General features: G+C 32.3%; 46 protein-coding genes, 3 tRNA genes and 1 riboswitch (1 of these 50 running past the window's edge). Of the genes, 32 read left to right on the forward strand and 17 right to left on the reverse strand.

The window, feature by feature from the left end:
• Positions 1–829 precede the first annotated feature (829 nt).
• Positions 830–917: transfer RNA gene (locus BMY18_RS11810), tRNA-Ser, on the reverse strand.
• 370 nt (positions 918–1,287) lie between these two features.
• Here BMY18_RS11810 and BMY18_RS20760 point away from each other — a divergent pair.
• Entirely contained in the window at positions 1,288–1,518 is a 231-nt protein-coding gene (locus BMY18_RS20760; protein WP_139197271.1) for a hypothetical protein, read from the forward strand.
• 321 nt (positions 1,519–1,839) lie between these two features.
• Here the strand turns inward: BMY18_RS20760 and BMY18_RS11815 are convergent, their stop codons facing one another.
• The 8 genes from BMY18_RS11815 to dnaA all read right to left on the reverse strand — a co-directional run bounded on the left by BMY18_RS11815 (position 1,840) and on the right by dnaA (position 12,662).
• Positions 1,840–2,391, reverse strand: a complete 552-nt coding sequence (locus BMY18_RS11815) for a Fe-S-containing hydro-lyase (protein WP_092454271.1) — start codon at positions 2,389–2,391, stop codon at positions 1,840–1,842.
• 153 nt (positions 2,392–2,544) lie between these two features.
• On the reverse strand, positions 2,545–3,387 hold the full coding sequence (locus BMY18_RS11820) for a fumarate hydratase (protein WP_092454273.1): 843 nt from the start codon (positions 3,385–3,387) through the stop codon (positions 2,545–2,547).
• Positions 3,388–3,674: 287 nt separating this feature from the next.
• A complete protein-coding gene (gene gyrA, locus BMY18_RS11825; protein ID WP_092454274.1) occupies positions 3,675–6,278 on the reverse strand; it encodes a DNA gyrase subunit A in 2,604 nt (867 codons plus the stop codon).
• Between the two features lie 296 nt (positions 6,279–6,574).
• On the reverse strand, positions 6,575–8,509 hold the full coding sequence (gyrB, locus tag BMY18_RS11830) for a DNA topoisomerase (ATP-hydrolyzing) subunit B (protein ID WP_092454643.1): 1,935 nt from the start codon (positions 8,507–8,509) through the stop codon (positions 6,575–6,577).
• Positions 8,505–9,590 (reverse strand): DNA replication/repair protein RecF, encoded by a 1,086-nt coding sequence (gene recF, locus BMY18_RS11835; RefSeq protein ID WP_092454276.1) that lies wholly within the window; start codon positions 9,588–9,590, stop codon positions 8,505–8,507. The genes gyrB and recF overlap by 5 nt, the downstream gene beginning before the upstream one ends.
• A gap of 52 nt (positions 9,591–9,642) precedes the next feature.
• The gene (locus BMY18_RS11840) at positions 9,643–9,852 is read right to left on the reverse strand and encodes an RNA-binding S4 domain-containing protein (RefSeq protein WP_092454278.1); all 210 of its coding nucleotides are present in this window, start codon (positions 9,850–9,852) and stop codon (positions 9,643–9,645) included.
• Between the two features lie 53 nt (positions 9,853–9,905).
• On the reverse strand, positions 9,906–11,009 hold the full coding sequence (gene dnaN, locus BMY18_RS11845; RefSeq protein ID WP_092454280.1) for a DNA polymerase III subunit beta: 1,104 nt from the start codon (positions 11,007–11,009) through the stop codon (positions 9,906–9,908).
• A 297-nt stretch (positions 11,010–11,306) separates the two neighbouring features.
• Positions 11,307–12,662 carry a chromosomal replication initiator protein DnaA gene (dnaA, locus tag BMY18_RS11850; RefSeq protein ID WP_092454281.1) on the reverse strand — a complete coding sequence of 452 codons (1,356 nt, stop codon included), beginning with the start codon at positions 12,660–12,662 and terminating at the stop codon, positions 11,307–11,309.
• 518 nt (positions 12,663–13,180) lie between these two features.
• On the opposite strand from dnaA, the gene rpmH reads away from it, so the two are divergent.
• The 8 genes from rpmH to rsmG all read left to right on the forward strand — a co-directional run bounded on the left by rpmH (position 13,181) and on the right by rsmG (position 20,142).
• The gene (gene rpmH, locus BMY18_RS11855; protein WP_092454283.1) at positions 13,181–13,315 is read left to right on the forward strand and encodes a 50S ribosomal protein L34; all 135 of its coding nucleotides are present in this window, start codon (positions 13,181–13,183) and stop codon (positions 13,313–13,315) included.
• A 137-nt stretch (positions 13,316–13,452) separates the two neighbouring features.
• Positions 13,453–13,806 carry a ribonuclease P protein component gene (rnpA, locus tag BMY18_RS11860; RefSeq protein WP_092454285.1) on the forward strand — a complete coding sequence of 118 codons (354 nt, stop codon included), beginning with the start codon at positions 13,453–13,455 and terminating at the stop codon, positions 13,804–13,806.
• A 1-nt stretch (position 13,807) separates the two neighbouring features.
• A complete protein-coding gene (gene yidD, locus BMY18_RS11865) occupies positions 13,808–14,020 on the forward strand; it encodes a membrane protein insertion efficiency factor YidD (RefSeq protein ID WP_092454287.1) in 213 nt (70 codons plus the stop codon).
• Positions 14,021–14,052: 32 nt separating this feature from the next.
• Positions 14,053–15,294: a YidC/Oxa1 family membrane protein insertase gene (locus BMY18_RS11870; RefSeq protein ID WP_092454289.1), complete on the forward strand. Its 1,242-nt coding sequence runs from the start codon at positions 14,053–14,055 to the stop codon at positions 15,292–15,294.
• Positions 15,295–15,308: 14 nt separating this feature from the next.
• A complete protein-coding gene (gene jag, locus BMY18_RS11875; RefSeq protein ID WP_092454291.1) occupies positions 15,309–15,947 on the forward strand; it encodes an RNA-binding cell elongation regulator Jag/EloR in 639 nt (212 codons plus the stop codon).
• A 98-nt stretch (positions 15,948–16,045) separates the two neighbouring features.
• A complete protein-coding gene (mnmE, locus tag BMY18_RS11880; protein WP_092454293.1) occupies positions 16,046–17,425 on the forward strand; it encodes a tRNA uridine-5-carboxymethylaminomethyl(34) synthesis GTPase MnmE in 1,380 nt (459 codons plus the stop codon).
• 71 nt (positions 17,426–17,496) lie between these two features.
• The gene (mnmG, locus tag BMY18_RS11885) at positions 17,497–19,377 is read left to right on the forward strand and encodes a tRNA uridine-5-carboxymethylaminomethyl(34) synthesis enzyme MnmG (RefSeq protein WP_092454295.1); all 1,881 of its coding nucleotides are present in this window, start codon (positions 17,497–17,499) and stop codon (positions 19,375–19,377) included.
• Between the two features lie 30 nt (positions 19,378–19,407).
• Positions 19,408–20,142, forward strand: a complete 735-nt coding sequence (gene rsmG / locus BMY18_RS11890; RefSeq protein ID WP_092454297.1) for a 16S rRNA (guanine(527)-N(7))-methyltransferase RsmG — start codon at positions 19,408–19,410, stop codon at positions 20,140–20,142.
• Positions 20,143–20,228: 86 nt separating this feature from the next.
• Here rsmG and BMY18_RS11895 read toward each other — a convergent pair whose 3' ends face one another.
• The gene (locus BMY18_RS11895) at positions 20,229–21,179 is read right to left on the reverse strand and encodes an alpha/beta fold hydrolase (RefSeq protein WP_092454299.1); all 951 of its coding nucleotides are present in this window, start codon (positions 21,177–21,179) and stop codon (positions 20,229–20,231) included.
• A 243-nt stretch (positions 21,180–21,422) separates the two neighbouring features.
• Here BMY18_RS11895 and BMY18_RS11900 point away from each other — a divergent pair, with 243 nt between their 5' ends.
• From BMY18_RS11900 to serS, 6 genes are all read left to right on the forward strand, one after another.
• A complete protein-coding gene (locus tag BMY18_RS11900) occupies positions 21,423–22,439 on the forward strand; it encodes a sensor histidine kinase (RefSeq protein ID WP_092454301.1) in 1,017 nt (338 codons plus the stop codon).
• Between the two features lie 2 nt (positions 22,440–22,441).
• Positions 22,442–23,086 (forward strand): response regulator, encoded by a 645-nt coding sequence (locus tag BMY18_RS11905; protein ID WP_092454303.1) that lies wholly within the window; start codon positions 22,442–22,444, stop codon positions 23,084–23,086.
• A gap of 571 nt (positions 23,087–23,657) precedes the next feature.
• Positions 23,658–24,431: a ParA family protein gene (locus BMY18_RS11910; RefSeq protein WP_092454305.1), complete on the forward strand. Its 774-nt coding sequence runs from the start codon at positions 23,658–23,660 to the stop codon at positions 24,429–24,431.
• Positions 24,432–24,502: 71 nt separating this feature from the next.
• Entirely contained in the window at positions 24,503–25,432 is a 930-nt protein-coding gene (locus BMY18_RS11915; RefSeq protein WP_092454307.1) for a ParB/RepB/Spo0J family partition protein, read from the forward strand.
• A 58-nt stretch (positions 25,433–25,490) separates the two neighbouring features.
• Positions 25,491–26,033 carry a DUF4446 family protein gene (locus BMY18_RS11920; RefSeq protein ID WP_092454309.1) on the forward strand — a complete coding sequence of 181 codons (543 nt, stop codon included), beginning with the start codon at positions 25,491–25,493 and terminating at the stop codon, positions 26,031–26,033.
• A gap of 128 nt (positions 26,034–26,161) precedes the next feature.
• A complete protein-coding gene (serS, locus tag BMY18_RS11925; RefSeq protein WP_092454311.1) occupies positions 26,162–27,439 on the forward strand; it encodes a serine--tRNA ligase in 1,278 nt (425 codons plus the stop codon).
• A gap of 96 nt (positions 27,440–27,535) precedes the next feature.
• On the opposite strand, the gene BMY18_RS11930 is transcribed toward serS, so the two are convergent.
• On the reverse strand, positions 27,536–28,285 hold the full coding sequence (locus tag BMY18_RS11930) for a phosphotransferase (RefSeq protein WP_092454312.1): 750 nt from the start codon (positions 28,283–28,285) through the stop codon (positions 27,536–27,538).
• 276 nt (positions 28,286–28,561) lie between these two features.
• Positions 28,562–31,180, reverse strand: coding sequence for a bifunctional acetaldehyde-CoA/alcohol dehydrogenase (gene adhE, locus BMY18_RS11935; RefSeq protein WP_092454314.1), 2,619 nt, complete (start codon positions 31,178–31,180; stop codon positions 28,562–28,564).
• A 228-nt stretch (positions 31,181–31,408) separates the two neighbouring features.
• Here adhE and BMY18_RS11940 point away from each other — a divergent pair, with 228 nt between their 5' ends.
• Both BMY18_RS11940 and BMY18_RS11945 read left to right on the forward strand, forming a co-directional pair.
• Positions 31,409–32,473, forward strand: a complete 1,065-nt coding sequence (locus BMY18_RS11940; protein ID WP_242941025.1) for an HD-GYP domain-containing protein — start codon at positions 31,409–31,411, stop codon at positions 32,471–32,473.
• Positions 32,474–32,502: 29 nt separating this feature from the next.
• Positions 32,503–33,432, forward strand: a complete 930-nt coding sequence (locus tag BMY18_RS11945) for a DUF3881 family protein (RefSeq protein WP_092454318.1) — start codon at positions 32,503–32,505, stop codon at positions 33,430–33,432.
• A gap of 1 nt (position 33,433) precedes the next feature.
• On the opposite strand, the gene BMY18_RS11950 is transcribed toward BMY18_RS11945, so the two are convergent.
• The gene (locus BMY18_RS11950) at positions 33,434–34,087 is read right to left on the reverse strand and encodes a M48 family metallopeptidase (protein ID WP_092454320.1); all 654 of its coding nucleotides are present in this window, start codon (positions 34,085–34,087) and stop codon (positions 33,434–33,436) included.
• A gap of 179 nt (positions 34,088–34,266) precedes the next feature.
• Here BMY18_RS11950 and BMY18_RS11955 point away from each other — a divergent pair.
• From BMY18_RS11955 to BMY18_RS11975, 5 genes are all read left to right on the forward strand, one after another.
• Positions 34,267–34,338: transfer RNA gene (locus BMY18_RS11955), tRNA-Arg, on the forward strand.
• Between the two features lie 217 nt (positions 34,339–34,555).
• Positions 34,556–35,401, forward strand: coding sequence for a DUF4430 domain-containing protein (locus tag BMY18_RS11960; protein ID WP_092454322.1), 846 nt, complete (start codon positions 34,556–34,558; stop codon positions 35,399–35,401).
• Between the two features lie 34 nt (positions 35,402–35,435).
• Positions 35,436–36,401 (forward strand): energy-coupling factor transporter transmembrane component T, encoded by a 966-nt coding sequence (locus BMY18_RS11965; RefSeq protein WP_092454324.1) that lies wholly within the window; start codon positions 35,436–35,438, stop codon positions 36,399–36,401.
• Entirely contained in the window at positions 36,374–38,113 is a 1,740-nt protein-coding gene (locus BMY18_RS11970; RefSeq protein ID WP_092454327.1) for an ABC transporter ATP-binding protein, read from the forward strand. Before BMY18_RS11965 ends, BMY18_RS11970 begins: the two co-directional genes overlap by 28 nt.
• Position 38,114: 1 nt before the next feature.
• Positions 38,115–39,056, forward strand: coding sequence for an ECF transporter S component (locus BMY18_RS11975; protein ID WP_092454330.1), 942 nt, complete (start codon positions 38,115–38,117; stop codon positions 39,054–39,056).
• 163 nt (positions 39,057–39,219) lie between these two features.
• Here BMY18_RS11975 and BMY18_RS11980 read toward each other — a convergent pair whose 3' ends face one another.
• Complete coding sequence (locus tag BMY18_RS11980) at positions 39,220–40,503, reverse strand: hypothetical protein (protein ID WP_092454332.1); 1,284 nt, start codon at positions 40,501–40,503, stop codon at positions 39,220–39,222.
• Positions 40,504–40,679: 176 nt separating this feature from the next.
• A riboswitch (cobalamin riboswitch) is annotated at positions 40,680–40,897 on the reverse strand.
• Between the two features lie 168 nt (positions 40,898–41,065).
• Between BMY18_RS11980 and BMY18_RS11985 the strand changes: the two genes are divergently transcribed.
• Positions 41,066–42,022 carry a 3'-5' exonuclease gene (locus BMY18_RS11985; protein WP_092454334.1) on the forward strand — a complete coding sequence of 319 codons (957 nt, stop codon included), beginning with the start codon at positions 41,066–41,068 and terminating at the stop codon, positions 42,020–42,022.
• Between the two features lie 76 nt (positions 42,023–42,098).
• Here BMY18_RS11985 and BMY18_RS11990 read toward each other — a convergent pair whose 3' ends face one another.
• Entirely contained in the window at positions 42,099–43,061 is a 963-nt protein-coding gene (locus BMY18_RS11990; protein WP_092454336.1) for an MraY family glycosyltransferase, read from the reverse strand.
• 207 nt (positions 43,062–43,268) lie between these two features.
• On the opposite strand from BMY18_RS11990, the gene glgB reads away from it, so the two are divergent.
• The 4 genes from glgB (at position 43,269) to fliS (ending at position 50,664) form a co-directional block, all read left to right on the forward strand.
• Positions 43,269–45,176: a 1,4-alpha-glucan branching protein GlgB gene (gene glgB, locus BMY18_RS11995; protein ID WP_092454338.1), complete on the forward strand. Its 1,908-nt coding sequence runs from the start codon at positions 43,269–43,271 to the stop codon at positions 45,174–45,176.
• A 215-nt stretch (positions 45,177–45,391) separates the two neighbouring features.
• Positions 45,392–48,523, forward strand: coding sequence for a DUF6240 domain-containing protein (locus BMY18_RS12000; RefSeq protein WP_092454340.1), 3,132 nt, complete (start codon positions 45,392–45,394; stop codon positions 48,521–48,523).
• A 93-nt stretch (positions 48,524–48,616) separates the two neighbouring features.
• Positions 48,617–50,167, forward strand: coding sequence for a flagellin N-terminal helical domain-containing protein (locus BMY18_RS12005; RefSeq protein ID WP_092454342.1), 1,551 nt, complete (start codon positions 48,617–48,619; stop codon positions 50,165–50,167).
• A 23-nt stretch (positions 50,168–50,190) separates the two neighbouring features.
• Positions 50,191–50,664: a flagellar export chaperone FliS gene (fliS, locus tag BMY18_RS12010; protein ID WP_092454344.1), complete on the forward strand. Its 474-nt coding sequence runs from the start codon at positions 50,191–50,193 to the stop codon at positions 50,662–50,664.
• Between the two features lie 61 nt (positions 50,665–50,725).
• On the opposite strand, the gene BMY18_RS12015 is transcribed toward fliS, so the two are convergent.
• A complete protein-coding gene (locus tag BMY18_RS12015; protein ID WP_092454346.1) occupies positions 50,726–52,147 on the reverse strand; it encodes a D-alanyl-D-alanine carboxypeptidase family protein in 1,422 nt (473 codons plus the stop codon).
• Between the two features lie 365 nt (positions 52,148–52,512).
• Here BMY18_RS12015 and trmB point away from each other — a divergent pair, with 365 nt between their 5' ends.
• The 5 genes from trmB to BMY18_RS12040 all read left to right on the forward strand — a co-directional run bounded on the left by trmB (position 52,513) and on the right by BMY18_RS12040 (position 57,374).
• The gene (trmB, locus tag BMY18_RS12020; protein WP_092454348.1) at positions 52,513–53,151 is read left to right on the forward strand and encodes a tRNA (guanosine(46)-N7)-methyltransferase TrmB; all 639 of its coding nucleotides are present in this window, start codon (positions 52,513–52,515) and stop codon (positions 53,149–53,151) included.
• A 287-nt stretch (positions 53,152–53,438) separates the two neighbouring features.
• Entirely contained in the window at positions 53,439–53,756 is a 318-nt protein-coding gene (gene trxA / locus BMY18_RS12025) for a thioredoxin (RefSeq protein ID WP_092454350.1), read from the forward strand.
• 256 nt (positions 53,757–54,012) lie between these two features.
• A tRNA-Lys gene (locus BMY18_RS12030) sits at positions 54,013–54,085 on the forward strand.
• A 418-nt stretch (positions 54,086–54,503) separates the two neighbouring features.
• Complete coding sequence (locus BMY18_RS12035) at positions 54,504–55,796, forward strand: LysM peptidoglycan-binding domain-containing protein (protein ID WP_092454352.1); 1,293 nt, start codon at positions 54,504–54,506, stop codon at positions 55,794–55,796.
• 267 nt (positions 55,797–56,063) lie between these two features.
• Positions 56,064–57,374 (forward strand): LysM peptidoglycan-binding domain-containing protein, encoded by a 1,311-nt coding sequence (locus BMY18_RS12040; RefSeq protein ID WP_092454354.1) that lies wholly within the window; start codon positions 56,064–56,066, stop codon positions 57,372–57,374.
• Between the two features lie 98 nt (positions 57,375–57,472).
• On the opposite strand, the gene BMY18_RS12045 is transcribed toward BMY18_RS12040, so the two are convergent.
• Positions 57,473–57,671, reverse strand: the final stretch of a protein-coding gene (locus tag BMY18_RS12045) for a helix-turn-helix transcriptional regulator (RefSeq protein WP_092454356.1). Its footprint extends 734 nt past the window's final position; the window shows 199 of its 933 coding nt (coding positions 735–933); its start codon lies beyond the right edge, outside the window; its stop codon occupies positions 57,473–57,475.

The following is a 57,671-nucleotide window of genomic DNA, read 5'->3' on the forward strand; positions in this document are numbered from 1 at the left end:
ACAAATCTATTGATTTGCATTACCGTTCGTTTATTTTGAAATTCTTTTATAGAATTTTCAAGGTTGTTTTACTATTTAGTTATCAATGTTCAATTGGCTTTCGCCTTGTTGTTTATTCGCTATCGCTTTATGCGACAACTTCTTAAGTATATAACACCCATCAGCATTTGTCAACAACTTTTTAATTAATATTTTGTAATTAGTTTGTTGTAATTAATCACTTATAATCAATTTCGAATTGGTTCTTCGGGGAAGTTTATGATAACATTCCACGTTGCTTCTGTCAAGGCTTATTACAAAAAAATAACAAGCTTTTCGCCTGTTAAACTTTAAAGGAGAAGGAAGGATTTGAACCATTACATTTCTATTCAATAAGAAATGTTGTGGCCTATACCATACTATCTCTATATAATAATAATCAATGTCATATATAATTTTAATTACCTTCTGCTAAGTTGCAATCAAGCACATATCAGTGGGTACTTGAAGATAATATCAGATTTTCCAATAAATCGCAAGTACTTTTTTATATTTCTTTCAATTACTTTGTACTTCTTTGAATTACTTTCAATTTGCATTAGATTTTAATATCCAGCACAATATTTAAATTCTATAATTTCTACCACTTAATTCTAACCCTTGCCTTATTAAAATGCTATCACAACTAACCGCTATCGCTTTCTATTAACATAGAATATTCTTATCAATAGCAATATCATATAAGCATTTGCAAAAGTATAGAATCAGCTGTTGAACAAAAAAAAGTTTATAGGCAACTAACACCTATAAACTCTAATTTTTGAAACTATATTATCTCTTAATTCATGAGCGGAGAAAGAGGGATTCGAACCCTCGCGCCGCGCAAACGACCTACACCCTTAGCAGGGGCGCCTCTTCGGCCTCTTGAGTATTTCTCCGAATTCCAAATAATATGAATTTTTCGTATGAACTCTTGTCACACGCAAAGCTGATTATATCAAACATATAAGTGAAAGTCAATTACATTTTATCAATTATTTGATTTTTATTATACATACTTACCTTTATACTAATAACTATGGAATAATTGTGCCAATTACGTTAATTGACTTGATTTTATATTATATAGAATATGTGATAATCTATTAGAAAATTCGTTTAATTAACCTTCTAGTATAAAATAAATATAAGGAATAGGTATTTTGATCTAGAATGTCTATTCCTTATATTCCTTATATTCATTGATTTAATATTATTTATAGATCTTCTAATTATTTGTATAAATGATACTTTTTCTTCTTAGCTGTTATGAAGGCAATACATGCTTCACCTAACAATGATACTACAAATATTATATCTGATGAATCACTTGTTTTTGGTGATGTTTTAGCTTCATCTGCATATACATCTGGAGCTGGAGCTGATACTGGAATTGGAACAGTTTATTTTCATCTAAATATACACTTTAATGGTCCTTGCTGGACCACTAACGCTGTTTGTCTGCTTAACAAATACATATGGTCCTTCTATTATATTTGATTCTTATGCGCCTACAAACACTACCGTCCATATTGATGATACTATTAATAATATCATTGTTGTAAAAATTATTATTAATCTCTTTTTATTCATTTTACTACTTACATTTTCTTTCATGCTGTCTTCTATTATTTAATCGATTGATTATAAAATTTTTCTGTTTCGTTTCCTTATAATGCTCTGTTTTTAAATTTTCTGTTTTGTAATACTATATTTTCTCTTAATTATTTTCTTTTTTCAATAAAAAAGTAGGCACATGTTTAATATTAAACATGTGACCTACTCTTTCGTAATTGTATCTATAGTACCTATTATATCCATTCACTCTATGAAATATTCCTTAATTGCTGTTTCATATAGATTATTTCCTTCGCTATCGATTACTACGATTACTGGAAAGTTCTCAACTTCTAGTTCTCTAATCGCTTCTGTTCCTAAATCATCGTATGCAATTACGGTTGATTTGGTAATTCTTTGTGAAAGCAATGCGCCAGCTCCCCCTACCGCTGCAAAATATACAGCTCCATTTCTAATAATCGCTTCTTTGACTGCTTCACTTCTTTTTCCTTTTCCAATCATTCCTTTAAGCCCTAAGTCAAGAAGTGACGGTGCATATTTATCCATACGACTTGAGGTTGTTGGACCTGCCGAACCGATAGGCCTACCTTCTCTAGCTGGTGATGGTCCCATATAATATATAATATTATTTTTCATCTCTATCGGTAGGTTCTCACTATTTTGTAATGCCTCATACATTCTCTTATGAGCAGCATCCCTTGCTGAATAAATGATTCCTGAAATATATACATAATCTCCAGCTCTCAAAGCCTTCGCATCCTCATTACTAATTGGTGCTTTTACATACTTGTCCATTTTTTTCCTCGTTTCTATCACGGTTATCCACAAATCTAATATAATTCATCAAATATTGTGGATAATGATATATTTTCTTCTATATAAAATGTTTGATTCTCAAAACCATTTCTGGTTTCTATATCACTTTGTATCACTCTATATCACTTTACTTTATATCACTCTACGTACATGCCTATTAACGTGGCAACATATATTAACTCCTACTGGAAGACCAGCAATATGCGTTGGATATGTTTCTATATTTACCGCAAGTGCTGTTTTTGTACCACCTAATCCTCCTGGTCCGATTCCAAGCTTATTGATTTTTTCTAATAACTCAACTTCAAGGTCACGCACATATGGAATTGATGATAATTCTTCAAGATTTCTTGTTAGCGCTTTTTTTGCAAGAATCGCACATTTTTCAAAGGTACCGCCTATACCTACACCAACTACCATTGGAGGACAAGCATTAGGGCCAGCATCTTTTACTGCTGTCAGAACTGCTTCTTTAACTCCTTCAATTCCATCCGCAGGTTTTAACATAAACACACGACTCATATTCTCACTTCCAAATCCTTTTGGTGCAACTGTAATATCAATCTTATCACCGTCAATAATTTCATAATGAATTACCGCTGGTGTATTATCCTTCGTATTTTCTCTAAATATTGGATCTTTTACAACAGACTTTCTTAAATAACCATCAAAATATCCTCGTCTTACACCTTCATTTATAGCATTTGTAATATTACCGCCTTCAAAATGAATATCCTGTCCTATTTTTATAAAAATCACTGCCATGCCTGTATCCTGACAAATTGGTATCATATCATTAGAAGCTATATCAAGATTTTCTTTTAATTGATTAAGAATTTGCTTTCCAAGCATTGATTTTTCATCTTCAACCGCTTGGTTAAATACTTTTTTCATATCCTCTGATAGATAATAATTTGCTTCTATACACATTTCCTTAATATTTTCAGTAATAATATCTACTTGTATATTTCTCACAACGATACCTCTTTCTTATATATTTTAAAATTTAATTTACATAATAAAAATCAAATAACTTTTTCGTATTTCATAGTACCATAGGATAGAAATTTATTCAATGAATGATTACTTTCCTATAAGAAAATTAGAAGGGACTCCTAAAAAAAAATGAATCATATACCACTTTAGTTATTAAACTAAGTAGTATATGATTCATCTTCTCATTATTTCGTCAGTTATCTAGCGTTCATCTGACTCAACTTTACTATCCATTTCATCTAATGCTTCTTTAATCTCAATTAATTTCACTCATCATTACTATCAATTGGGGTTACTTCATTGTTACTCTCAACGCCGTCTACTTTATCTGTGGTCTCAAGTTCATCTGTTATCTTTATTCCATCCGAAATATCGATATCATCATCTTCTTCTTCAAAGCCTTCAACTTCGTTATCATTTTCGTCGTTAGGATTACTTCTGATTTTAGAAATTGTTGCTACCTTGATTCCCTTTGCAAGATTAATTAACTTTACGCCTGATGTAATTCTTCCAAGTTGTGATATATCTTCCACTTTAAGCCTTATGATTATTCCTTCAGTCGTTATAATCATAATTTCTCTTGTATCATCAACCGCTTTAACTCCAATTACATTTCCAGTCTTTTCGTTAATCTTATAACATTTAACACCTTTACCACCACGGTGTTGAACTGTAAATTCTTCTATTAAAGTTCTCTTACCCATACCGCGTTCGGATACTATAAGAAGAGAATCCCCCTGCGTATTTAACTGCATACCTATTATTTCATCTTCATCAATCAGATTCATACCGATAACACCCATAGCACTTCTTCCTGTTGGGCGCACATCTGCTTCTTTGAATCTGATACATTGACCTAGCTTAGTCACAAGAAGAATATCTTTTGTATTATCAGTAAGTTTAACTTCAATAAGCTCATCATTTTCTTTCAGTGTAATTGCTTGAATTCCGGTTTTTCTAATATTAGAATACGCGCTAACTGGTGTTTTTTTAACAATACCTTTTTTAGTCGTCATAAATAAATAATGATCATCTTCATATTCTTTTATTGGAATAACTGCATTTATCTTTTCACCTGGTTGCAACAACAATAAGTTGATTATCGCAGTTCCTCTTGCGGTTCTACTAGATTCAGGTATTTCATAAGCTTTGAGTCTATATGTTCTACCTGTATTCGTAAAGAACATTAAGTAATGATGAGATGTTGTCATCAAAAGATCTTCTATATAATCTTCATCAATCGTCTGCATGCCCTTAATTCCTTTACCACCTCTGTGCTGGCTCTTGAAATTATCTGGTGTCATTCTCTTAATGTATCCTAAGTTCGTTCTTGCAATTACTGTGCTTTCATCTGGAATCATATCTTCCATTGTAATATCAAATTCATCAAATCCAATTGTAGTCCTTCTAATATCACCAAATTTTGCTTCTATAACCAAAAGTTCTTCTCTGATAAGCATTAGAAGTTTCTTTTCATCTCCAAGAATTGCTATTAATTCAGCTATTCTTTCCATTAATTCATTGTGCTCCGCTTCTAGTTTAGCTCTTTCCAAACCTGTTAATGCACGAAGTCTCATATCAACAATAGCTTGTGCCTGTACCTCAGATAAAGAAAACTTTTCTATCAAACCTTCTTTGGCAATTGTTACATTTTGTGAAGAACGAATAATTCTTATTACTTCTTCTATATTATCAAGTGCTATCATTAACCCTTGTAATATATGAGCTCTTTCCTGCGCCTTATTTAGATCGTACTGAGTCCTTCTTGTAACAACTTCCTTCTGATGCATCAGATAATAATTTAGCATTTGAAATAAATTAAGTACTTTTGGCTCATTATTAACAAGTGCAAGCATTATTACACCAAATGTATCTTGTAACTGCGTATGTTTGTATAATTGATTTAAAATAACATTTGCATTCACATCTCTTCTAAGTTCTATACAAATTCTCATACCTGTTCTATCTGATTCATCACGTAAATCAGTTATTCCATCAATCTTTTTATCCCTAACAAGTTCTGCAATTTTTTCAATTAATCTTGCCTTGTTAACCATATATGGAAGTTCCGTTACAATAATTCTATTTTTATTATTGTTCATTGGTTCAATATCAGTTATTGCACGAACTCTTATTTTACCACGGCCTGTTCTGTAGGCTTCTTCAATTCCAATTTTACCAAGAATTGTAGCACCCGTAGGAAAATCAGGGCCCTTTACGATTGCTAATAATTCATCTATTTCTGTAACTCTATTTTCTAATACTTGATTATCAATAATTTTAACTACAGCACTTATTATTTCTCTCAAGTTATGAGGTGGAATATTAGTTGCCATACCTACAGCAATCCCTGATGTACCATTAACTAAAAGGTTCGGATATCTAGCTGGAAGAACTGTTGGTTCTTTTTCAGTTTCATCAAAGTTTGGAATGAAATCCACAGTATTTTTATTAATATCTGCAAGCATTTCCATGGATATTTTACTTAAACGAGCTTCTGTATAACGCATGGCAGCTGCACCATCACCATCCACAGATCCAAAATTTCCATGACCGTCAACTAATGGATATCTTGTTGAAAAATCCTGTGCAAGTTTTACCATGGCCTCATAAATTGATGAATCACCATGAGGATGGTACTTACCCATTGTATCGCCGACAATACGAGCACATTTTCTGTGTGGTTTGTCTGGACCATTATTTAATTCTATCATTGAAAATAATATTCTTCGTTGAACAGGTTTTAGACCATCTCTTACATCTGGAAGCGCACGAGCAGCAATTACACTCATTGCATAATCGATATATGAATTTTCCATTGTTTTCTGAAGGTCAACTTCATGAACTTTATCAAAGATATGTTCATCCATTTTATTTGTTTCCTTTCTGTGTGAATTGATTTTTATAATTGGGACGGATTGGAATTCCATATACATATGCTTGCAGGCTTAGTTGAGCTAAAGCTCAAGATGCGCCTGCAAACATATGTATATGGAATTCCAATCCTGCATTCTTTCGAAATAAAAAATGAATTCTTTACATAATTTGAAATTATTCCAACAAATATAATGATTTCACACCGCGCTGAATCCACTCTTTAAATTCTCTAGCTTCTTTATTTATTTATTGAATGATTGTCTTTTTCTCATTTATCAAATATTAAATATCAAACATCTAGATTTTTAACATATTTTGCATGGGCTTCTATGAATTCACGTCTTGGCTCTACTTTATCGCCCATTAGGGTAGTGAATGTAACATCGATGTCTGCGCTTGCTTCTTCGTTCATCTTTATTTTTAGTAAAATTCGTTTGTGTGGATCCATTGTTGTATCCCATAATTGGATTGCATCCATTTCTCCAAGACCTTTATAACGCTGTATTTTGTTATTTTGATCTCTTCCTATTTCTGTAATGATTTTATTTAATTCCTCATCACTATATGCATACCATTCTTTCTTACCCTTTTCTACTTTGTATAGTGGTGGTTGAGCAAGATATACATAGCCTTGTTTTATAAGCTCGGGCATAAATCTATAGAAAAATGTAAGTAAAAGTGTAGCAATATGAGCTCCATCTACATCGGCATCTGTCATAATAATGATTTTATGATATCTTAATTTTGCAATATCAAAATCGTCATGTATTCCAGTTCCAAAAGCTGTAATCATAGCTCTTATTTCAGTGTTTCCTAAAATTCTATCAAGTCTTGCTTTTTCTACATTAAGAATTTTTCCTCTAAGAGGCAAAATTGCTTGAGTTGCTCTACTGCGTGCAGTCTTTGCAGAACCACCAGCAGAGTCCCCTTCTACGATATATATTTCACAATTTTCTGGGTTTTTATCTGAACAATCAGCTAATTTTCCTGGAAGTGTTGTATTTTCAAGTGCTGTCTTTCTCCTGGTTAAATCCCTTGCTTTTCTAGCTGCATCTCTCGCTCTTTGTGCTAAAAGTGATTTTTCACAAATAACTTTTGCAACAACTGGATTCTGCTCAAGAAAATAAGTTAGTTGTTCACTTACAATATTATCAACTACCGCTCTAACTTCACTATTACCAAGTTTTTGTTTTGTCTGACCTTCGAATTGTGGATTTTCAATTTTAACACTTACAATAGCCGTAAGTCCTTCTCTAATATCATCACCAGTTAAATTAGGATCATTTTCCTTCAATAACTTATTTGTTCTTGCATAATCATTAAATGTTTTTGTTAACGCATTTTTAAAACCAGCAAGATGCGTTCCACCTTCTGGAGTATTAATATTATTTACAAAACTATAAGTACTTTCTGTATAAGAATCATTGTGCTGAAGTGCGACTTCAACTTCAACTTTATCTTTACTTCCTTCACAATATACAATTTCGTTGTAAAGCGTAGTTTTGCTTTTGTTAAGATATTCAACAAATGCTTTAATTCCGCCTTCATAGTGAAATATTGTTTCTTTCTTTTCTTCTCTATCATCACTCAAAATTATCTTTAGACCCTTTGTTAGAAATGCCATTTCTCGAAGTCTTTGTTTTAAAACATCAAAATCATAAACAGTTTCTTCAAAAATAGTTTTGTCAGGAATAAATACTACTTTCGTTCCTGTCTTTTCTATATCACAATCACCAACAATTTTAAGAGGATACATAACTTTCCCTTTTTCATATCTTTGTTTGTATACATGACCATTTCTACATACTTCTACTTCTAACCACTCTGATAGTGCATTTACTACCGATGCACCGACTCCGTGAAGACCACCTGATACTTTATATCCCCCACCGCCAAACTTACCACCTGCATGTAAAATTGTAAATACTACTTCAACAGCTGATAAACCAGCTTTATGATTAATTTCTACAGGAATTCCTCTACCATCATCAATAACAGTAATTGAATTATCTGCATTTATTTGAACACTAACAGTTTTACAATATCCTGCCAACGCTTCATCAATTGCATTGTCTACTATTTCATAAACGAGATGATGTAAACCTCTAGAAGCGGTAGTACCAATATACATACCAGGTCTTTTTCTTACGGCCTCAAGACCTTCAAGAATTTGAATTTGTTCAGCACCATATTCTTCCACTTTAATTCCTCCTAATCCTTTAATTTTCACAGGATACTTGTCCTTCTATTACTTTATATATTTTATTAATATTAAATCTATTATTAATGAACTCATCAAGCCCCGTGCATGTGACAATCGTTTGAATGTCTCCAATGCTATTCAGTAAAATGTTTTGCCGGCTACTATCGAGTTCAGATAATACATCATCAAGAAGTAAAATTGGCGTATCATTAATTATATTTTTTACCAATTCAATTTCTGCTAACTTAAGTGAAAGTGCACAAGTTCGTTGTTGTCCTTGTGAACCATATTTTCTAACATCATTATTATTTATATAAAAACTAATATCGTCCTTATGAGGTCCAAAACTAGTTACTTTGTATTTAATATCTCTTTCTCTTGAAATAAAGATTGTTTTTTCAAAATTTTCTTCACTAACTGAAGGAATATATTTTATTAATAAATTTTCTTTATTTCCACTCAATTTATTATGTATGTGATAAATAATGGAATTAATCTGATTCACAAATTCAATTCTTCTTTTTATTAATTCTTTTCCGTATTTAACTAATTGAATATCCCATATATCAAGTGTTTCCATATTTTTTTTATCAAAACCTAAATCTTTTAAAAGTTTACTTCTTTGAACCAATACTTTATTGTAATTAACGAGATTATAAAGATATATCTTATCTAATTGACAAAGTTCCATATCAATAAATCTTCTTCTTTCAGATGGACCGTCCTTAATAATATTTAAGTCCTCAGGAGAAAAAAATACAATATTCAGTATTCCAAATAATTCTACTGCTTTTTTTATTGGAATTCCATTAACTGCAATTCCTTTTGATTTATTTTTTTTTAGATGCATATCAATTCTATAGTTTATTCCATTTTTATTTACTATTACTTTTATATGTGATTCTTCACTTTCAAAAGCTATAATCTCTTTATCTTTGCTTCCTCTATGAGAACGAGTTGTTGCACACACATACAAAGCTTCTAATATATTTGTTTTTCCTTGTGCATTATCTCCATATATGATATTTGTTTTATTATCAAATTGCATATTTAGAGTCTCATAATTTCTATAATTTTTTAACTCTATGGATTTAACTATCATTCATTTACCAACTATTCTTTATTTATTCTTTATTTATTCTTTTAATATCCTTTTAAGCTTCAATTTTGATTTGCTTTTCATTAAAAGATACTATATCTCCTGCTCTTAACTTTTTACCTCTCTGAAATTCAACATTTCCATTAACTTTCACATAACCATCTAAAATTACATCTTTTGATTCTGCACCTGATTCAACTAACCCAGCAGCTTTTAGAGCTTGCCCTAATTTTATATATTCTTCTCTTAATTTTATAGTTTCCATACTTATCCTCGTTTCTGCGCATCTTTTAAATTATATTCAATTTGTTTATTTAACTAAGCATTAAAATTTACTGGAAGAATAAGATATATATATTTTTCCTCTTTATCTTTTATAAAACAAGGAGCCTTTGAATTAACTAGATATATACTTATTTCCTCATCTTCTATTACTCTTAATGCATCAATTAGAAATTTTGGATTAAACCCTATCATAATATCTTTACCTTCTTTTGAGATATCAATATTTTCATTCAGTGATCCAATTGCTGAGTTAACTTTTAATTCTAGTGAACCATCTGTCACATTAATGATAATTGGTTTTTTATCATTTTCTTTAATTAATAAGGTCGCTCTATCGATACAATTTAAAAATTCTTTTTTATTTACAAATATTTTTGTCTCATAATCACTTGATAGCATTTGATTTATTTTAAAGTATTCTCCTTCTATTAAGCGAGATACAACAATGGTATTATCAAATTCAAATAAAATATGATTGTTTGTAAAATAAATATTTACTATTGCATCAACATCATTTGATAAAATTTTACTTATTTCATTAAGTGTTTTTCCAGGAACAACAACTTTAATGTCGTCTGCTTTTCCATCTAATTTTATTGTTCTTATAGCTATTCTATGACCATCAAGTGCAACTACTTTCAGTTCATTATCTCTTACTTCAAATAACTCACCTGTCATCATCTTATTATTGTCATTCGCAGCTATTGAAAAAATAGTTTGATTAATAACTTCTTTTAGATAAAATTGTGGTATCGTTATACATTTACTTTTTTCAATCATTGGAATATAGGAAAAATCATCTCCTGCTTTACCAGATATATTAAACATAGATTTTTCACATGTAATAATTGCGTTATAATTTGAATCTGTTTCTATCGTAATATCATTATCAGGTAATTTTCTAACTATCTCAGAAAATATTTTCGCATCTATAGCAATTTTCCCTTTTTCTACAATATCACCTTCTATTTTAGTTTCTATACCGAGTTCCATATCATTTGCTGTAAACTTAATTTCATTAGCAGTAGCATCAATAAGAATACATTCTAGTATAGACATTGTTGTTCTTGTAGGGACAGCTTTAAGAACTATACCTACCCCTTTTAAAAGATTCGATTTTGTAAATATTAATTTCATTTGTTCATAACTCCTTTCACGTTGTGTGTGGTTAAAAATGGCATATATAATATATATAAATTTAGTAGTAGTAGTAGTAGTAGGTGTGGATATGTTAATAACCACGATGGGGCCAGTAAATATATGAATTTGACCACATTAAAAACTATGTTAAGAACCGACCTTAAGGGTGTGAAAGAATTATGGATAACTGTGATTTAGTTAACATAATATTTTAAGGTAAAAAACGGTTAAAAATAATCAACATCATAAGCACATAGTATTAACAGGATATAAAGACTGTTTTGTGGATAACTATTATGTTGGATTAATCTTTTTTATTAAGATATCAACAATGTTTTTTGTAACTTCGTTTTTTAATATTTCTTTTGATATTTTCTCTGCACCATGAATTATTGTAGTATGATCTCTTTTTCCAAGAATTTTACCTATTGATTGAAGAGGAACAGCGGTCATTGTCCGGCAAAGGTACATAGAAATCTGTCTTGGATATACAATCTCAGCATTCCTTTTTTGTGAAATAATTTCTGTAGGTGTAAGGTTAAAGTGATCGGCTACAATTTGAATGATTAATTCAGGAGTAACTTCTTTTTTTGTATCAGGAGAAATAAGATCTTTTAAAGTGTCTTCAGCAAATTCAACAGTAATATCGGTATGAGAAAGTGTTGAATAAGCAACTAACTTAGTTAATGCACCCTCTAATTCTCGAATACTTGATTTTATATGGGTTGCTACATAGTCTTTTACTTCATATGGTATCTCATATCCTTCAATTTCAGCTTTTTTATTAAGAATTGCCATTTTCGTTTCGTAAGTAGGAATCTGAATATCGGCAGTAAGTCCCATTTCAAAACGAGTACGAAGTCTTTCTGTTAGTGTTTCCATTTCTTTAGGTGGTTTATCAGATGAAATAATAAGCTGTTTGTTTGATCCATATAAAGAATTAAAAGTATGGAAAAACTCTTCCTGCGTACTTTCCTTTCCTATAATAAACTGAATATCATCAATTAATAAAACATCAATAGATCTATATTTTTCTCTAAATTCTGAATTTGTATTTTTTTGATTTTTCAAAGATTCTATTAATTCATTTGTAAAAGTTTCAGATGTTACATATAAAACCTTTAAATCAGGCTTGTTATTAATAATGAAATGAGCGATTGCTTGCATCAAATGAGTTTTACCAAGACCAACTCCTCCATATATAAAGAGGGGATTGTAAACTTGTCCAGGAGTTTCCGCTACAGCAAGTGAAGCTGCGTGAGCTAAATTATTATTATTACCTACAACAAATGTATCAAATGTATAGTTAGGATTAAGGTTAAATTGTTGAATGCTTCCATTGTTACTAGTATAGGAAGAGTTATTATTTTTATTATCCGCGTTTTGCTTATCTTTTGCAGAAATAAGTTCAACTTCAAATTCTTCTCCCATTACTTCACAAATAGTAACTCTTAGCGGAACCAGATATTTTTTTTCTATATAATTAATACCCATATGCTCTTCTGATACGAGAATGGTTACCATATTATCAAGGACAGAATATATTTTTAGAGGTAAAATCCATGTTTTAAATGAAATATCGGCTATCTCATATTCTTCTTTCATTGTTTCAAGTATTAACTTCCATTTTTGCTTTAATAATTCTTCCATTTATATCTGCCTTTCTGGCTCGCTTATTTCAATTTAAACATATATTACTATATAATATATTATTTTGGACAAATTTTCAATGCTATTATTATATTTAATGTTATTAATGGCAGAATATACAAAAAAAATCATATAATATTTAGGTTACATAACATTTAGTGTTTTACATAGATTATGACGTCCTCAAAAAAGTTATAAAATCGTCTGTGAATAAGTTTTCAACAATTTAAGAGGCTAAAAACCCATATTTTTCAGTTTTTTATTGTCAAAAGGCAAGATTATCAACACTTATGCACAAGTTATAAACAATTTGTGGATAAGATTATGTAAATTAAAAACAGCAAAATTGGTTTCTAATAAAATTTTAATAGGGATATTTATTTAAATTTTTATAATATATTGATGTTTTTCTTGACTATAATAAGTTTTATGAATATAATAGAAATGATGTTTTGAAAATATGACTAGAATAAATATGAATCCCATATATATTTGGTAAAAAAGGAGGTGCTTTTAATATGAAGATGACATTTCAACCTAAAAAAAGATCTAGATCTAAGGTTCATGGTTTTAGAGCAAGAATGAGTACACCGGGCGGCAGAAGAGTAATTACTGCAAGAAGAGCAAAAGGAAGAAAATCATTATCAGCTTAGGCCGCATATATGTGGCCTTTTTTTCTCTTGTCATAATTAAGCCATTATAAGCTTAATTATAAGGAAAGATGATAATTTAGAAACAAGAAAAGATATTTAAAATTAAAATTCAATAATCTGGTATGGGAAACGTAATTATGAAGTTTGAAAATTTTGAAACATTAAAAAAAAATACTGACTTTCGTATGGTATATAACAAAAAAGGTTCTTATGCCAACAAATTGTTAGTCATGTATATTTTGCAGAACGGAACGGATATGAATAGAATTGGAATATCTGTGAGTAAGAAAGTCGGGAATAGTATTGTCCGACACAGACTAACTAGGCTTATCAGAGAAAGCATTAGGCTTGATAGTGATAGGATTAAAAGAGGTTATGATATTGTTATTGTAGCCAGGGTTGGTCTAAAAGATAAAAATTATTTTGAAACTAGGGATGCTGTATTGCATCTTTTAAGACTTCACAAGCTTTTGATAGGAAAAGATTTTTAATATGATTAAGAAGTTATTTATAAAACTAATAAAATTATATAGAAAATATATTTCGCCACTTACAAGAAGCAGCTGTATTTATACTCCGACATGTTCTCAATATGCTATTGAGGCAATTGATAAATATGGTGCTTTTAAGGGTGTCTTTTTGGCTTGTAAAAGAATATTAAGGTGTAATCCATTTTCAAAGGGTGGATATGACCCAGTTCCTTGATAGGTATTAGATGAAAATAACGGAGGTAATTAATGATTTCATTAACTCAGAGTACAACGCCTGTAATTGGACAAGTTGCTTGGGTACTTGGTAAAATTATGAATGGGTTGTTTCTAGCGCTAGATTCTATTGGGATTGCCAATATTGGTTTAGCAATTATTTTATTTACTATTGTTGTTAAACTTTTAATGTTACCATTAACAGTGAAGCAGCAAAAATACACGAAACTTACAAATGTCATGAATCCTGAAATTCAGGCTGTTCAAAAGAAGTACAAAGGTAAAAAAGATCAAGAATCTGTTATGAAGATGAATGAAGAGCAGAAAAAAGTATATGAAAAATATGGTACTTCACCTACGGGTGGATGTCTTCAGATTTTTATTCAGATGCCTATTTTGTTTGCGTTGTATCAAATCATTCAAAATATACCAGCGTATGTTCCTCAACTTAAGTCATTATTTACAAATATATTAGGAACGAGTTCTAATCCAGGAATTATGTCATCACCTGATTTTGCTGAGAAAATGGCAACTATCACAAAAGGTGATATAAGTACTCCAGATCATGTAATTGATATTATGACAAAGTTTAGTTCAAGCCAGTGGGATACTGTAAGAGATTTGTTTCCTACTTATGCTGATAAGATTGCGACTAATGTTGATAAAATTAATCATATGAATAATTTCCTTGGTGTTAATATGTCACAAAATCCAGGACTTGTTATTGGAGTATCTTTATTAATTCCTATATTAGCTGGTTTGAGTCAGTGGATGAGTGTTAAATTACAACAAAATCCTGCAATGGCTAATAACGACGATAACCCTGCGGCAGCATCAATGAAGATGATGACAACAGTTATGCCACTTATGTCAGCCGTATTTGCTATTTCACTTCCTGCTGGTCTTGGTCTTTACTGGATTGCACAGGCAGTTGTTCAAATTATTTTACAACTTATAATAAATAGACATATAGATAGAATTGGTATTGACTCAATTATTCAAGCGAACGTAGATAAAAAGAATAAAAAAAGAGAAAAAAAGGGTCTACCACAAAAAGTAATATCAAATAATGCAAATACTTATACAAAAAATGTTGAAAAATATACAAGTAAAAATGCGGATAAGATTGAATCTCTTAAGAAAATCAAAGAAGAAAATAGTAATAAGGTCAAAGATATTATTAGTACTTCACAAAAAAATAAGACAGGAAGTCCAAGCAGCTTAGCTGAAAAGGCCGGAATGGTATCCAAATATAACGATAAAAATAAAAAGTAGGGGGTTTGAATTTTATGGAATTTATTGAGGTTTCGGGAAAAACATTAGATGAAGCATTAACGAATGCATTATTAAAATTGGAAACAACAAGTGATAAAGTTGAATTTGAAGTGATTGATAAAGGAAGTAATGGAATTTTATCAATATTCAACTACAAACCTGCTAAAATCAAAGTAAGAAAAAAAAATACGATAGAAGATTTAATTAGAGAATTTCTTGAAAATATGTTTAATGCAATGAATATGGCTGTTAAAGTTGATATTGTTCTTGATAATGAAGAATGTACATTGGACGTTGAATTAAGCGGTGAAGATATGGGACTTCTCATTGGTAAAAGAGGACAAACACTGGATTCTATTCAATACCTTGTAAGCCTTGTTGCTAATAAGGAAAAGGAAAAGTATATCAGAGTTAAAGTGGACACTGAAAACTACAGACAAAGAAGAAAAGAAACACTTGAATCATTAGCTAAAAATATTTCTTATAAAGTAAAACGTTCAAAACGATCAGTTTCTTTAGAGCCTATGAACCCATATGAAAGACGTATTATTCATTCAGCGCTTCAAACTGATAAGTTTGTATCAACAAAAAGTGAAGGTGAAGATCCTTTTAGACATGTTGTTATTTTTTTGAAACCCACATATATTAAATAATTTAATTATTTTTTTGGCAAGGCTGAGGCAGAAGTTATCATACATTTGGCTCAGCCTTACTTATTTTAAAATATATAGCAGAAAAGGAGGATTATTATATGATTAGTGAGACAATAGCAGCAATATCGACTAGTCCGATGGGAAATGGCGGTATTGGAATTGTTAGAATTAGTGGAAGTAAAGCAATTGAAATTGCAGATAGAGTATTTGTATCTAAGAAAAGTAATAAAAAGTTAGCAGATGTTGCGAGTCATACGGTTCATTTTGGAAACATTATATTTGAAAATGAAATAATTGATGAAGTCTTAGTAATCGTTATGAAAGCTCCTAATACTTATACAAAAGAAGATATAGTTGAAATTGATTGTCATGGTGGAATTTTTGTTATGAAAAAGATACTTTCTGTTGTAATAGATAGTGGAGCGACACCGGCAGAGCCAGGAGAATTTACAAAGAGAGCATTTTTAAATGGAAGAATAGATTTGTCACAAGCTGAAGCTGTAATTGATATCATTAATTCAAAAAATGAATATGCATTAAAGTCATCTGTTAGTCAGTTAAACGGTGTCCTACTTTCTAAAATTAAAGAAATAAGAGAGATTATTTTAGATGATTTAGCATTTATTGAGGCGGCATTAGATGATCCAGAACATATTAGTCTAGATGATTTCGTTGATAAACTCGCCCAAAATGTGGATAACTGTGTTGATAACCTACAAATTCTGTGTATAACTTCCGAAAATGGACGTATTATCAAGGATGGAGTGAATACTGTCATCTTGGGGAAAACAAATGCAGGTAAGTCAAGTTTACTAAATGTTTTAGCGAAAGAAGAAAGAGCAATTGTTACCGAAATTGAAGGTACTACTAGAGATATTTTAGAGGAACATATAAATATCGGCGGAGTTTTACTTAATCTTATTGATACCGCAGGGATAAGAAATACAGAAGATATTGTTGAAAAAATTGGAGTTAATAAAGCAAGAGCGTATGCGAAAGAGGCTGATCTTATTATATATGTTGTGGACGCATCGCGAGTGCTTGATGAAAATGATAAAGAAATTTTAGAGCTAATAAAGGATAAAAAAGTTATAGTTCTTTTAAATAAAACAGATATCGAAACTGTAATTGATATAAAGCAGATGAAAGAATTGATTCAATGCCCAATTATATCTATTTCAGCAAAATTGGAAATAGGAATTGAGGCACTTGGAGATACGATTAAAGAAATGTTTTTTAATGGCGAAATTAATTTTAATGATGAAATATACATTACTAATATTAGACAGAAAAACCTATTGAAAGAAGCTATAAAGAGTTTATTACTTGTAAAAGACAGTATTGAAATGGGAATGTCAGAAGATTTCTTTACGATAGACCTAATGAATGCATATGTACAACTTGGTAAAGTGATTGGGGAAGCAGTGGAAGAAGATTTGGTAAATCAGATATTTAGTAAATTTTGTATGGGTAAGTGATTTGTTTGCTTCTTTAAATGTTTCTCATTAATATATTGTTAATGAAATGGAAAAGGATTGGTGTTTAAATTATGCCTAATTTGAAAGAAAAATATGATGTCGTCGTTGTCGGAGCCGGACATGCTGGTTGTGAAGCGGCACTTGCTTGTGCAAGGCTTGGACTAGAAACTATTGTTTTTACAGTTAGTGTTGAAAGCATTGCATTGATGCCTTGTAATCCTAATGTTGGTGGAAGTTCTAAAGGGCATTTGGTAAGAGAAATAGATGCACTTGGTGGTGAGATGGGTAAGAATATTGATGCAACATTTATACAGTCTAAAATGCTAAATCAGTCAAAAGGTCCTGCAGTTCATTCCCTTAGAGCGCAAGCAGATAAGGCGCAGTACAGTAGAAGAATGCGTAGTATTATGGAAAATACGGATCATCTTACCATTAGACAAGCTGAAGTTAGTGAAATAATAGTGAAAGATAAGAAAATATGTGGGGTCAAGACATTTTCAGGGGCAGAGTATAGTTGTGGTGCTGTTGTTTTATGTACAGGTACATATCTTAATGCGCGTTGTATTTATGGTGATGTAAGCAATTATACTGGCCCTAATGGACTTCAAGCGGCGAATCACCTTACCAATTCGTTGATTGCAAATGGAATTGAAATGTTTAGATTTAAAACTGGTACACCAGCTCGAGTGGATAAGCGTACCGTTGATTTTTCTAAAATGGATGAGCAGTTTGGAGATGATGTGATTGTTCCTTTTTCATTTTCAACCAATCCAGAAGATATTCAAAGAGATCAGATTTCGTGTTGGTTAACATATACGACGGAGAAGACTCATGAGATCATTAGAAAGAATCTTGATCGTTCGCCTTTATATTCTGGAGCAATTCATGGTACAGGGCCACGTTATTGCCCATCGATAGAAGATAAAGTTGTAAGATTTGCAGACAGGGATAGACATCAAGTATTTGTTGAACCCGAAGGGGAATATACGAATGAAATGTATCTTGGTGGGATGTCAAGTTCGCTTCCAGAAGATGTTCAATATGAAATGTATCATTCTGTCCCAGGACTTGAAAATGCAAAAATAGTAAGAAACGCATATGCAATAGAATATGATTGTATTAATCCAATCCAACTCAAAGCTTCACTTGAATTTAAAGCAATTGAAGGTTTGTTTTCAGGAGGTCAGTTTAATGGCAGCTCTGGTTATGAAGAGGCTGCATGTCAGGGCCTTATTGCAGGCATCAATGCAGCTATGAAGGTACTTCATAAGGAACCATTGATATTAGACCGTTCTGAAGCATATATCGGCGTTCTAATTGATGATTTAGTGACGAAAGAAAATTCTGAACCATATAGAATGATGACTTCAAGAGCTGAGTATAGATTACTTCTTAGGCAGGATAATGCGGATATACGACTTTCTATATATGGAAATAAAGTTGGGCTAGTTTCTGATCAACAATTTAATAAAGTAACTATAAAAGAACAGCAGATTAAAGATGAAAGTAGAAGACTTACACTAGTTAATATTGGTACTGGAAAAATCGTTCAAGATGTGCTTGAAGCAAATGGAAGTACATCGCTTAAGACCGGTGCAACGCTTGCTGATTTAGTTAAGAGACCTGAGCTATCTTATTCGAAGATTAAAGAATTAGATCCACAAAGACCACCGTTAAATGCTGATGTAATTGAACAGGTTAATATTAATATTAAATATGAAGGTTACATTGACAGGCAGTTAAGACAAGTGGAGCATTTTAAAAAGCTAGAAGGTAAATATATTCCAGAAAATATAAACTATATTGATATTAGTGGACTTAGAAATGAAGCCAAGCAAAAACTTGATAAGTTTAAGCCAAGTTCAATAGGACAGGCATCAAGAATTTCAGGGGTTTCTCCTGCGGATATTTCAGTATTGTTAGTGTATATGGAGCAGTATAATCGTAAATAATTTAAAAAATATAGAATTTAGAGGAGTTATATGGGAATAGATACATTTATAAAGAGTCTTAAGGAATTAAATATTGAGTTAAGTGAAGGTCAAATCGAAAAGTTTGATGAGTATTTTCATATTCTTGTGGAAGGAAATGAAGTTATGAATCTTACGACAATTACCGATTATGATGAAGTTTTGTTAAAGCATTATATAGATAGTCTCGCGGTTAATAAGGCGATTGAGGAAGTTGACAATTGGAATCTTAACAAGAAGATTAAAGTGATTGATATTGGTACTGGTGCAGGTTTTCCTGGAATACCACTCAAGATTGTATATGATAATTTGGAGGTTGTTCTATTAGATTCTCTTAATAAGAAGGTTAAGTTTTTAGATGAAGTAATTAAAAAATTGGAATTATTAAATATTACGGCAATTCATGGAAGAGCAGAGGATTTTGCAAAAGATCCAAGCTACCGCGAAACGTTTGACTTATGTGTGTCTAGAGCCGTGTCAAATCTTGCAACCTTAAGCGAATATTGCTTGCCATATGTAAAAGTAGGGGGAGCCTTTATTTCCTATAAATCAGGTGAAATTGAAGAAGAGCTGAAGGCGTCAGAAAAAGCAATTAAAATGCTCGGTGGAAATATATTAAAGGTTGAGAAAATGACATTACCTGGATCTACTATCGAGAGGTCATTTGTTGTAATTGAAAAAGTAAAAAATACGATAGGGATATATCCAAGGAAGTCTGGATTACCAGCAAAAGAGCCATTAAAATAATATGATAATGAAACATCCCTTCAGTTTAGATTGCTTAAAGTATCACTGAAGGGATGTTTGTGTTTTATAATAAATGTTTTGTTATTTTAAAAAAAAATGGAAAATTGCGTTAATAGCATATCAGGATGTTCTAATTGTGGAAGATGCTTACATTTTCTGATTAATGCAACTTCAATAGCAGGATTAATACTAAGATAATCTTCAATCGTTGCATCTATATTAGATTCTGATTCACCTGCAATAATATAGATACAATTATTGATTTCGCTAATGGCGCGACCAATTGATGCTGTAGTATATCTACATTTTGTACTTGTATATAAGTACTTTGCGGAGGATCCATATAAATGTGCATTTTCATGGTAAGCATTTAATATTTCTTTTGATACTTTATTTGGGTTATAAAATAATTCTTGATTAAAATACTGTCGAATGTTTCGCTTAGACATACATACATTGTAAATCATTGTACCAATGACTGGTGAGTTTAAAAGTATTCTAAATAAATTACTTTTTTTGTTAGGAATCAAAGTGGATTTTCCAATGCTTTCAGGATTAACTAGAAACAATTTGTCAATGATCATATTATTGTTATAGCAAGCCATAATAGCCAAAGGACATGAATCCCCAGTAACTGCAACATCGGTACGTTTTCCGATTACATTCGTAATAAAATCATTAAGTAATTGTACGTATAAATAGGCTGTATACGTAATATTTGGTTTATCTGAATAGCCACAGCCCAATAAGTCTATAGCATATACAGTTCTGTTTTTTGAAAGCTTTTTGATGATTTCCTTCCATTCATAAGTACTACTTGTGTTTTTTAAATCATGGATAAGTAGAATTGGTTTGCCGTTGCCGGTCTTAGAATATGAAATGTTACCAAATTTCCATTTGTAGTTAAGTTTATTAGTGATTACTGTTGCACCATTAACTACTGAAGTGGAAAATATTATTTTGTTTATAATATGAATTGTCAATATTGCAGCACTGCTAAAACCAACTGCAACGCCTATTTTATGCCATTTATTCATAGTTGTATTTATCCTCCTATGGGTAATCTAATTATATTATAATCTAATTAATTAAAACTTACAACGGATAATATTTTTATTAATTTCAATATGGTAAAATAATACTTTTATTATTGTGGAAATTAGTATAAAATATATTTAACAATATGTTTCATGATATTATAATATGAGCTTTTTGTAATAGATTATATCCAAGTATTTATTGCATGCGTAATAAAATCAATAGTTAGAAAGGTATTTGCTATGACAAAAGTTCTGGGATTTTTTCTGAAAGAATTAAGTGCTTGTAATGAAAATAAAGCTAAAATAGATAAGGAAATTCATAGAGCTAACTTAGATATTGAATTTGTTAGAAAGACGAAAAAAAAAATTATTAGTGAGTCAGATAGTACATATGATATTTTTTATGCAAACGGAAGTGATATATCATTTATTACTAGAGAGATTTCTTCATTAAAGAAGAAGGAAGACGAATTGACGGATCTTATTCACGTTAAAAGTGATAAGTTAGTACAACTTCAAAATAGAATTAATTCTATTCATGAAATGGTTGCGGAATGTGAAAAGGTCAATTTTAAAAAGGATTTATTGATTCCAAATGTTAATACTATACAAATTCAAGAAGCAGAGAGACAAAGAATTGCAAGAGATATTCATGATTCGATTGTCCAAAAGCTTGCGGCACTAGTACATAAATCGGAATTTGCCATGAGAGTTATCGATACGGATTCATTAAGGGCAAAACTTGAACTCGAAGTTATTAATAAAGTGGTTAGAGAATGTATTGATGAGCTTAGAGGAATTATCTCTAATTTAAGACCAATGTCATTGGATGATTTGGGCCTAGAAATCGCATTGAGAAGAAATGTTGATCAGATTAATAAGACTACTGATATGAGTATTGATTTGAAATATAAAATTAATGATACGCAAGATATTGAACCTATTATTTCGGTTACTGTATTGAGAATTGTTCAGGAGCTATGCAGCAATGCTATTAAGCATTCCCAAGGTAGTAATATTAATATTGAAGTGTTCTCTGAAGATAATAAGTTGAATATTACTTTTGAAGATAACGGAATAGGATTTTCTGGATTTGATGATAACAGACCTTTGAGTGATAATAATTCGGGATTTGGACTGCCTATTTTAAAAGAACGCGTTAAACAATTGGATGGGTATATTAAAGCCAGTAGAAACAAAGATAATATTGGGATGAGGTATGATATTCAAATACCATTTCATAATGAGGAGAAATAAATATGCCAGTTAATATTTTGATAGCAGATGATCATTTGATGGTTAGAGAAGGGTTAAAACAATTACTTGAACTTGATGGAGATTTTAAAGTTGTAGGCGAAGCAAGTGATGGCTTTGAATGTCTTAATTTGATTAATAAGACAAGCCCAAAAGTTATTTTGCTTGATATTAATATGCCGAACCTTGATGGACTACAAGTTCTTACTATTATGAAGCAGCAGCATATGCTTAATAAAGTTGTTGTTCTTACAATACATAATGAAATTGAGTATTTAATAAAAGCAATGGATCTTGGATGTAGTGGCTATGTACTTAAGGATTCAGATTCAGCTACTCTTAAAAAAGCAATTCTTTCGGTTTGCGATGGTGAAACATATATTGAACCTAAATTGACGCCACTTCTTAATTCAAGACTTGCTGAAAGAGATGTTATGAAAGATAAGTTAAATGATCTTACTAATCGTGAGCTTGAAGTTTTGAAATTAATTGCCAATGGATTGTTTAATAAAGAAATTGCATCATCACTTGGAATTAGTGAAAGAACAGTGAAAAATCATGTCTCTAATATATTTAAAAAAATATTGGTATCAGATAGAACACAAGCGGCAGTGTTTGCAATTAGAAATAATCTCGTTGATATAAAATAGGGCTAGGTGTTTACTTGTTATAAAATATAATGTTTGAAGTGGGACAAATTTCAATTCGTTGAGGTTGCCCCACTTTTTTGCTCTTATGTATTGATTCAAAAAAGATATTATAAACATTGTTAATGTTTCACGTGAAACATTATAGAAAGGTGATTAATTGTAATAACTTTTTAACAGACGAATCAAAATGCGCATACATTAGTAATGCAAATCAAACCACTTGCCTACAATGCTTATTACAGATAATGATAGGTCTTGGTAATTCAATATAATGATTGCATCGGCTACATTTTTTTGGCAGAATATATTTAATGTTTCACGTGAAACATATATGAATTGGCTTTCTTACAATGATTTTCGAACATAAATTATATATTAATTAAATGATATGATATTAAAACCAGCATAGTATAAACATGAAGCAACAGATAGATTAATCTAAAATGTTTCACGTGAAACATTTTGAATTATAATATAAAAATCGCAACAGTAACTATGGATATTAAAAGAAAATAATGATATAATGTTTTAAAAGCAAATAATAGTTAATAGAAATGAAGGGCAACAACATATGGGAAGAGTGATAGCAGTAGCAAATCAAAAAGGTGGAGTAGGGAAGACGACTACGGCCATTAATTTATCGGCCTGTTTAGCTGAAAGGGAACAAAAGGTTTTATTGGTAGATGTCGATCCGCAGGGTAACTCGACGAGTGGGTTGGGTGTAAGTAAAGATACAGTAAATAATACAATATATCAAATAATGTTAGGTGAATGTGAAGTTGAAGACGGAATCGAGTATAATGTGTATGAAAATCTTGATTTGATACCATCAAATGTCAACTTGGCAGGAGCAGAAATTGATTTAATCGAAATGGAAGAACGAGAATATATTCTCAAAAAGATTATCAGTAAGGTGAAAAAAAACTATGATTATGTTATATTAGATTGTCCACCATCACTTAGCATGTTGACGGTAAATGCTATGACATCAGCCGATACAGTGCTAGTCCCAATTCAGTGTGAATATTATGCACTAGAAGGGCTGACACAGCTTATACATACTGTAAATCTTGTTAAGAAAAAATTGAATCCTTCATTAGAATTAGAAGGTGTAGTATTTACAATGTACGATGCAAGAACTAATCTGTCACTTCAGGTAGTTGAAAATGTAAAAAATAATTTAAAACAAAATATTTATAAAACAATAATACCAAGAAATATTAGATTAGCAGAGGCACCAAGTCACGGTTTACCAATAAACATTTATGACACAAAATCAGCTGGAGCAGAAAGTTATCGATTATTAGCTGAAGAAGTTATAAATAGAGGTAAAGAAGAAGACTAGAAGGCATTTGGGCTTGTCAAAGTAAAGAACAGAAGTGGCGAAAAGTATATAGGAGCAGGAGTGAATAATAGATGGCAACAAATAGAAATACACTTGGAAAAGGATTAGGAAAAGGTCTAGGAAAAGGTCTAGGAAAAGGTCTAGGTTCTTTGATACCAGAAGATATTAGCGGCGATAATATTGTCATAAAAGAAGTGGTAAAAGAGATAATTGTTAAAGAACCTTCAGAAATGAAATTAAAAATATCAGCAATCGAGCCAAACAGAGAACAGCCAAGAAGATTTTTTGATGAAGATGCTTTAATCGAATTATCAGAATCAATAAAACAATATGGAGTATTACAACCATTGCTTGTACAGAAAAAGAATGATTATTTTGAAATCATTGCGGGCGAAAGACGTTGGAGAGCAGCCAAATTAGCGGGCATCAAAGAAGTTCCTGTAATTATTAAGGATTACACATCTCAGCAGGTAATGGAAATTGCATTAATTGAGAACATTCAAAGAGAAGATTTGAATCCTATTGAAGAAGCGTTAGCATACCAACGGTTGATAAAGGATTATAGATTAAAACAAGATGAAGTAGCAGAAAAAGTCTCCAAAAGTAGAGCAGCCATAGCGAACTCAATGCGTTTGTTAAAGCTTGATGAAAGAGTTCAACAAATGGTTATGGAAGATATGATTAGTAATGGACATGCAAGAGCATTACTTATTATTGAAGATGGTGACAAACAATACTTGATTGCACAGAAAATATTTGATGAAAAATTGAGCGTACGTGAAACAGAAAAGTTAATGAAGGAAATCAACAAACCAGAAAAAGTAAAACCAGCTAAGCCTATGAATGACTTCGTTTATAGAGATCTTGAAGAAAAAATTAATAAAATCATGGGAACTAAGGTATCTATTAAAAACAAGAAAGAAAAAGGTAAAATAGAAATCGAATATTATTCAAGAGAAGAGTTAGAAAGAATAATTGAAATGATAGAATCAATTCAATAAATTTTAAAGTAGGGTTATAAAAATATACTATAGATGAGTGATGAAGGGACATAGGAAAATGATGATAGATTTTTTTGGCATAGTTTCAATAAATGCAGAATACATAATTTTGGGAATTTTGGGAATTACTATAGGAGCAATAATATTATCAATAGTGATATTGTTCAAATTAAAAGAATTAAAAAGAAAGTACAATTTATTTATGAATGGAAAAGATGCTGAATCTTTGGAGCCATTATTATTAAAACGATTTGAAGAAATAGAAAAGTTAACATTAGCTAACACTAAAAATACAAAGGAAATCACAGAGATATTTAGTAGATTACAATTTGTATATCAAAAAGTTGGAATAGTTAAATATGATGCATTTAATGAAATGGGTGGAAGGTTGAGCTTTTCACTTGCTATGTTAGATAATAGAAATAATGGGTATATTATTAACTCAATGCACAGCAGAGAGGGTTGCTATACTTACATAAAAGAGATCGTAAATGGTCAATCATATATTGATTTAGGTGATGAAGAAAGACAAGCATTAAATCAAGCGATTGCTGGACAAGGTGATGTCGATTTGGGTGATATAAATAGTAAGTTGAAGTAAATAATAAAGTGAAGTGAATAATAACAGTAAGTAAATAATAAGTTGAAATAAATAACAAATTATAAAAAATTGTTATAAAATATAAATCAAATTAAATTGTTATAAATATATTAGGAGGATTACCAATAATGATAGATTTAAAATTTTTAAGAGAAAATCCAGATATTGTAAAACAGAATATTAAAAATAAATTTCAGGACAAAAAAATTCAGCTTGTGGATGAAGTGATCACACTTGATGCGCAAAGTAGAAATGTAAAAACAGAGGCTGATCAACTTAGAGCAAAGAGAAATGTGATATCTAAACAAATTGGCGCACTTATGGGTCAAGGTAAGAAAGAAGAAGCTGAAGAATTAAAGAAAGAAGTGGCATTGGATTCAGAAAAACTCACTGTATTAGAAGTAAAAGAAGCCGAACTCAATGAAAAAGTAACAAAGATTATGATGGTAATACCTAATATTATTGACCCTACGGTTCCAATTGGAAAAGATGACACTGAAAACGTGGAAGTAGAAAAATTTGGAGATCCTTTTGTTCCAGATTTTGAAATACCATACCATGCTGACATAATGGAAAAATTCGATGGAATTGATCTTGATGCTGCAAGAAAAGTAGCTGGTAATGGATTCTATTACCTTATGGGAGATATTGCAAGACTTCATTCAGCAGTTATTTCTTATGCAAGAGATTTTATGATTGATAGAGGGTTTACTTACTGTATTCCTCCATTTATGATTAGAAGCGATGTTGTCACAGGTGTTATGAGTTTCGCTGAAATGGACGCTATGATGTACAAAATAGAGGGTGAAGATTTGTATTTGATAGGTACCAGCGAACATTCGATGATTGGAAAGTTCATTGATACAATTTTACAAGAAGATAAACTACCTCAGACGCTTACAAGTTATTCTCCATGTTTTAGAAAAGAAAAAGGTGCCCATGGACTTGAAGAAAGAGGCGTATATAGAATTCATCAGTTTGAAAAACAGGAAATGATTGTAGTATGTAAACCTGAAGATAGTAAGATGTGGTTTGACAAATTATGGAAAGATACAGTTGATTTATTTAGAACACTTGATATACCAGTAAGAACATTGGAATGTTGTTCAGGCGATTTGGCCGATCTTAAAGTGAAGTCAATCGATGTTGAAGCTTGGTCACCTAGACAGAAAAAGTATTTTGAAGTTGGAAGTTGCTCGAATTTAGGAGATGCACAAGCGCGCCGTTTAAAGATTCGTGTAAATGGAGAAAAAGGTAAGTATTTTGCGCATACACTTAATAATACTGTAGTTGCTCCTCCAAGAATGTTAATTGCATTTCTTGAAAACAATTTAAATGAAGATGGAACTGTTAGAATTCCAAAGGCTTTAAGACCATATATGGGTGGAAAAGAAATTATAGAATAATATAATTTCTGAATTTAAAAGAAATATATACGAAAAAAAATAAGGTACCAGTTGTTATTACGATAACAACTGGTACCTTATTTATATATTTGAAAATCATGAAAAGTCTGAAATATCAGTCCATTTTAATAGTAATTCTTTTTCTTCAGGTTTATGTTTGCCTAATTGAGCGGCAGCAACTATAGGAATCCAATGTTCAACATATTTCTTTGCAGTTGAAGATTTTTTGCAAAAGGAATTCATATATTTATCTGCAATTTTGATACTATTCATAGCAAGTAAAAGATATGTTCTAGCTACATCAGCACTGGCATTGCCTTGAGTTGCGTGAACCCAATCTATGACATAAAGTTTTCCGGATTCAGTTACTATTATGTTATCAGGATTAAAGTCACCGTGACATAATTTCGTATGTTTTGGCATTGCTTCAAGTAATGTACGAAGTTCATATTTCGTACTGTCATTAATCATATCAAGAGAATTAATTTGAAATGATAATTTGTCTTTGAGTTTATTGAGAAATGGGTTTTGCTTTTGGTTGATTTCTAATTGAAGATCTACCATTTGCTCAATATAGCTGTCTATCTTGCTTGGATTTTCTTTCATTAATGAAGATAATGTTTTGCCTTTGATGAATTCACTTGTAATGCTCCATTGACCATTTTCAAAAGAAACAGCAAGAAGTTTTGGAATATCCATGCCAGAATCTTCAACTCTAGCAGTGTTTAGTGCTTCGTATAATACATCAGTTTTGGAATAGTTAGGTGCGAATACTTTTATCGCTTTACCATCTTCATAATAAACACTTTTTAACTCACCCTTATAAATGCAATTATCTAATTTCATACGTGCTCCAATTCTGCCGCTTCAGCGGCACTAAAAACAGAGGTATGAATGATGAAATATCATTCACAGTGCTCTAATTCTATCACTTCAGAGATATCTAAAAACAGGGCTAGGGAAGTGATGATATATTATTCTCAATTCACCCATTTTTACACTTTCGTGGTACTTGAATCAAAGGAAATAAAGGATTGATTAATCAATCCTCTATTTTTTATAACCTTCTATACTAAAATATAGTATTAAAAATTAAAACATATTAACTATAAATACATTATACTACTTTCCGTAATATACTTTCAAGTACATTTCTTTCATTTCTTGCATTAAAGGATAACGTGGGTTCGCCCCAGTACATTGATCATCGAAGGCTTGCTCAACCATATCATCTAAGGTTTCTAAGAATTTCGTCTCATCAATTCCGTATTCTTTAATCGTTTTCTTTATGCCAACTTTAGCTTTTAATTCCTCAATTGCTTTAATAAAGTTTTCAAATTTTTCTTCATCCGTATTGCCTTGAGTACCCATAAAGTCTGCACATTCTAGATATCTTTCTAGCGTGTGGGGATACTGATATTGAGAGAAGGTACCCATTTTAGTTGGAACAGATACTGCATTATAACGCATTATTTCAGTGATTAAAAGTGCATTTGCAATACCATGAGGTAGATGATGGAAGGCTCCAAGTTTATGCGCCATTGAATGGCAAAGTCCAAGGAATGAATTCGCAAATGCCATACCAGCCATTGTTGATGCATTGGCCATCTTTTCACGAGCAACTGCGTCAACAGTACCATTTTCATATGCAGCTGGTAAATATTTAAAAATATTCTTCATTGCTTTTAAAGCGAGACCATCTGTATAATCGGAGGCTAATATTGAAGCATATGCTTCAAGTGCATGTGTAAGTGCATCAATACCAGAAGCAGAAGTAAGGCCTTTTGGCTGATTCATCATCAAATCAGCGTCGATGATAGCCATTTTTGGAAGTAGTTCGTAGTCTGCTAAAGGATATTTACTACCTGTTTTTTCATCTGTTATTACAGCAAATGGAGTTACTTCAGAACCAGTACCTGAAGATGTTGGAATGGCTACAAAATATGCTTTATCGCCCATCTTAGGGAATGTATAGATACGTTTTCTAATATCCATAAAACGCATTGCCATATCCATAAAGTCAACTTCTGGATGTTCGTACATTACCCACATGATTTTAGCAGCATCCATTGCTGAACCACCACCTAATGCGATAATACAATCTGGAGCAAATTGAGTCATTACTTTTGCGCCTTCTTTTGCACATGCAAGTGTTGGATCAGGAGCTACATCGTAAAATGTTGCATGAGTGATACCCATTGCATCTAACTTATCAGTAATGCATTTTGTATAACCATTCTGATATAAAAATTGATCAGTAACAATAAATGCTTTTTTCTTGCCCATTATTGTTCCTAATTCATCAAGTGCAACAGGCAGACATCCTTTTTTAAAGTAAATTTTTTCTGGTGCTCTAAACCAAAGCATATTTTCTCTCCTCTCAGCAATTGTCTTTATATTTAATAAATGTTTAACACCAACATTTTCAGAAACGGAATTACCACCCCAAGAACCACAGCCTAGAGTAAGAGAAGGAGTTAAATTAAAGTTATATAAATCACCAATTCCACCATGTGACGCTGGTGTATTAATTAATATTCTACAAGTTTTCATTGCTGCACCAAATTGTGAAATCTTTTCTTTTTCAGTAGCAGTGTTTATATATAATGAAGAAGTATGACCATATCCACCGTCAGCAACAAGATGAGTTGCTTTTTCCACAGCATCATTAAAGTTAGTAGACTTATACATTGCCAATACTGGTGAAAGTTTTTCGTGTGCGAATTCTTCAGAAAGTTCAACAGATTTTACTTCACCAATCAGTATCTTTGCATTCTTTGGAACTTCAAATCCAGCTAAGCCAGCAATCGTATAAGCACTTTGACCAACAATTTTAGCGTTTAGAGCTCCATTTATAATGATGGTTTTACGAACTTTTTCTGTTTCAGCTTTGTTAAGAATGTAGCAACCTCTATCAGCAAATTCTTTTCTTGTTTCGTCATAGATTTTAGCGTCAATGATTACGGATTGTTCTGAAGCACATATCATTCCGTTATCAAATGTTTTTGAATGTATAATAGAACTAACTGCAAGTTTGATATCGGCTGAATCATCAATAATTACAGGTGTATTACCAGGTCCAACACCAAGGGCAGGTTTGCCAGAAGAGTAGGCAGCTTTAACCATACCAGGACCGCCAGTTGCAAGAATTGTATCAGCAGATTTCATTACCTCATTTGTAAGTTCAAGAGAAGGAACATCAATCCATCCAATAATATTAGCAGGTGCGCCAGCAGCAACAGCTGCATCAAGAACAATTTTTGCAGCAGCAATTGTAGAGTTTTTAGCTCTTGGATGTGGGCTGATTATAATTCCATTTCTAGTTTTTAGACAAATCAGAGTTTTGAAAATTGCAGTTGAGGTAGGATTTGTAGTTGGTATTACTGCAGCAATTAGACCAATTGGTTCTGCAATTTTTGTAGTGCCATATGCTTTGTCTTCTTCAATAACACCACATGTTTTTGTGTTTCTATAGGCATTATAAATGTATTCTGCGGCATAATGATTTTTAATAACCTTATCTTCAACAATTCCCATTCCAGTTTCGCTAACCGCAAGTTTTGCTAGAGGAATTCTGGCTTTGTTAGCAGCAAGAGCGGCAGCTGTAAAAATCTTGTCGACTTGTTCTTGAGAAAAAGTAGAAAAAATCTTCTGAGCAGCACGAATTTCATCCATTCGTTTCGTTAATGTTTCCATACTATTAACGATATTTGCATTTGTTTCGTCAATTTGTTTTTCCATAATATTATCGTCTCCTTTGATAAAAAAGATTGTCAATTATTTAACAATCTCATTATATTTCATTATTTATTAAATGTCAATATTATTTATATATAAAAATAATATTACTATAATATAAATTATAAGTGAAATATTGTTATATTAGTTAATTAGTGTTATATTATGTCATATAAAATATGTATTCGATTTAAATTTAAAACTTTTTTTTACGCAGAGGAGTGTTATATTATGCAATACATACAGGTAGAAAAATTAAAAGGGGAAGAAATACTAGCTGTTCCAATATTAGCGTATTCGGATATTGTGTTAATACATGCTGATACGGTAATAAAAAAAGAATATATTCAAAAATTACTAGAGTTAAAAATTAATTATGTATACATTAAGAATGATACCCAATTAAGGAATCCAGATATAAAAGAATACGGGATTGAAGAAACCAAAGAGCAGTCACTAATAAAAGTAAAAAGTATTTTAGAACATCATATATATAAACACAATCAAGACTTAATAAAAGTGAAAGCGCAAGCTGAGAAAATCTTAGAGTCAGTCATTTCAGAGCCGGAGATTATTAATAATATAACTGAAATACGAAATATTAGTACTGATATGTATAGTCATTCAATTAATGTATGTTTATTATCTACAATTGTGGCAATATCTTTAAATATGAATGAGATAAAGGTTCGAAATATAGCAGTTGGTGCTATTTTACATGATATTGGACTAAGATATATTTCTGTTCCATATCTTAATGTTGATATTTTAGATATGAATATTAAGGATATACTTGAATATAAGAAGCATACTATATTAGGATATAGTGCAGTTCAAGAAGCAACTTGGCTTTCTGAAACATCAAAAGAAATTATATTATTACATCACGAACGAGAAGATGGCTCTGGTTATCCATTTCAAAAAAAAGTAGATAAGATAAAACCAGAAGTTAAACTCGTTTCTTTGTGCGATGAATTTGATAGTTTGATTAGTGGAATTGGAAATAAAAAAATGAAAATCTATGAAGCCATTGAATACATAAAAGTATACGTCGGATCTTTATATGATGTAACGATTGCAACAAAATTAATTGAGTTAATTGCACTTTATCCACTTGGGATGAGAGTTATTACAAGTGAAGGCGAAGTTGGCATTGTAGTGAGGCAAAATGGCGATATGACAGATAGACCAGTTATTCGAATGTTGGTTCATTCAGATGGATGCGAGTATCAAGAGGAAGTAGATAAGGATTTAATGAATATTCTTACCTTATTTATTGTTGATACTATGGAATAAAAATTACTAAAAATAGACAGGGGTTATTTATGCATTTGTTTTTGAGAACCGTGGGATTTAGCGAGTTTGGTGCTAACGATGAAGAAAAGTTGATTAAAACTGCAATAAAAAGTGCTATTAATACTAATAGTGTGATATTAAATAAGGAATTAAACAGAGGTATTGTTCTCGTAAGGACAAGTGAAAAGACCGGAATATGTATCTATGGACAATACGATGGCAAGAAGTTTAAGGTTGAATATTACTATCCGTATCTTTTAGGTAGCGCTTCTAGCGAAAGTGAAGAAATAACAATTGAACGACATATTGACAAAGAGTCTTATGCCGCGGTAAGTGAAGAGTTAAAAGCAGGTGTTACATTGATATTTTATGTTCAAAATGTCATGGAGTATCTGGATTTTATGGTACCGTTAATGCACAATAACAAGAGTGATTATGGTACATTTAATTTGCTTACAAGAAATCTTTCAGAAAAGATACCTTTTAATGGGAAGTCAGTAGTTTTGTCAGCACTTTCTGTAGGCGGTATGATTTTGTTACCGATTTCAAAAAACCAACACCAAATAAAGAAATATAATGATGCGGCTACTGTTAGAAAAAATTTACTTGCAGCCGCAAAAAAAGGTGATGAGGATGCAATTGAAAGCCTTACAATAGAAGATTTGGATACATATACAAAGTTATCTAAGAGAATAATTTGTGAGGATGTATTTACAATAGTAGATTCTTCATTTATGCCATGTGGGGTAGAATGTGACCAATATTCAGTTGTTGGAGAAATTCACGATTTAATTGTTGAAATTAATTCAATCACAGGTGAACAAATCTATATAATGACACTTGAATGTAACGATATGTTCTTTGATGTTGCAATTAACAGTTATGACCTGATTGGGGAACCAGCTGTTGGCAGAAGGTTTAAAGGTCAGATATGGTTGCAGGGGGCTATTAATTTCTAAATTATATAGTCATAACTCCGCCGAACTTTTTGAAGAAATCTTCATTTTCTTTATAGTTTAAATCATAAGAACCTACTTTACGCCAAAAAGATCTATCATGGTTCATATGAAACGTATGACACAGTTCATGAATAACTACATAATCAATGGCACTCATAGGAGCCATTGAAAGCCTATAATTAAATGTAAGCACGTTCATTGAATTGCAAGTTCCCCAAGTACCGGATGATTCTACGATGGTAAAGCTTTTTGCCTTAGTACCGATTATTTTTTCGTAGTATTTTACTCGTTTTTTAATGATTTCTTTTGTTTTTGCAATATAAAATTTCTTGAGTTGCAGCTGAATTTCTTCATCTGTTTCAGGAACAAACTCTAAGAGATCATCTAGCTTGCAAGGCTTTCCTAAATATAGAAAATTTTCTTCGTGATTGTAGGATTTATTTGAGGAAATCCATTCTCTATTTTCTAATTTTTTGTAAAGTTTTAATAATGGATTAGCGTTTGATTTTAAAAAGCGAAAGATATCTTCTGGTGGCGTTTTTGTAGGTGCTTTTACGGTTATATGGCCAGATGGATCGATAACCATTTCTATTTTAGTTCTATTAGAATATTGAACATTAAAATATATAATTTTATCATCTATTGTTATTTGCATAGGATCCTCCAAATTTGTTCGTGAAATATAAGTTAGATTATTACTCATCTTTATTATTATACCTCAATATGAAATAAAAGCTTTAAAAATAAATAATATGTATTTTTAACTTTGAGTTGACTTTGACATAGTTTGCATTTAAAATAAAAAGGCAGCTTTGCTTTATGAATAAATTATTTGTTCTCATAGTTAAGTGGATATAACATGCCCCTCCTAAGGGCAGGTCGCCAGTTCGACTCTGGCTGGGAACACTCATAAAAGATTAAAAGATAGTTTGAAACTTTTTTGATTCAACAAAAATCTAGATGCCTACTCCGTTTTGTAATAACGGAGTAGGCATTTTTAATCATCTATTGTAGCTTGATTCAAGCCTTCTTGAAAGTGGCGATAGGGTTGTAAAATGGGCGCTCTTATGGTATTATTGGGAAAACTTTAGATTGATTATAAAGGGATTTGGATGTAGAAAACATGAATAATAATATATTTTCAAATAAGAGAAATTTCAAAAAAATAGGGATTGCTATAATTGCAATTTTGGTTATAGTTACTGCGTTGTACAACGTTAAGTTTCAATCCGTAACGAAATATAAAGCACAACAACAGAGTATAGTTGATGAATATAATTTAAATAGTGAAAAACAAAGCGGTAGTGTGGCGACAAGTTCAGAAATCAATGGAAATGGAAGCGAAGAAGTTAATAAAGATGATATAAATCTCCAGTCAGATACTTCCATAATTGGAGGCCCTCAAGCTCCGAGTACGAATAATAGTAATGATCAAAATACAGGTAATGATAATGCATTAAATAATAGTACATTAACCGATGACTCAGGAAATAATGCTGGAGTCAATGAAACGAAAAGTAGTTCTATTATTGGTGGTGAAAATAATACACCCAGTAACGATATTGAGTATGTGACCTGTTATATTGAAATAAGATGTGATTCAATTTCAAAAAACATGAGTAAATGGGCGAATGAGAGTAAAGATGAGTTAAGTATTGTTCCCACAAATGGTGTGATTATGGAAAAGATGGAGATAAGTATTTCGAATAAAGGCACAGTTCTTGATGTGTTAAAGAAGGCCTCAAAAATTAATAATATTTCCATTAATGAGAGTTTAGGGTATATTAAAAGTATCAATCAACTGGAGCAAATGGATGCTGGAAGAGGTAGTGGATGGTTATATTGGGTAAACAATGTGAGTCCAAGTGTTACATGTTTATCCTATACGGTTAAAAATGGTGATACAATCAAATGGCAATATACTTGCGATTATGGAAATGAGTTTGAAAAAAATGGGGATCTGAAGTAGTGGAATGATTTTTTAAAGCAGATAGGGAGTTATAATGGAAATTGCACAACAAAATATAACAGCAAATATAACAGAAAATATAACTGCAAACATAACAGCAAATCCTAATTTAAGGGAATCGGAATTCTCTAGATTGCACCCTTTGGTTAATTTTGTATATTTAGCTGGTGTGGTTGTAATTACAATCATTTCTAATAATCCGATTATGCTACTAATTGCATTTATTGCATCACTTGTGTACAGTGTGATACTATGTGGAATTCGTGGAGTTCAAAAAAATTTGTTTCTTGTGATTCCGATTGTGGTATTTACCGTGATGATTCAACCGCTATTTTCACATAATGGGAGCACGCCATTGTATTATATTAATAATAATGCGGTTACGCTTGAATCGGTTTTATACGGATTGACAGTTAGTGTGCTCCTCATTAATACGATTCAATGGTTTGCTTGTTATAATGTGTTAATTACTTCAGATAAATTTCTCTACTTATTTGGGAGAATGATTCCATCCCTTGCATTGATAATATCGATGATATTTCGTATGATTCCATTGTTTAGACATCGGTTTGCTGAGATTGATGAAGCACAAGTGGCAATGGGGAAGAAGACAAAAGGAATAGGTCTATATAATCGAGCAAAACTATTTATGAAGGAATTATCAATATTGATTGCCTGGTCATTAGAAGCATCAATTGATACTTCAGATTCAATGGAGGCAAGAGGGTACGGACTGAAAGGTAGGACAAGCTTTCATTTGTTTAAATGGAAAAAGCGTGATTGTGTATGGATTGCCGCAATATTGGGGATAAGTGGTGTGTGTATTTATGGCATTGTGGAAAAGAGTATTCAAGTTTATTATTTTCCTATATTTAAGATGAAAGAAATGAGTATGACTAGCTATGTTACATTCATAAGTTTTGCAATATTGGCGATAGGTCCAATAATATATGATTTAGGAGGTAAGCTGAAGTGGAAACGATTGAATTCAAAAATGTAAGCTTTACATATCCTAATTGCACAACGGTAGCACTTAATGATGTTAGTTTTGCAATCAATGAATCTGAATTTGTGGTCGTTTGTGGGGAGTCTGGAAGTGGAAAGACAACGCTCTTACGTCATATGAAGAAAAATATGGTTCCCTATGGAAGGGGAACTGGAGATATATTATACATGGGGCAGAACATTGAAAATCTTGAAGATAGAATTAGTGCATCTGAGATTGGATATGTGCAGCAAAACCCAGACAATCAGATTGTTACTGATAAAGTATGGCATGAATTGGCTTTTGGACTGGAAAGTCTTGGAGAATCGAATCTAGTTATTCGAAAAAAAACTGCTGAGATGGCAGAGTATTTTGGTGTCTCTAATTGGTTTAGAAAGAACGTATGGGAGCTTTCTGGTGGTCAAAAGCAGTTACTTAATCTTGCATCAGTAATGATTATGCAACCGAAGGTGTTGATTCTAGATGAACCGACTGCTCAGCTGGATCCGATTGCTGCAACACAATTCTTTGACACCATTCGTAAAATTAATCAAGACTTTGGTACAACAATTATATTGTCAGAGCACAGGCTTGAAGAAGTATTTTCAATGGCAGATAAGGTGTTAGCAATGGATAAAGGTAAAATAGTTGTGTTCGATACTCCAGAAAAAGTTGGAAAGGTCTTAACAAACAACAATAAATCATTGTTTTATGGATTGCCATCTGCTATGAAAATATATGCAGAAGTAACAAGTGAAAACAATACCAATTTTAAAATTCAAGAACTTGCAAATGAAAAGTGCCCAATAACCGTAAAAGAGGGTAGACTCTGGCTGGATAGTTTCAAAAAAACAGCACAATGCGAGCAATTAAAGAATAGAAGGTCAGAAGATAAGCTTGTAGACAACACATTATTTGAAAATGAAATATCAAGTACGATATCAGGTATAGCAAAATCGAATATTACTGCAATAGATTTAAAAAATGTATATTTTAGATATGAGAAAAAAAATGAAGATATTCTGAGTGGTCTTAATCTTACAGTAAAAAAAGGTGAAATGCTTGCGATATTGGGTGGAAATGGTGTTGGAAAAACCACATTGCTTAAACTTATCACAGGAATTAAAAAGCCTTATGCTGGAAAGGTAAAGTCGGACGGTAGAGTTATTGCGCTTCCACAGAATGCACAGGCTATATTTACAGAAATTACTGTAGAGGAAGAACTAGGGGAGGCTTTTACAGACAAGACTAGCTATAATAATAGTATTACAAAAGAAGATATTATTTCAAGTATTGATGACATGATTGCGTTTATGGAACTAGAAAATTATAGAAAAACAAATCCATATGATTTGAGTGGTGGGCAACAACAAAAATTAGCTATTGCAAAGGTACTTTTGCTTCAACCACAAATCTTACTACTTGATGAGCCGACAAAAGGCATTGATCCATATTTCAAACGTTCTTTGGCGAAGATATTAGAGGCGTTAATAGACAAAGGTGTAACAATTGTTATGGTTTCCCATGATATTGAATTTTGTGCGCAATATGCTAGTCGGTGCGCAATGCTTTTTGATGGAACGATTGTTTCTGAGGGCGCTACGAGAGATTTTTTTGGTGGAAATAGTTTTTATACAACAGCGGCGAACAGGATATCCAGACATCTATTTAAAAACTGCGTTACCTGTGAACAGGTAGTTGAAGCATGTAGGAATATTGGGGTGTAAAATGAGAAGAAATCATGATGTTTCCCAGTATATTTTGGCGGCTAAGAAGAGAACTGTATTTGCACTGATTTTAATAGTGGTTATTATTCCAATCACATTATTTTTAGGTTTCTATTTTAATAAAAATGATAGTTATATGTTGCTAAGTGCAGTATTGATTCTATATACATTACTTCCATTTGTGCTGGTATTTGAACATAGAAAACCTAAAGCTAGAGAGATTGTAATGCTATCGTCAATGTCGGCGCTAACCGTATGTGCAAATTTATTGTGTGCATTTACAGTACCCGTACATGCAGGCACTGCGTTAGTGATAATATCTGGAATTGCATTAGGCCCAGAGGCTGGATTTTTAGTGGGTGCACTATCTAGATTTGTATGCAACTTTTTCACAGGACAGGGTCCATGGACACCATGGGAAATGATAGCTTGGGGAATTATTGGATTTTTAGCAGGCGTTACATTTAATAAAGTTGATCTAGATAAGGTAAAATCAAGAGATATAAAGGTGATTATGGGACCGATCATAAGTATTATAGCAACATTGATATTTGCATATGTTATATTTTTATTTACTGGGAAACAAGGCGAAACTTTTTTCGGATGGAGACTATATGCATATGGAATGGCAGGATTGGTGATAGGGATGCTATTACAAAGACATAGGTTGCCAGTGGATAGTGTTACAGTGCCCATATACACGTTGTTTTCAGTATTTATAATATACGGTGGGATAATGAATATTGCGGCGCTTATAATGACAAATTCAGTGTCGCCGGGTGATATGCAAATTAATTTTGAATCATTAAAATTATTATATATTACTGGAGCCCCCTATGATGCGATGCATGCAGTCGGTGCATCTGTATGTGTGTTTTTATTTGGGGATAGTGTTATAAGAAAAATCGAGCGAGTGAAGATAAAATATGGAATATACAAATAAGTAATAAATTATAAAATCTAAATTTAAAAATAGAACCCAGAAATTGATTGCAAAGATTATTAAGTTTGGATTTAATTTATTGAGTTGTTCAGTAAAAAAGGAGCTTTCATACATTAAGTTGTAAGAAAACTCCTTTTTTAACAAATAGCTGTAGTATTAATAATTATAAATCATTACGTTTGTTTTTCAAATTTTGAATGTTTTGTATATACATCATTGCAACAACGCCACATGCAGACATAAGTGAAATTAAGAAAAATATAGTCGTAATATTAGAATCACCTGTTGCAGGTGATGTTTTACTTAAATCGGTTGCTGTGTCAATTGCTGAATCGGTATTAATCGTTGAAGCAGTATCAATGATTGAATTACTATCAATGCCTAAAGCAGGTGTCGCTACAGTTGTATCAGTTTCCGGAGGATTTAATGGTAAACCAGATGCCAGTATATCAGATACATCAAATGGAGCCGATTGATTTGCTAATATAGCTCTGTAACTTACAAGACTATAAAAAGCGTCGATCGTTGAATATGAACTTGCTGCATCAGTTGCATTTGTATAGCTATAAGCGCCAGTTTGTGAAGAATTCTTAAATGTAAGTAAGCCAGCATAGGAGCTCGCGGCTAAATCTTGTTTACCATAGGTTGAATACAGCGTTAATGAAGCTGCAGTGGAGTCAGAGTTAGGAAATGCAGACCATTTAAAGTCACCGTCAGATGTTCCATCAGAATGTAACAGAGTTTGTGAAAATATAATTGAATTTTCAACAAGTTTTTTCACACTGGAATCAGAGCTGTTTAGGCTTGATAATCCTGATAATGAGAAACCATTATTATCAGTAGAATTTCCCCAATAATCAATTCCATTATCATTTCCATAGCTAAGAATTGCAGTTTTTATTTTGGCTAAACATGCGGCGCTGTCCTTGAATTCTTTCGAATAAGCATATGCTGCGGTGTACAAATGTGGAAGCTTATATGGGTTAATGTTATTTAACGTTGCTTGATTAGCATTTGCAATTGCGGTTTCATATTTTTGGATTAGATTGAATCCTTTAAAATTAGTAGCATCCCTACCGGCTAACGCAAGAACGATAGAAAGGTATGCATAATCAGTAAGTGGATCAGTCAATATTAACTCACCATTACTAATATAAGTGGTTGAAATTTGTGAAAGATAGGAATCTACTAAATTAGAACAATTCATTCCTGAACGAAGTAATAATATCAAAAGTTTTGAAGAATTGTAGAAATCAGATGCAGCATTGATACTGGCAGACGTTTTAAGATATTCTGCAGTTGCAGTGATTTCCTTATCAATTGCTGTAAGTGAAGGTGGTACTGGCTGGGGACTTTCAGAGCCGGCAAAAGCCATTGTTACATTGGATAGTATAAGGCATAGTGCCAATACCAATGCTGGTAATTTCCTTTTTGTGATTTGATTCATTTTAATTTCCTCCATTTCCGCTTATGCGGTAAAATAATTGAGGTGAAAAAATCTCCTTATGTCAGATAAATTTTTAAGAATAAAAATTATCATCTACATTGGGAGACTGCATAAAAATAAGATGCCAAAATTCAAGCACGCAATATGTCTATACAATCATTCCTCACCGAACGATAAATAATTTGTTATTAACGGCAGATATCCTGACTTTTAGCTTCTAACCTAATCCTTGTCCTTCCCAAAACCAGTTGGTCTCAGTGGTTATCAAGTTTCGTATCTAATTACAGTAGAGTGAGCTGTTACGGACTTTCACCGCATTCCCTTAAATGTTAATCTGTATTTTAAAACACAGCATTTATGCAGATAAACTGCCACCGAAAATAACTATTGGAATTGTAGCCTATTAGGATGTATATGTCAAGATGATGAAATATAGAAACTAATTCGCAATAATAAAGGAAGGTTAATCAAAGGTAAAAAGGTTATATTATTAATTAGATGGAAAAAACAACTTAAGTTTGTTATAATGAAATAATCATAAAAGTACGGAAAGAGAATTCATATGAATTATATTGTTGTTGATTTGGAATGGAATCAAAGCCCTCACGGAAAAAAATATGAAATTAAAGAGATCCCATTTGAAATCATTGAAATTGGGGCTGTTAAACTGGACCAAGAACGAAATATAATAAGTGAGTTTGAAAGGGTTGTGAAACCTCAGTTATATAAAGAACTGCATTTTAAAACGCAGGAAATTATCACGATTGAGATGGAAGAATTACAACGTGGTGATAAATTCTTTGATGTAGTGAATGACTTCTTAAAATGGTGTGGAGAGGATTATATCTTTTGCACATGGGGTAGCACGGATTTGATTGAGTTGCAGAGAAATATGCATTTTTATAAGGTGGATATTCCATATGAAACGCCTCTGAAATTTTATGATATTCAAAAGTTTTTTAGCATTTTGTATCAAGATGGAAAGTCGAGAACTGCACTTCAAACTGCAGCCGAGTATTTAAGTATAATTGACGGAGAGTTTCACCGAGCAATTAATGATGCGAGATATACTGCAAAAATAATTCAATGCATAGATTTTGAACGCGCAAGCAAAAATTATTCAATCGATTATTATACGATTCCATATAAAAGAAGCAATGAGATTTTTATTAATTATGAGACCTATCACAAATATATTTCAAGAGGGTTTCGTCAGAAAGAGTCTTTGATGTCGGACAAAGAAGTATTATCGTCAAGATGCTATTTGTGTGGTAAAGAGTGTGAAAGTATTGTTCCTTGGTTTTCTACTAACACGAAGATATATTTTGGATTATTTAACTGTGAAGAGCATGGATACATGAAAGGTAAGATACGAGCAAAGTATGCAGATAACGGAAAATATTTTGCGGTAAAGATTCTTAAGCTTACGGATGAAAATGGAGCCAAGCAGATTTACGATAGACAAGAGACAACGAGAGAGAAGAGAAAACTGAAAAGACACAAAGATGAAGAAAGTTAAATCTTGATTAAATAAAAATGGAGCACCGCAAAGTCTGCAGTGTTCCATTTTTTTTGTTTTTATCGATTACAATCCTCTAAATTAAAGCATATATAACACCAAGGCCAATTACAATCTGAAGTATTGCAAATCTAAATACTACCTGTGCATCGGACCAATCTTTATTTTTTCTGACATGATCATGAATTGGAGTTCGGATGTTCTTCAATACCTTAACATGAAAAAATCTCAATAAGGATACTTTGATAAGTCCGAGTCCACCATCTAAGATGAGCATAAAAGCGACTGGAATATAAAGAAACGGATGACCTGATTTTAATATTGCAAAAGCTATAAATAGGCCAATGGCTCGAGAACCTGCGTCACCCATCATTAACTTACTAGGAGAGGCGTTAAACCATAAATAACCAAGAATGCAAACGACCATAATGAGTATGGAATGTCTAAAGTAAGGGTCTTTATTATATAATGAAAATAATACGTATATGGTAAATAGCGTTGTTGCTGAAAGTGTACCAGATAAGCCGTCAACTCCATCAGAACAGTTTGTTACATTTATACTTACCCATACGAGTATTACGATAAGAAATCCAAATACCAAAGGTGGTAAAACCAGTTGTTTGTTAAAAAATGCAAGTTCTATCGTATTAGAATTGTAATTGAGATAAGTAATTGCAGACATAATCGCGATTAAAAAATCAATTAAGCCTTTTTTTAGTTCTCCCCAAGGAGAAGTTGAACTGTCATCTAAATATCCGCTAATCATAGCAGCAAGGGTCAAAATAAAGTAAATTAAAAGTTCATTAGTAAGCGGTATGAAAAGGACACAAGTTAAAATAAACGTCAGAATAAATATAATTCCTGCACCTCGAGGCTTTCCTACAGACTTTGAACCATTTATAGCATATGCACGGCCGGCATCTATGGGTAATGAATTCTTACCGAATTTTATGGCAACACATGTGAATGTAAATGCAAGAATTACACTTAAAAATGTTATTTCCTTCATATAACTTGTATCCAGTATGTAATAAATCATAAAAATTGTAACTCCTTTTCTAATAATTACTGGTTTGTTTTACAAAAACCTTTTATAGTATAACACAATTTATTTTGGAAATATAGAGAGAACGATAGAAAATATTATTACAATATATTATATCATTATGGTATACTAAAAGTTATATAATTATGTTAATTTTAGGAGTTAAAAATAGGTTATAATATATGGAAAGGGTGGTCTTTTATGGATAAAAATTCATCTGTTTTTTTGACAGAAGTTGATACATATCTATTCGGGCAGGGAACAAATTATGAAATATATAATAAGATGGGCTCACATATTGCAATAAAAGATGGTGTTTGTGGCGTATATTTTTCAGTATGGGCTCCAGCCGCGAAAGAAGTTTATGTAGTAGGTGACTTTAATGAATGGAAGGCATATGGATATGATTGTAAGCCTGTTTCGGATGGTGGGGTATATGATATATTTATTCCAGGTGCAAAAGTTGGACAATTCTATAAATATTTAATTGTAACGCAAGAGGGGGAAGCCTTATTTAAGGCGGATCCATATGCAAATAGTGCCCAATTAAGACCAGAGACTGCATCGGTGATTACCGATTTAGGTCAATTTGAGTGGTCTGATTCAAAATGGATCCAGAATAAAACAGAGGAAGATCATCTTAAAGTACCATTATCAATATATGAAGTTCATATTGGTTCCTGGAAAAAGAAAAATAATGGAACGCAGGATGGTTTTTATAATTATAGAGAAATAGCGGTAGAGCTTGCTAGTTATGTTAAGAATATGGGGTATACACACGTTGAATTAATGGGGATTGCTGAATATCCATATGATGCTTCATGGGGATATCAAGTAACGAGTTATTATGCACCAACTAAAAGATATGGAACCCCAAAAGATTTTATGTATCTAATCGATTATATGCACAAAGAGGGAATTGGAGTTATTCTTGATTGGGTTCCTGCTCATTTTCCGAAGGATGCGCATGGCCTTGCCAATTTTGATGGAAGTAATGTATATGAGTACGGTGATCCTAGAAAAGGTGAGCATCCTGATTGGGGTACTAAGGTATTTGATTATAGTAAGAAAGAAGTTACCAATTTTTTGATTGCAAATGCGTTGTTTTGGGTAGATAAGTACCATATTGATGGCCTGCGTGTAGACGCAGTTGCATCTATGCTGTATCTTGACTATGGAAGAACCGAAGGTAATTGGATACCCAATAAATTTGGTGGTAATGGCAATCTTGAAGCAGTGGAATTCATTAAGCATTTTAACAGTATTATGAAGCACAAATTTCCAAATGCGATTACCATTGCGGAAGAATCAACAGCATGGCCAAATGTGAGTGGGAATCCAGATACAGACGGGTGTCTTGGATTTACATTCAAATGGAATATGGGATGGATGCATGATTTCCTTGAATATATGCAGCTTGATCCGTATTTTAGAAAGTTCAATCATTCAAAACTGACATTTAGTTTAAGGTATGCGTTTAGTGAGAATTTTGTATTGGTATTATCTCATGATGAAGTAGTTCATTTGAAGTGCTCTATGTTAGGTAAGATGCCAGGTGATCTTATTGATAAATTTTCTAATTTAAAACTGGCATATGCATTTATGACGGGACATCCCGGTAAGAAACTTTTATTTATGGGTCAGGAATTTGGACAGTGGAATGAATGGAGTGAAAGCAAATCTCTAGACTGGTATTTATTAGAAGATTCGATGCATCAGAATATGAAAGATTTTACTAAAAAATGTATGTTAATGTATAAAAAATATCCAGCACTTTATGGTACGGATTGTAATCCGGAAGGTTTTAGATGGATTAATTCTAATGATAGAAATAATAGTATATGTTCATTCTTAAGATTAAGTGAGGATGGTAAGAAAAATTTATTGTTTGTGCTTAATTTTACACCGGTCGTTAGAGAAAAATTCAAGGTCGGCGTACCTTCTAAAGGCAAGTATGTATTAGTTCTTGGTAGCGATGAGGAGAATCAGATTAAGTCACTTACACCAGTTAAGGAAGAGTGTGATGGGTTTGATTATTCAGTATTTATTGATGTAAAAAAATTTGGCATCTCCATTTACGAATTTAACATTACTAAAAAGAAAATTTAAAGTTATTTGCAGCTCATAATTTAGCGCTAATGTGACGAAATATACCTGTGTAGGAGTATTCTCTTATATAGGTATATTTTATTTCGGTGTTAATTTTTCCAAATACGGATTAAATGCCTGCTAAGCAGGCCGATAGGAGCAATGTGAAAAACAAGGAGCATATTTTTCACGGTCCTGATTAAATGCCTGCTGAAGCAGGCCGATAGGAGCAAATTATGAACATTTCTGCAGTTAATTTAAATAGTTCAGAAGATACATTAAAATCGAATTCAATTAATATAAAAAGTAATACAAGTAAAGCTGATTCCAAAGGAGTAGATAAGCTTTTTGAAAATGCGAATGTAGCTACAGCAGAAAAGACACGCAGTACGCAAGTTGATAGTAAGGGTCTTGCAGCGCTTATGGACGAAGGTAGTTGCGTAACGGATGAACTTAAGAATAGTGCTGAAGCTGCAAAGAGCAGTTTAAAAGCATTGTTTAGCAAGATGTCAGTTGCTGATTGTGTACAAATGGATGAAGAGGGATTTAACCTAAATGAGATGAGTCCAGATAAGATCGTTACCGTTGTCGATAGAATTAAGATTATGTTAGCTACATATTGTGAAGATTATCAGGTAACAGATGAAAATATAGACATTTCTAAAATAAAGCAAGTAGTCGGAAGTACTGCAATGGCAAATCAAGTAGAAGCGAAGTTAAAAAGCGCTGATTTACCAAATACAAAAGAAAACATCGATGAGATTGCAAATGCAACGAAGCAAGCGGAGGAGATTAAACCGTTATCTGAAGGGGCTAAGAGATATCTAGTATCGAATGAATTAGAACCATCAATTCAAAATATATACAAAGCAGAGCATGCTAGTGTAAATACTTCAATGCAGGCGGCAGGATATCAAAGTACTTCCCCAACAGTGAGTAATGATGAATGGAGCCAATTGAAGCCTCAAGTGGAAGCAGTTATTCAGAAAGCAGGGTTAAATGTTGATGAACAAAATATCAGTAATGCAAAATCATTTATTGAAAATAACATTCCAGTTACACAAAAAAATCTAGTGTATAAGAATCAATTAGATAATTTGGATTTGACGAAAATGGATAGTGAGGATAGTAAAGGCAAAGTATTAGACAAAATTATAGGGAATATGGCGTTGGGAAACAGTGCAAGCGCAACGTTGCTTACTGATGTGAAATCTATTGTACAGATGGTTTCAGAAGCAATCAAGACAGTAAATTCTGCGGATGTCGATGAAACTGCTACGGTGACGAATCAAGGTAAACAATTTACGATTGAGAATCTTAGGATTGCCCAAGGCGTTACACTTCCAATCGCACAGAGTCAGATTGAAAACCAAGTAGATAATCAAATACAAAATCAAGTTGAAAGTCAATCGGAAAAATTAACAAAAGAATTGGTGCAAGCATCTCCAAAAGAATTGGTGCAAGCATCAGTAATAAATCAAGACGCTCAGGCAATCACGAATTACCGCCAGTTAGAAGAGATTAGAATTCTTATGACTGCAGAGGCTGGACTTTCATTAGCCAATCAAGGATTTAATCTGGATACAACGCCGATTGTTGATTTAGTAGAGCAGCTAAAGGCGATGGAATTGCAGCTTTATGGTGATGATGCAAGTGAAGTATTAGAAGTTAAGAAGGCTATCAATGAAATAAAGAAATCACCAGATGTAATGATCAGTTCAGTAATGGCCGAAAGGTCTGCAAATGAAAGTATAACAATTGCTGATTTTTCACAGATGGGAAGTAATTTAGGGCAGAGATTTAAACAGGCTGGACAAACGTATGAGACGGTTGGAACTCAGGTCAGAAATGATTTAGGGGATTCTATAAATAAAGCAGTAGAAGCAAGTACAAATTCAATCCTAGCCGAGCTCAAGTTGGAGGACACAAAGACGAATCGGGATGCTGTGAGAATACTTGGTTACAATGGTATGGATATGACAATTGAAAATATTAATACTGTGAAAGATATATATAGCACATTGAATAATCTTATTGAAAATATGAAACCAGAAACAGTTTTAGCAATGATAAAAGATAATATTAATCCTATGAATTCGGATATTAATGATGTTAATCAGTACCTTATTCAACAAAATGAAGGGGCTAATTCGACAGATAAATTCAGTAAATTCCTATACAAATTAGATAAAACAGATGGAATTACGGCACAAGAGCGAGAGCAATTTATTGGAATATACAAGATGATGAATATTTTCAAAAAGGATGCCGGAAAAGCTGTTGGAACACTTGTAAAGCAAAATTCAGATATAACGATGTCAAATCTTATGACTGCCTATAATAGTAGCAAGGTTGCCGGTATTGATACTTCTATTGATGACACTACAGGTATGGCAGAGGTTGAGGGCATCGTTAATTATTATAATAGCATGTTTTCAGAAACGGCAGAATGTATTACGCCCAAATCACTTAAAACGGTTAATGACGAGAAATCAATTGCTACAAGAAGTGTCGAAAACTTTTGTGAACAAATTAATCAATCATATGATAGTAATCTTGAAGGAGAATATTATGATAACTATCTAAAGGATATGAATAAGATTACAGATGTTGAAGATTCCGTTATTAGACAACTCACGGATAACAATTTGCCAGTTTCAATTAACAATATAATGGCAGCACTAAATATTATGACGCCTAATTACTTCCAAAAATATTTCAACTTGGAGGTTGAAAAGACTGATGGAGAAGAAAATGAAAAGGGCAGAACTATCGAAGGTGGCGACAATTTTGAGGGATTTATAGATAAACTGGGAAGCGAGTCTGAAATCAACCTAGCTTATCAGCAGATGGCCGATGAAGTAGCAGAAACGACTATTAAAGCAATGGATTCATCAGAAAATCAAGCTTATTCAGATATTGAAGAACTTAGAATGAGGGGAAAAGAAATCGGTCTTATTCAGAATCTTGCACAAAAGCATGATTATAAAATACCATATGTTATTGATGGAGAGGTAGGAACCATCAATCTTCAAATTGTCGAGGATAAAAATGACAAGGGGAGAATTGCAATCAAATTACGAACAAAGGACCTCGGGAATGTTTCGGTTGAGGGCAAGCTTAGTGCAGAAAGCGCAAGTATATTTGCAGTGACAGATGGTGATGAAAAAGTACTTTCAGATAGAATCAATAAAGTGACTAGTAATATTGCAAAAGAATTTAAAATGGAAAGCATAGGCGTATATATCGGTAAGTCGAATGAGATTCCAGCTGTTAGTTATAAGACGGAAGGTAGTGAAATTTCAATGAAAACTTTATATAGCTTCGCAAAAACCTTAATTGTTGGATTGATAAATTCAAAGGAATAGGCGAAATCAAGAATTAATTTAAGCTTTGCTATAAGATAAAAGGTGCATTAGACCGATATTGTAAGCATAGAAACGATCGGAGAGGAATATCCAATGAGAATTAATACAAATATTTCTGCAATAATAGCGAACAATCAATTATTAAAAGTACAAGATAATCTGCAAGCATCTTTAGAAAGATTATCTTCAGGATATAAGATTAATAATGCATCTGATGATCCGGCGGGGATGGCAATTTCACAGAAGATGCGTACTCAACTTAGAGGGTTAGATCAAGCTACAAATAATGCAGCAGATGGAGTATCTGTTATAGAAACAGCGGAAGGTGCAATTTCAGAGATTCAGTCAATACTATCTAGAATGAAAGAACTTTCAGTACAGGCTGCAAATGATACGAACTCAGATACAGAGCGTTCAACGATACAGCAAGAAATTGAATCCTTAAATAGTGAAATTGATAGAATTGCAAAGGATACAGAATTTAATGGACAGCCACTTATTAATGGTAATCTCGAGAGAAGAGTATACTCAGATGTTAGAGGTATATCACAGCTTGAGTGTTCAAGTAATATTCAGGCAGGTAAATATGGTATAAGCATTACCCAAGATGCTAGGCAAGCAGTGGCAGCTGGTACCGTGATTACTGGGGCCGGTCTAAGTAGCGGGGCAGTAACGGCTACTATGGCGGGATCAATTTCAGTTAATGGTTACAGCGTTACAGTGAGTGAGGGTGATACGCTTAATACAATTGTGAAAAACCTTATGGACGCAACAGATAAAATCGGTGGATCAGTTATGTTGGTGGATGATACTTCCAACACAACAGGAACGAATCCCTCGACAGCAGGATATACCGCAGCTACAAATCTTACACAGGGTGTTAGTTCACTAGTGTTTATAACAAATAGCTATGGCGCTAATGAAAGATTAGATATTACTTGTTCGAATGCCAGCCTTGCTTCGGCACTTGGTTTGGATGAGGCAGCAACAGTTGATGGTATGGTAAGTGAAGGTCTCGATGTTAAAGCGGACTTCTTATTGGATGCGAGTAGCAATAGAATTGGCTTTTCTAATACAGCTAACATTTCAACAGATGGTACTAAGGTTATCGTCAATGACACGGACAGTAGAACATTTATGGTAGATGTACCAGGAAGTGTTGCAGGCACTGTATTTGATGATTCTGGAATTAAGGCAACAGGTACAACGGCTAGCGCAAAAGGTATTACTCAGGAAGTAACAGACATTGGTACGATGGCAGTACATGTTGGAGCAAACGAAAATCAAACAATTGATATTGATATACAAAAGATTTCAACATATACGATTGGTCTTGATACAATTAATGTTATGACACAATCAAATGCAGGTAAGGCAATTACAAGTATAGATCAGGCGTTGGCAAAAGTGTCAGCAATCCGATCTAAACTTGGCGCATACCAAAATAGATTGGATCATACAACATCAAACCTTAGTATTTCGAATGATAATCTTACGGCATCACTATCAAGAATTGTCGATACTGATATGGCTGAAGAGATGACGACATATACACAACAAAATGTTTTGTCACAAGCAGCTACATCAATGCTAGCACAGGCAAATGCAAGACCGGAAACAGTGCTCCAACTTTTGCAGAAATAGGTTGGGGATAGGAGATTTATTATATGACTAAGGAAGAAATAAATGGATATTCGTATAGAGTGACACAAGCTTCAAGAACAGAATTACTTGTAATAATGTATGATGTTACACTAAATTATATTTCTGATTCTATAAGTTATTTTGAAAATGAAAATGTAGAACGTTTTAGGGAGGATATTAAAAAAGCGCAAAGAGTAATTAATCAGCTTACAAGTGCATTAGATCAAACATATGAGATTTCGCTAGAATTAATGAGATTATATATATATATGAATAATGTTTTAGTTCGGTCATCTATTAGGAAAGAAGTAGAAGAGCTAAAAGTGGTCGTGGGTATGATTCAAAAATTGAGGAGCGCATTCGAAAAAGTCAGCGAGCAAGATAAATCTGGTCCAATTATGATAAATACGCAGCAGGTATATGCTGGATTAACATATTCAAATGATGGACTTAATGAATATCATGACCAAACAACAAAAAGAGGGTTTACGGTTTAACGTAAATCCTCTTTTTGTAAAACGTTTTTGGAAATGTATTGATACGTTTATTAAATATTATTTAATAATGTAGTTTGCTTTTTCCATATTTTCTACGTTTTTTCTTATGATGTGTTTTCTTGACATTAAAAATAATCAAGGTTGAAAATAATAATCCACCACTACCAATTGCCAAATACCACACATTTATTACAAAGCTTTTTTTGATAGTGGGCGTTGCCAAACCATCACTTTTTAAATATGGAAGGTTATCAGATTTTATGATGGTGCTTTTTGTATTAACTAAAAGATTGGCATTGCCAATGGTATTGCCATTATATGTAAAGTTCAGTTTGGCGGTATAATCGTAGTTTGCAGTATCATCAGTGGTAGCATTAGTGCTGTTATCAAGCATTAAGCCAACATCTGTTAATGTAGCATTATTAGGAAGGTCCACATAGGAAGCATCCATAGAAAAATTAATTGTGCTGTTGCCATATACTTTTGAATTATAGTAATTAGAGTTGTTAAATAGTGAACTTACATCGCTATTGGAAATAGAAACTTTTTTGAAATTGTTAAAACCATATTCAAATAGAGCTTTGGTATCAACATAACGGTCGTCAGCTTTAGGTTCTTTCATTACAACACAGATAAGCCGCATACCATCCTTTTCGGCATATGATATAAGTGTATATCCAGATTCGTCTGTAAACCCAGTTTTGCCTCCCTTACAATATTGATAATAATATTGCTGTCCCTTAAACATCAGGTTTGTTGAGTGCAAACTGCGTATTTCAGGAGTAAGATTAGTTGGACCTAATTTATAGTTTCCAACAAAGGAATCGATTGATAAAAATGTTGAATTGGTAAAGCACATACGACCAATCATTGCCATATCATAGGCGGTTGTATAATGATTGGGATCGGATAATCCACTAGCGTTACTAAAGTGTGTGTTCAGTGCGCCAAGTTCTTTCGCACGTGCATTCATCATGTCAGTAAAGCCGGCAAGAGAGCCTGCTACACGTTCTGCAAGACCATAAGCTACTTCATTAGCAGAAGATAATAAGAGTGCGTGAAGTGATTGGTCTACAGTGTATTGTTCACCCACCTTGGTTGCAATGTTGGCGTCAACACCAGGTATGACACTTTTAGCCGCTGTTTGTGAAAATGTAACTACTTCATCTAAACTGCAGTTCTCAATTGTGAGAAGTGCTGTCATCAGCTTTGTTATACTGGCAGGATAAGCCTTTGTATGGCTGCTTTTGTCATATAATACGGCGCCAGTATCGGCATCAATAAGAATAGCACTCCCAGCTACAGTAGCAGGCTCAGCAGGCCATTCAACAACAGCAGCAGTAGAGGCGGTCGTCGCAGCAGCTGCTAATGGATTTGCTGTAGGTGTGGCATATGTAAGTTGCGGAACATTTAAAATTGCAATTGTAGCGATAAATATGGTGGAAATTATCGCCGTATATTTCGTTAATTTTGATTTCTTCATATTAATCCCCTGAATATATTATTTTGGTTTCAAAGTCTACAAGTAGAATTTTCGGTTCTAGAGTATTGTATAGTAAGTTGCTTTGTTTTGTCAAAGTCAATAATTACCTCAGCAAGAAAACTCATCAAGAAATCTTATGTGTAATTAATTTTTCAAAAACATATTGTAAATTATAGATTAATTAGATATCATAGTATGTTGTATAAATGTTTGTACAATATTAACAAATTAATTATTAAATTAATAATAGATATAAAAGTATTTTAAACTATTTACCTAAATAATTCAATGACTTGAGACTAAAAATTATTATGGGAAGTAGCAAAAAAGCAAATTAAAGAATAACATTATTTGGAGGAATAAAAATGCGATTAAGAAATATACCAGGTGCAAGAGATGTAATGGTTGAAAACGAATATGTATTTGCTGACCCCAAGGGGATGGTTGGTACTTGGAGTCAAGTATTTGGAAATAATAACCCTATTCATATTGAAATAGGAATGGGTAAGGGTAAATTCGTAACGACACTTGCAATTATGAATCCTGAAATTAATTATGTCGGAATCGAGAAGTATTCAAGTGTTCTTTTAAGGGCCGTAGAAAAACAGGAAGAACTTAAACTACCGAATCTAAAATTTATAAGAATGGATGCAGAATTAATAAAAGATGTATTTGGTCATTTCGAAGTAAGTCAAATTTATCTAAACTTTTCAGATCCTTGGCCAAAAGATAGACATGCTAAGAGGCGCTTGACATCAAAAGAATTCTTTGCTAGATATGATGAAATTCTTAAACCAGAAGGAGAAGTACAATTTAAGACTGACAATAGAGAATTATTTGACTTTTCTGTAGATGAAATTTCTAAAACAAAATGGAAGTTGACGTATGTATCTTATGATTTACACAATGATGATAACTGCATTGGAAATGTAATGACAGAATACGAGGAAAGATTTTGTGCCGAAGGTAAGCCAATTAACAAGTTGATTGCTGTCCGCGAATAGTCGAGTGTAAGGAAGAGTATGAAATATATATAAATAATTGATTATATTTCACTACTTTGTTGTCACTTTAAGAATTAAGTGATATTATAATAGAAAGGATTCAAAAGGATGTGATGCATTTTGGGTAATAAGTATGGGCTCAAGCATAAGCTATCTATAGTGGCATACAAGCAGACTTCACTCAATAAACGTGCAGTTTCTATAAAAAAATCATTTGACGAAGTAAATAAAATACTAAATTCGAGTAATACTAAATGACAACAGAGTTAACTCAAGGAGGACTTAAGATGGAAAATATTTTTAATGAAGAAACATTTAAAAAGGAAGTAATAGAAGGAAAAGGCAAGGTACTAGTAGATTTTTACGCAGATTGGTGTAGTCCATGTAAGATGTTGGCCCCTACAATTGAAAAAGTTGCAGAAAAATATATTGGAAAAATAACAGTAGGCAAAGTAAATATCGATGAATGCCCCAATTTAGCAGCAACATATAAGGTAATGTCTATTCCAACCCTTATTCTTTTTGATAACGGCGAAAAAGTAGAAACAATTATTGGATTAGTAGATCAAAAAGAAGTAGAAGCGATGATAGTAAAGCATATTTAATCTCAAAATCAATAATTTAATAAAATGAAGGAAGACTTGCATTTTTGTATGTAAAGTCTTTCTTGCATATATTAGCTGTAAATTATCGAGATTGTTAGTGGATTTGTCAGAAATACTTGATTAGGAATTGAAAATATCGATAAAAACAGAGATAAATTGATAAAAAGTACTAAAAAAATAAAAAGTACTTGATTTTTTATTTTCTATGAGATATAATAACGTTTGTGTTCGGAAAACGGACAAGCCAATGTAATATGCGTCGCTAGCTCAGTTGGTAGAGCACCTGACTCTTAATCAGGGTGTCCAGGGTTCGACCCCCTGGCGTCGCACTAGAAGGTTCTTCGACTTAGTATTCTCAACTAGGTTGTCGGGCTTTTTATTTTGTCCAAAATTAGACGTGCACATAAAAGAAGATAGTCGCCACGGGAGAGCTTGCTCTCCAAGTGGCGACTATCTTCTTTTATATATAGGGCGAATGCCCTCAAGCGAGAAGTAGCGCAGCGGATTCGAGCTTGGCACGTCTAATTCCTCCCGTAGCGCCTAGTAGAGCAGCGCCTAGTAGAGCAGCGTGCACGAGCTGTTAAAATAGTGGTTAAATGTATAAATGTGTTGGGTTTCGTCCATAAATTAATAATCGCAGCGGAAAATGGCACCTTATTGGAAAAATCACTCTTGTTAGTTCCAAAATATGTTATTAATTTTGTTTCAACGCATACATTATATAGAAATACATAATTGAGGTAATGTATGGAAATATACATAGTTCAAGAGGGGGATACTATTAAATCCATCGCTGACAAATATGGAATAGTAGTATCCAAATTAATTCGGGATAATGCATTGACAAATCCAGATCAATTAGTTATTGGGCAGACAATAGTAATTGCATTCCCTAAGCAAACATATGTAGTAAAAGATGGAGATACATTAGAGGGTATCGCTTATAAAAATGGCGTTACACTTATGCAGATATTAAGAAATAACCCATTTCTTACAGAGAAAAAGAATATTTATCCTGGTGAAGAATTGGTCATAAGTTATGATACAAAAGGAATAATTATTACTAATGGAATTATGTATCCATTTATAGAAAAAGAATCACTGCTTAAGGTATTGCCAAATCTAACTTATATATCTATCTTTAATTATAGAGCAGCAGAAAAAGGTGAAGTTATTTCATATTATGATGATACAGAGATAATTAAAATATCCAAACAATATGAAACAATTCCTCTCATGTTACTTTCAACGCTAACACTTCAAGGAAAAACTAATATAGAAGTTGCATATGAAATAGCTAATAGTGAGGAAAATCAGGATCAATTAATTACTAATATATTAAAGATATTAAAAGATAAAGGCTTTCATGGACTAAATATGATGTTTAATTTTATTACCACATCGAATCTGTCTATCTATATAAAATTTATGAATAAAGTAGCAAGAGAAGTCAGAAAAAATGGGTATCTGTATTTTGTAACAATAAATCCTTCTTTGGAAAATGAGGATAAAAGTGCAGCACTTAATCAAATAAATTTTTCGGAAATTAGTATTGATGTAGATGAAATTATATTTTTGAAATTAGTATGGGGAACCAATTCTGGACCGCCATCTCCAGTAAGTAATATTAGTAACATTAGGGCAATATTGGATTATATCGTAACTATGATAGAGCGGGACAGGATCGTAATAGGCCAACCGCTAATTGCTTATGATTGGAAGTTACCATATATTCCTGGTGAATCAAGTGCAAATTCACTATCATTAGGAACTTCCCTTACATTAGCTATTGAAACTAGTGCTATAATTATGTTTGATGAACCATCACAAACTCCATTTTATAAATATGATGAAATAAGCGCCCAACCTATACACAATCATATTGTATGGTCATTGGATGCATTAAGCATTGATGCATTGATGTCAACGGTTAAAGACTATTCATTATATAGTGTTTGTTTTTGGAACGTAATGATATTTTATCAACAACTTTGGTTAGTTATTAACTCCCAATATGAAATACTGAAATTATTAAATTAATTTGAAATAGGTGTGGTCTGTATCTGGGATAAAGTAGAAAACTGTTGCAAAGTGAAATTATCTATAGTACCTGACTTTTGGTATCAGACATTAAAAAATGGTGCTAACTGGGTAAAAAAGGCTATTGCAGTTATGCTGCAGCCTTTTTGGATTATGGGGATTTAGTTCATAGTTTATAATTCTCTCTAATAATTTATAAATTCAACTTACTAATGATATATATTATTTTTCATACATATATTATATTAAAAATGATTGAGGATTCATATGGAAATTCATATAGTTCAACCTGGCGATACAATAGATACAATAGCCGACAAATATAAAGTATCAGCCGCAAGATTGATAACGGACAATAGTTTAGAAAGTTCAGGTGCATTAGTTACAGGTCAGGCACTCGTTATCCTATATCCAAGTCAAACATATACCGTAAAACCTGGAGATACCTTAGAAAAAATAGCTCGCATGTACAATGTACCGCTGATGCAAATATTCAGAAATAACAACTATTTATTTGAGAGAAAAATTATCTATCCTGGGGAAATGATAGTTATAAGTTATAATAATGATAAAGGTCAAATAAATACATTTGGTTACGCTGCTAATTATATTGATATCAATATCCTAAGAAAAACGCTTCCATTCTTAACCTATCTATGTGTTTTAGGTAATCAAATCACTGAAAATGCTGATATAATTTCAATAAATGATAAAAAAGTCATCGAAATATCTAAGAACTTTGGTGTTGCTCCTATTATGCTGTTGCCATCTTTAACAGTTCAAGGAATTGAAAATTTCGATGCTACTTTTAATGTTTATATAAATGAAAGTTTATCAGATAAACTTATTAATAATATAATGAATATATTAAAAGAGAAAGGCTATATGGGAGTAAGTATCACTTTTGAATATTTGTATTCATTCAATCAGATATTGTATCAAAATTTTATGATTAAACTATCTAAACGATTAAAGGCAGAAGGATTAAAATTATTTATCTCAATATCACCTGTGAATACAAATATAAATTCAGAGGGAATAAAAAAAATTTATCCTGATATAGAAAAAGTTTTAGATGGTATAACATTTATGGACTATAACAAGGGCTTAAATAAGAATCCGCCACCAGGTCCTGTTACATCAATTAAAAGTTTAGAAGATTTTTTGACTACTACCACTACAATTATTAGTGAGGAAATTATAAATATTGGATCCACTGCGATAGGTGTTGATTGGGAATTGCCTTATATTCCAAATGTATCTAGATCAGTTATTCTTAAATATTATACTGCCATAGCATTAGCTAACGATAGGGATTCAATCATTTATTTTGATGAAGTATCACAAACTCCTTATTTTACATATACTGAATCGAACGCTGGCGTGATAATACAACATATAGTTTGGTTTATAGATGCTAGAACAATTAGTTCCATTGTTAACCTTATACCGAAATATAATTTGAGTGGAACTGGAGTATGGATTATCATGTATTACTTTTCTCAAATATGGTCAATTGTTAATCCGCAATACGAAATAAAAAAGGTTCTTCCTGAACCGCGTTCAATGCCGCTTTAAATATTACTGAAAATTTAGTAATATTATAAAAAGAACGCCAAATTATTTCCTTTATGATAATGCTCAGGCGCCACTAGAGATACCCAAAGTACCATGTATTAACTTTCGTATATGGTAGCTATATCATGTATTCTACGCTTCATTTCTGTGCGGATATGTAACGGCTCTAAACACTCGCATTTATCCCCAAAACTGAAAAGAATACTGTAGTAGTATTCATTCTCTATGAAAGGAAAATTAACATTGTAATGCTCATCACCGTCTGGCGAAAATTGTTCATAAGAGCAATAATCAAGT

Origin of the sequence: [Clostridium] fimetarium (assembly GCF_900111235.1) — a bacterium.
In the GTDB taxonomy this organism is placed as follows: Bacteria; Bacillota; Clostridia; order Lachnospirales; family Lachnospiraceae; genus Clostridium_N; species Clostridium_N fimetarium.

What these genes read in the sequence shown, in the direction of transcription:
- BMY18_RS20760 (WP_139197271.1), top strand. Translation starts at nt 1,288, where the DNA reads ATGAAGGCAATACATGCTTCACCTAACAATGATACTACAAATATTATA.
- BMY18_RS11815 (WP_092454271.1), bottom strand. Translation starts at nt 2,391, where the DNA reads ATGGACAAGTATGTAAAAGCACCAATTAGTAATGAGGATGCGAAGGCT.
- gyrA (WP_092454274.1), bottom strand. Translation starts at nt 6,278, where the DNA reads ATGGATGAACATATCTTTGATAAAGTTCATGAAGTTGACCTTCAGAAA.
- recF (WP_092454276.1), bottom strand. Translation starts at nt 9,590, where the DNA reads ATGATAGTTAAATCCATAGAGTTAAAAAATTATAGAAATTATGAGACT.
- BMY18_RS11840 (WP_092454278.1), bottom strand. Translation starts at nt 9,852, where the DNA reads ATGGAAACTATAAAATTAAGAGAAGAATATATAAAATTAGGGCAAGCT.
- dnaN (WP_092454280.1), bottom strand. Translation starts at nt 11,009, where the DNA reads ATGAAATTAATATTTACAAAATCGAATCTTTTAAAAGGGGTAGGTATA.
- dnaA (WP_092454281.1), bottom strand. Translation starts at nt 12,662, where the DNA reads ATGGAAGAATTATTAAAGCAAAAATGGAAGTTAATACTTGAAACAATG.
- rpmH (WP_092454283.1), top strand. Translation starts at nt 13,181, where the DNA reads ATGAAGATGACATTTCAACCTAAAAAAAGATCTAGATCTAAGGTTCAT.
- rnpA (WP_092454285.1), top strand. Translation starts at nt 13,453, where the DNA reads ATGAAGTTTGAAAATTTTGAAACATTAAAAAAAAATACTGACTTTCGT.
- yidD (WP_092454287.1), top strand. Translation starts at nt 13,808, where the DNA reads ATGATTAAGAAGTTATTTATAAAACTAATAAAATTATATAGAAAATAT.
- BMY18_RS11870 (WP_092454289.1), top strand. Translation starts at nt 14,053, where the DNA reads ATGATTTCATTAACTCAGAGTACAACGCCTGTAATTGGACAAGTTGCT.
- jag (WP_092454291.1), top strand. Translation starts at nt 15,309, where the DNA reads ATGGAATTTATTGAGGTTTCGGGAAAAACATTAGATGAAGCATTAACG.
- mnmE (WP_092454293.1), top strand. Translation starts at nt 16,046, where the DNA reads ATGATTAGTGAGACAATAGCAGCAATATCGACTAGTCCGATGGGAAAT.
- mnmG (WP_092454295.1), top strand. Translation starts at nt 17,497, where the DNA reads ATGCCTAATTTGAAAGAAAAATATGATGTCGTCGTTGTCGGAGCCGGA.
- rsmG (WP_092454297.1), top strand. Translation starts at nt 19,408, where the DNA reads ATGGGAATAGATACATTTATAAAGAGTCTTAAGGAATTAAATATTGAG.
- BMY18_RS11895 (WP_092454299.1), bottom strand. Translation starts at nt 21,179, where the DNA reads ATGAATAAATGGCATAAAATAGGCGTTGCAGTTGGTTTTAGCAGTGCT.
- BMY18_RS11900 (WP_092454301.1), top strand. Translation starts at nt 21,423, where the DNA reads ATGACAAAAGTTCTGGGATTTTTTCTGAAAGAATTAAGTGCTTGTAAT.
- BMY18_RS11905 (WP_092454303.1), top strand. Translation starts at nt 22,442, where the DNA reads ATGCCAGTTAATATTTTGATAGCAGATGATCATTTGATGGTTAGAGAA.
- BMY18_RS11910 (WP_092454305.1), top strand. Translation starts at nt 23,658, where the DNA reads ATGGGAAGAGTGATAGCAGTAGCAAATCAAAAAGGTGGAGTAGGGAAG.
- BMY18_RS11915 (WP_092454307.1), top strand. Translation starts at nt 24,503, where the DNA reads ATGGCAACAAATAGAAATACACTTGGAAAAGGATTAGGAAAAGGTCTA.
- BMY18_RS11920 (WP_092454309.1), top strand. Translation starts at nt 25,491, where the DNA reads ATGATGATAGATTTTTTTGGCATAGTTTCAATAAATGCAGAATACATA.
- serS (WP_092454311.1), top strand. Translation starts at nt 26,162, where the DNA reads ATGATAGATTTAAAATTTTTAAGAGAAAATCCAGATATTGTAAAACAG.
- BMY18_RS11930 (WP_092454312.1), bottom strand. Translation starts at nt 28,285, where the DNA reads ATGAAATTAGATAATTGCATTTATAAGGGTGAGTTAAAAAGTGTTTAT.
- adhE (WP_092454314.1), bottom strand. Translation starts at nt 31,180, where the DNA reads ATGGAAAAACAAATTGACGAAACAAATGCAAATATCGTTAATAGTATG.
- BMY18_RS11940 (WP_242941025.1), top strand. Translation starts at nt 31,409, where the DNA reads ATGCAATACATACAGGTAGAAAAATTAAAAGGGGAAGAAATACTAGCT.
- BMY18_RS11945 (WP_092454318.1), top strand. Translation starts at nt 32,503, where the DNA reads ATGCATTTGTTTTTGAGAACCGTGGGATTTAGCGAGTTTGGTGCTAAC.
- BMY18_RS11950 (WP_092454320.1), bottom strand. Translation starts at nt 34,087, where the DNA reads ATGCAAATAACAATAGATGATAAAATTATATATTTTAATGTTCAATAT.
- BMY18_RS11960 (WP_092454322.1), top strand. Translation starts at nt 34,556, where the DNA reads ATGAATAATAATATATTTTCAAATAAGAGAAATTTCAAAAAAATAGGG.
- BMY18_RS11965 (WP_092454324.1), top strand. Translation starts at nt 35,436, where the DNA reads ATGGAAATTGCACAACAAAATATAACAGCAAATATAACAGAAAATATA.
- BMY18_RS11975 (WP_092454330.1), top strand. Translation starts at nt 38,115, where the DNA reads ATGAGAAGAAATCATGATGTTTCCCAGTATATTTTGGCGGCTAAGAAG.
- BMY18_RS11980 (WP_092454332.1), bottom strand. Translation starts at nt 40,503, where the DNA reads ATGAATCAAATCACAAAAAGGAAATTACCAGCATTGGTATTGGCACTA.
- BMY18_RS11985 (WP_092454334.1), top strand. Translation starts at nt 41,066, where the DNA reads ATGAATTATATTGTTGTTGATTTGGAATGGAATCAAAGCCCTCACGGA.
- BMY18_RS11990 (WP_092454336.1), bottom strand. Translation starts at nt 43,061, where the DNA reads ATGATTTATTACATACTGGATACAAGTTATATGAAGGAAATAACATTT.
- glgB (WP_092454338.1), top strand. Translation starts at nt 43,269, where the DNA reads ATGGATAAAAATTCATCTGTTTTTTTGACAGAAGTTGATACATATCTA.
- BMY18_RS12000 (WP_092454340.1), top strand. Translation starts at nt 45,392, where the DNA reads ATGAACATTTCTGCAGTTAATTTAAATAGTTCAGAAGATACATTAAAA.
- BMY18_RS12005 (WP_092454342.1), top strand. Translation starts at nt 48,617, where the DNA reads ATGAGAATTAATACAAATATTTCTGCAATAATAGCGAACAATCAATTA.
- fliS (WP_092454344.1), top strand. Translation starts at nt 50,191, where the DNA reads ATGACTAAGGAAGAAATAAATGGATATTCGTATAGAGTGACACAAGCT.
- BMY18_RS12015 (WP_092454346.1), bottom strand. Translation starts at nt 52,147, where the DNA reads ATGAAGAAATCAAAATTAACGAAATATACGGCGATAATTTCCACCATA.
- trmB (WP_092454348.1), top strand. Translation starts at nt 52,513, where the DNA reads ATGCGATTAAGAAATATACCAGGTGCAAGAGATGTAATGGTTGAAAAC.
- trxA (WP_092454350.1), top strand. Translation starts at nt 53,439, where the DNA reads ATGGAAAATATTTTTAATGAAGAAACATTTAAAAAGGAAGTAATAGAA.
- BMY18_RS12035 (WP_092454352.1), top strand. Translation starts at nt 54,504, where the DNA reads ATGGAAATATACATAGTTCAAGAGGGGGATACTATTAAATCCATCGCT.
- BMY18_RS12040 (WP_092454354.1), top strand. Translation starts at nt 56,064, where the DNA reads ATGGAAATTCATATAGTTCAACCTGGCGATACAATAGATACAATAGCC.